Genomic DNA, 56,214 nt, shown 5'->3' with positions numbered 1-56,214 from the left:
CCCTCGTCGCCATGCAACAGATTTTTCAACTGGTTCAAGTCATGTTCATTGGCGGCGGTTGTCACCAGCGTATGAGTGAGGCCACTCTTTGCATCCACGCCAATGTGAGCTTTCATACCGAAGTGCCATTCATTGCCTTTTTTAGTCTGATGCATGTCCGGGTCACGTTCATTCTTTTTATTTTTAGTGGAGCTGGGTGCTTGAATAATCGTTGCATCTACCAATGTTCCTTGCGTCATCATCACACCGCAATCCGACAGCCATTGATTGACCGTTTGGAATAACTTACGAGTGAGTTTGTGTTTTTCCAGCAAGTGCCTGAAATTCATAATGGTAGTGCGGTCAGGAATGGCTTTATCCAGTGACAGTTGTGCAAACTGACGCATCGAAGCAATCTCGTAAAGCGCATCTTCCATCGCCTCATCACTCAGACTGTACCATTGCTGCATACAGTGAATGCGGAACATCGTTTCCAGTGGATACGGACGACGACCATTGCCCGCTTTTGGATAAAAGGGCTCAATCACTTCCAGCAGTTGAGTCCATGGTAACAGGTTGTCCATCCGAGATAAGAAAATCTCTTTACGGGTCTGGCGGCGCTTGCTGGAAAACTCACTATCGGCAAAAGTTAACTGTTGGCTCATGGGAGGTAATGGCTGTGATTTACTATGTAGCTATGATCTCACATCAGGGACTTATTCGCATCTTCCCTAATAATCGGGTCATCGTCACCTCACATCACTATAAAAGCCATGAGTTCATGCGCTACAACAATCCGATAGAATCCCTCGAAGGTACGGATTTAGAACAGTTTGGTGACAGCCTTATTATGCGCAGCCCCATCTATTCCAGTGAGCGAGAGTTAGTGGTAACGCCGCAGAATAATATCGGTACGGCACAAGCAAACGAAGGTAAAAAACTCGGCTATATTGCGGTGCTGATTAACAAAGAAAACGCACTGCTTGAGCAGCACCGAGCTGCCGTTGCGGCTTTTATTATCGTTTTAATCGGTGTGCAGCTAAACCTCTTATTTACCTTTAGGTTGGTGAAAAATGTGACCCATCCAATCACAGAGATGGTGCGGGTGGTGGCAAAAATACGTGAGGGTAAATTGACCACTCGTGTCGATGGTAATTTGATTGGTGAGCTAGATCTACTTAAACGCGGAATCAACGCCATGGCAAGCTCACTGTCGGACTACCATGAAGAGATGCAACAAAATATCGACCAAGCCACTGTCGATCTTCGTGAAACACTGGAGCAGATTGAGATACAAAACGTTGAACTTGATCTGGCCAAAAAACGGGCGTTAGAAGCGAGCCGAATTAAGTCAGAATTCTTAGCTAATATGTCACATGAGTTGCGTACGCCGCTAAATGGTGTGATTGGCTTTGCCAAACAATTACTGAAAACGCCACTGCATACTAGCCAACAAGATTACATTCGTACCATTGAAAAGAGCGCCACTAACTTACTAGGTATCATTAACGATATTCTCGACTTTTCAAAACTCGAAGCCGGTAAAATGGTTTTGGAAAATATGCCATTTGCGCTGCGCGAAGTGATTGACGACACCTTCTCTCTGTTAGCAAATAGCGCCAAAGAAAAAGAACTTGAGTTGGTTGTCGACATCGAACCCGCTATCAACGATAACGTTTCTGGCGATGCGTTACGGGTCAGTCAAGTCGTGACAAACCTAGTAGGTAATGCAATTAAATTTACCGATAGCGGCAGCGTCCACTTAAAAATGCGCCTTATCGACGATGATAACGACACTATCAATATTCGCTGTGAGATAACCGACACAGGTATTGGCATCGACAAGCATCAGCAGAGTCAGCTCTTTCAAGCGTTTGGCCAAGCGGATTCCTCCATCTCACGTCGATTTGGCGGTACAGGACTTGGACTGATTATCACTAAGCGTTTAATCAACCGTATGGGCGGTCAGATTGGCTGCATTTCTGCACCAAACAAAGGGTCGACATTCTGGTTTACCCTACCATTAAAACTCAGCCAGTATCCCATTAGCCAGCCACTAGAAATTGACAAACTCTACCGCAAGTCGATTGTCTTATTTGAGCCAAGACCCCTTTCTAGAAAAGTTTATAAAACTTTACTTGAACATTGGCAGATGCGTGTCGTTACCGTGGCCAGCACACCTGAACTCAATGAGCTTATGCAGCATCGAAATGGCCACTTTGATTACGCTATCGTCAGTTGTCATGAGCTAGATCGGAGTCCAAAATTGCTTGAGACAGTGAACACTATCAAGGAAATGAGTGATTACCTGCTCTATATCTGCAGCAGTAATGATAGCGCGGCAAAGATGAATACCCTGCAATCGGCAGCTGACAAGGTGATGCAAGCACCAGTCGGAGAGAGGGCGCTGGCGGTTACCCTGATTAACCCTCATCGCGCCCAGTTTGAGGCTCTCCCCTTCAGTGACACGACCAAAGAAAATCTCAGTAGAGAGCCGCTTAATGTGCTCGCAGTTGACGACAACCCAGCCAACCTTAAACTGATTGACACGCTGCTTCGTGAGCTTGTCACCCAAGTCACCATTGCAGATAATGGCCAAAGCGCCGTCGATATCGCTAAAGCGAAAAGTTTCGACCTTATCTTTATGGATATTCAGATGCCGGGCACAGATGGATTTAGCGCGACCAAACAGATACGTGAACACTCACTTAACCGTAATACGCCCATTATCGCAGTAACGGCCCATGCCATTGCCGAAGAGCGTGAACGCATCAACCAAAGTGGCATGGATGGGTACCTTCCTAAACCTATCGATGAGGCCGCGTTAAAGAGTGTGATCAGTCGTTGGAAAACTCGTCCCAAGTTTACCCACTTTGACCAACACACCCTCAATTGGGAGCTTTGTCTGACCCAAGCAAATCAGAAGGCCAGCTTGGCATTAGAGATGTTACAGATGTTGGTTAACTCTATGCCTGAAACACGTGACAACATTACGCAAGCGCTCGATGCCCTGGACAGCAGCGCCATGCTGACCCATATACACAAACTGCATGGTGCTAGTTGTTACTGCGGTGTGCCGACCGTCCAACGCTTATGCCGAGAAATTGAGCTATCTCTGAAGAAAAATGACGATGTTGAAGAGGTAGAACCGGAAATACTAGAGTTACTTGATGAACTTTCTAAGGTAGAATCTGCCGCTAACCAAGTAATATCCCAGCTATCTATGGATGTGATCGATGAGCAATAAACCAGGGTTCTTCAAACGACTAAAAGCATTAGAGCTTGAACAGAAGAAATTGTTTGCTATCGCGCTTTGTCAGCGCATGTATCCCAACTACCAACTTTTCAGTGAAGTCTGTGAGTTTGGCGACCCCAAAGTACTCGACACCGCCCTAAATCTGCTTTGGCAATCGATGTATGACAATAAGTTAAAACTTAATATCGATATCTATCTAGAGCGTATAGACGCCGTTACGCCTGAACCTGCTGACTTCGATGTTTACGGTGTCTATCCTGCTATGGACGCGGCCGTCGCATTGATCTCACTGCTCAGTGCAATGCAAAGTAAAGTTGAAGACGACATCACCAATATCAGTAAGCTATCATCGAGCACCGTAGCAAACTATATAGAAGCCACACTGGACGAGGATATTGATGAGGACGCCTTAGACGACTTTGTCTTTAATCATGAAGTGATGCTTGAGGAAAAAGCACTGCAATCTTCTCTGCTGGATATTATTGAAGAAAACCCAAAAATCACCGCAGATTTTGTCAAAACCTTGCGCAAAGAGATTATTGAGTCAGGTATCTCCAACATCGGGATTGCGACCAACTGATCTGCAGATGAAAAAGCTCATTTACCAAGGCTACATATTGACCAACAGTGATGGGTTAACCGATTCTTGGACATTAACCATTGGAGACCAGCGTCGAGTTGGCTCCCTGTTTGAGCTAAGACGACAGATTAACTTTCATCAAGAGTTGGGGGTATTGCCCCCTCCAAAAGCCGCCTATCAGGAAGAGCGTGCGCCTCAAGCAACCCATAGCCGTAATCCTGTCCCAAACAAGCGACGCGAGTAGGCTCCAATAATGAAACGTCACAAATATTGTGGCGTTTTTTTTTGGTTACGCTATTAGACTTTTGCGCTATACGGTTAGGCCATCAAGCTGTGATACCTTAGCAACTCGCTAAACTCACAGGTCAATAGCCCCATGTTGCCAATACTCTCTCCACTCTTGACAGTTTTTGGCATCATGCTCGCTGGCTTTATAGTGCAAAAATGGCGAATTTTACCAGCTGGCAGCGACAATGTGCTTAACCAATATGTCTACTTTATTGCCTTCCCCGCCATCATGCTAATTGTTCTCGCCGAAACCCCTATCGAACAGATCAGGAATTGGGGGTTTATCGCAGGCTATAGCATCGCCATGACGCTAGTGTATCTGTTCACCACTTGGGTATCGCTGTGGCGAGATAAAAAACCAGCATTGGCTGCAATACGTGCACTCAATACCACCTTTGGCAACACCTCATTTATTGGCATCCCATTAATGATGATGCTCTACCCCAATAATCAACTCGCGCTTGCCGCCGCAGCCATTGCCAGCCTGCTCTCTGTCACCGTGTTTGCCATGGTGCTGGCTCAGCTCGCCCTGTATCAGGGGCAAACCGATAACGCCTTTAAAACCGTGACACTGGCATTAATGCAAAACCCAATCATTATTGGCAGTGCAATTGGGGTCGTCATTTCCGCATTACAGATCACCCTTTGGCCGCCCGTTAGCGGTGTCATCCGTCAGTTTGGACTCACCTCCAGCCCCTGTGCACTGTTTGCCATTGGCATGGTGTTATGTCAAGCCAATCAACAGCAAGGGCGTAACGCCCAAAGTAAAATGTCGACTTCAGCAGAACTCGCAACCCTAAACTTACTCAAATTAGTGATACAGCCACTAGTGGCTTACTGGTTGCTAATTCTCTTTGGCATCGACGGTGATCTACTAAAAATAGGAGTGATACTGGCTGCGCTGCCTACGGCTGCAAGCGTCTATCTGTTGGCGCAGCGATTTAACGTTAACGCAATAGTGAGCGCGCAAACCATCAGCCTAGGTATTGTATTAAGTTTCGCAGTCCTGCCGCTACTCGACCATATACTCTAGTCCTTCCACTAGGAAACATCAGCTCAAGAGACCATAAAACTTATGCCCCCTACAGATGCAAACGTTAAAAGGGAACGCCTGCAACCGATAAACTAACTATAATGATTAGTAGTTGAAGATAATTAAGCTATTTATATAATTGAATTTTAATAAAATATTATTAAAATTCAGCCAATAAATTGAATATACAGCAACAGCCGTCAGCCTCTGTAGATTAAAAATAACGCACAAAAAGCAAACAGGTATTTACTGTATAAAAAATCAGTATATACTGTGCATTAATACAGTACTTTGTAAAAGGATGTCATCATGCTTTGTCAGCTCAGCATCAATAACTTTGCCATTGTCCGCTTTCTAGAACTCGATTTTAAAACCGGCATGACCAGTATTACTGGTGAAACAGGCGCTGGTAAGTCCATTGCCATCGATGCATTAGGCCTTTGCCTCGGTAATCGCGCCGATGCTAATACCGTCAGACCTGGGGCAAGTAAAGCTGAGGTTAGTGCACGTTTCGCGTTAACTGATATTCCCTTAGCCAAGCGCTGGTTAGAAGATAATGACCTTGAGCTGGATGACGAGTGTATTTTACGACGCACCATTGGCAGTGACGGTCGCTCACGCGCTTACATAAACGGCAATCCGGTTCCGCTAAATCAGATGCGCACACTAGGCCAATTACTGATAGGCATCCACGGGCAACATGCTCACCACGCTATGTTAAAAAGTGAGCATCAGCTCACTCTGCTCGACAGCTATGCTAACCATAAGATGCTACTTGATAGCGTAAGCGCAAGCTATCAGCGCTATAAGTTGGTTGAGAAAGAACTGCAGCTATTACAACAGTCACAGCACGAGCGCATCGCTCGTAAACAACTGCTGCAATATCAAGTCGAAGAACTTAACGAGTTTGATTTAGGTGAAACCGAATTCGAAGAAATCGAATCCGAACACAAGAAGCTAGCTAATGGTACAGCGTTAGTGCAAGCCTGTCAGCACACGCTCTTTTTGCTGCAAGACAACGAACAAGGTGCGGTTGAATCTGTACTAAATATGGCTATCGACCATGCGCAAGAGCTAGAAGGGTATGATCCCGCGCTGACGACCATAGGTAATATGCTCAACGACGCCTTAATCCAAGTACAAGAAAGCAGCAGTGAGCTGCAGCGTTATCTCGATGGGCTAGAACTAGACCCTGATCATTTTGCTTATTTAGAGCAACGACTCTCTAAAATAATGCAATTGGCCCGCAAGCATCACGTCAATGCCAAACAGCTGTATCAACACCATCAATCTTTAAGGCTTGAGCTAAGCACCTTAGATTCCGATGAAGAGAAACTTGAAGAGATAGCCCAGCAACTTGAAAACTGTAAACAAGGCTTTGTGGCTAACGCCAAGAAGCTAAGCCAAAGCCGCAGTCGTTACGCCAAGGAACTGGACAAACAGGTGACTCAGTCGATTCATGAGCTAAGTATGCCAAAGGGTAAATTTGTCATCGATGTACGCTTTAATGAAACCATTATGTCACCCAACGGCTGTGACACCATTGAGTTTCAGGTGACGACTAACCCAGGCCAACCGCTGCAGGCTATCGCAAAGGTTGCCTCGGGAGGTGAGCTATCCCGTATAGGTTTAGGCATCCAAGTGATCACCGCGAAGAAAGTGGCGACCCCAACACTGATTTTTGATGAAGTGGATGTTGGGATCTCAGGACCCACAGCCGCTGTTGTGGGTAAAATGCTGCGCTCTTTAGGCGAATCAACTCAAGTATTCTGTGTGACCCATCTACCTCAAGTGGCGGGTAACGGACATCAGCACATGTTCGTGAATAAACAGAGTAAGGCAGGTCAAACTGAGACCTCTATGGTGCCACTAGATAAAACACAGCGCATCGAAGAGCTAGCAAGATTACTAGGCGGGGACACCATTACCACCAACACCCTAGCCAATGCCAAAGAGCTACTGCAAGGTTAAAACATTTGATTGTCGCCCCATAAAAAGGCCGCTGCACAATCAACCTAAGGTGATATAAACCTTGCTCAAAGTGCCTATCTATAGATGGGCACTTTGCTCGTATTTCCGCCAAGCATCGCCAATTTCAAGCTCTCAGCTCTAAGCTTTATGCTCTAAGCTATCAAACCTTCTTCTAAAGAGAAAACCTGATAAACTCACTTAGCGAAATAAAAAACTCATATCAATCAGTATCAAGGAATAAATCATGCGTCACTTTTTACGCGCCCTGAAATGGATTTCATTGACTCTAGTCGCTATTCCCCTCACCTTCTACATCATTTTAGTGCTAGTCAACCTGCATGACCAACCGCCGTCAGAACGAGTACAACGCAACCTCGCCCAAATCGCAGAAAGTGAGCGTACCCTAGCCCAGCACCTCAACAACAACGGCTATATTTTCTCACTGGGCTTCAATGTAGTAAAAGATATATCCCCCATGGAGGAAGGGTTGAAGCATCTAGAACAACTGCAAAGCCTGTCTCCCATGGAGAGAGGGAATACGGTCACAGCTGTGGGCGTTGAACTCCTCCAATTCTCCCTGTCAGACTGCCTCAAGCAAGAAGACTTCTTATTAGCCTGTGAAGCTCAACTCGCTCAAAACGATAACCTTGAAACCCTGTTAGCAGACAACTTGTGGCTCATCGAACGCTACCAGCAATTGCTGTCTACGGGCAATTGGCATGATCGCACGCCTTATAATGTCTATGCTTATCACATTCCCTTCCGAAAAATATTGATCGCGCAAAAATTATACCTTCTCAATATCTATCACCAAGGGGACAAGCTGCAAGCCGATCAAATACTGCAATTACTTAACACTGACATGCTGTTCTGGCAAACAGTGTCATCCAACACCTACCAGCTTATCACTAAAATGAGCAGCGCTTATGCCATCGAATCGACGATGCAACTGGGTGAACTTATCGTGTCTAAAGCCGCTATCCGTCTCAATAATCCTATGACTGAATTACCTAAAAGCTGGCAACATCCCCTGCCGGCAGCAGTCACCTCTTTTGATAACGCCAAGCTTGGCGAATGGAATTATGCTAATGGCATCTATGCGACCCTATTCAACGATGAGAGCGGCAAGCCATTATCAGTAACTGAGCAAGTGTTAACTTGGCTGATAAGCCCACTGGTAAAACCTCAGGACATGGCAAACCGTTATGCCCTTATGCTACAAAACCAAGTAAACATGGACCACTGCCAAGCTGGATTATCACTCGACACTGTCGCTTTTTTTGCTTACAACCCGCTAGGAAAAATGATGTTATGCAGCGGCATTCCATCCTTAGCGCCTTATCAGCAACGAATAGAAAAATTGGAAGCATTGAGGCTAAGTTTACTGGGCAGACTCGAGGGCAAGATGGCAGTAACCCCTGAGGTTATTGCCACAAAATAGGATAACAATTGAGGGTACTAGCTCGGTATCCTAAGATAATGTTAACTCAATATAGCAAACATCAACACAACACGCCTGCCTTAGCAGGCGTTAGCTAACCGACCAGATACACAAGTCCATGTAGGCACAAACAAGCAAACACTCCAGCCAGGACATCATCGATCATGATGCCGAAGCCACCATGAACTTTGGCGTCTAGCCATTTGATAGGCCAAGGTTTAAGGATGTCAAAAAAGCGGAATAGCCCAAAGCCCACCGCCAACCATTGCCAACCAGCGGGGGCAGCAATAAGAGTGATAAGTAAGCCCGCAACTTCATCCCAGACGATAGCACCATGATCATGAACGCCCATATCTTTCGACGCTTTATCACAGATATAGAAACCAGCAATAACGCTAAGCAGGGTAAGCCCTAAATACCAAGGTAGTGACAAATTCATCATCAATAGGTACAGAGGGATCGCCGCTATAGTACCAAAGGTCCCTGGCGCCTTAGCGGCTAAACCCGAGCCAAAACCCAAGGCCAAAAAATGAATAGGATGGGTCAGCGAAAGCTTACTTAGAACTGGATCGGTAGATAATAGTTTCATGCTTAGAAATGCTCAAATCCGTAGTTCTGCGGGCTAAAAGGCTCACCATCTTGCAGTAACCGTAACTTGTCACCAGTTGATACCTGGCCTACTTGCTTAAAACTAACACCCGAATGAGCCAGTGCCGTTTCTAGTGCACCGCGCTGCGATTCTGGCACAGTAAATAATAATTCGTAGTCTTCGCCACCCGTCAGGGCATAGCCCAGCGCTTGCTCGCTATCGACAGACGCCTGCATTGCAACGGATAACGGTAATTGAGTGACGTCGACAATAGCACCGACACCAGACTGTTTTAGGATGTGGCCGATATCTGAGACAAAGCCGTCAGAAAGGTCAATGGCACTTGACGCTAACGAACGTAGTGCTTGGCCCGCCAGGACGCGCGGCGTTGGGTAGTAGTGACGCTGAATAAAATACTCACCATGTTCACCTTTAATATTTTGCTTGCCGCGCAGGATATCTAGGCCTAATGCCGAGTCCCCCAAGGTACCCGTTACATAGATCCAGTCGCCATTTTTGGCGCCACCACGGGTAAGTGCTTTGCCCGTAGGAACTTGGCCATTAATGGTAATTGTAATGCTCTTCGGCCCACGAGTAGTATCGCCGCCCACTAAAGCGACACCGTAATATTGCGCCGCTTCACTTAAGCCATCACTAAAGTCGGCTAACCAATCCTCATCGATCTCAGGCAAGGTTATCGCCAACGTCATCCACGCAGGTTCAGCCCCCATCGCAGCTAAATCGGAGAGATTGACCGCTAATGACTTATAGCCTAGCGCTTTGGCTGGTATATCGGCAAAAAAATGCACATTCTCGACTAAAGTGTCACAGGAGATCGCAATGGATTTATTAATCGCAGGATTAACCAAGGCGCAATCATCACCAATGTTCAGTTCAACATCACGACGGGCTTGGCCACGCTGGGTAAAGAAACGCTCTATTACTTTAAACTCTTTCACAGTCTCACAACCATTATAGAAGTTAGTGTCACCACTCATCCATGAGGGCAAACCGCCAAACACTTTACCGTGCTGACATAAAAAACGGCATCCTAGGACGCCGTTTCTGCTATTACTTTTTAGCGACTATCTTATCGAGTATGCCGTTAACAAACTTATGGCCATCCTCAGCACCGAATGCCTTAGCAAGCTCAATGGCTTCGTTAATCGCGACCTTAAATGGCACATCCTTGCGGAAGGTCAGTTCATAGGTCGCCAGACGTAATACGGCTTTTTCGATAGGTGAAACCTCATCGAACGGACGCTCAATATGAGGAATAATTAACTCATCTAACTGAGGACACTTTATGGCTGTACCCGATAGCAATTCACGAAAATAGCTAACATCTACACCATCAATTTTTTGCTCAGTGAGAAATTCATGCTCCACATCGGCAACATTATTTCCGCTTAGCTGCCATGAGTAGATAGCTTGTACTGCTAGACGGCGGGCTTTACGGCGTTCTGAAGGTTTCATTTTTGTTCCTAATCTTACAACTGCTGTTCTAGTTCTTTCAGTACATTAACCATTTCTAGCAGACCCAGAGCAGCTTCACCGCCCTTGTTGCCCGCTTTAGTACCTGAGCGCTCAATTGCTTGCTCAATGGTATCAGTCGTTAACACACCGAATGAAACTGGAAGGTCAAACTCAAGTGCAACTTGAGCCAATCCTTTGTTGCATTCGCCTGCAACAAAATCAAAATGGGGTGTACCGCCACGGATCACAGCACCCAGTGCGATGATACCGTCAAATTTTCCGCTCGCGGCAACGCGACGCGCAGCCAATGGCAACTCTACTGCGCCAGGTACACGGACTACAGTGATATTGTCATCTGCAACCTGACCAAAACGCTTAAGTGTATCAACCGCACCCTCAAGCAGACTCTCAACCACAAAGCTGTTAAAGCGTGAAACAACAATAGCAACCTTGGCGTTTTTCGATTCGATATTACCTTGAACTACGTTCATTTATCTTACCTAAATTAGCTTAAATAAACCCGGCACGGGAAAAAAGAGGCCGTATAATACCACAGCGCTCGGCGTTGATCCCCATGCAATTTATCAGAAATGAGTTAAATTACGCAGATATGTCTTATTCTGCAATATATTCAGTGACTTCCAAACCAAAGCCTGACAGTGAATGGTAACGCTTTGGCGAACTCAATAGACGCATTGTCGTCACACCAACATCGGCCAATATTTGCGAACCAACGCCCACTTGACGCGATGTGCCTTGCCACTGCGCAGCTGCAACCGCTTCACCACGGTCTTCCAGCTCAAATGCTTTAACCTTGGCCAAGATGTCGCTGCTATGTTCTTGATGCCCCAATAGCACTAATACACCACCTTCATCGGCAATGCGCGCCATCGCTTTCTCTAATGGCCAGCTACGCTTTTCATCACGCTCTGAATGCAGCAAGTCATTAAAGGTGTTCTGCAGATGCACACGAACCAAAGTATTGGACGCCACCTCTCCCTTCACCAGCACATAATGCAGTTGATTATCTATGGTGTCGCGGTAAGTCAGCATGTCAAACTCACCGAAGCGAGTCGGCAATTTACACTTAGCTTCACGCACAACGGTCGTTTCTTTGGTGTTGCGGTACTCGATGAGATCCGCAATGGTGCCCATCTTTATGCCATGTTTCTCGGCAAATATTTCCAAATCGGGACGGCGCGCCATGGTGCCATCTTCATTCAAAATTTCAACGATAACGGCTGAGGGTTCACGACCCGCTAAACGGGCTAAGTCACAACCTGCTTCGGTGTGGCCAGCGCGAATAAGTACCCCACCTTCTTGTGCCATCAGTGGGAAAATATGCCCAGGCTGAACAATATCTGAGGCTTTAGCGTTTTTAGCAACAGCAGCTTGTACCGTCACAGCGCGATCTTGAGCCGAGATGCCAGTTGTCACCCCTTCTGCCGCTTCAATGGATACTGTAAAGTTGGTCGAAAACTGGGCATTATTGTTAGTAACCATCAGCGGCAGGTTCAGCTGCTCGCAGCGGGCTTTTGTCATGGTTTGGCAGATCAAGCCACGACCAAACATCGCCATAAAATTGATTGCCTCTGGCGTGACCATGTCGGCCGCCATAATCAGATCACCTTCGTTTTCTCTATCTTCATCATCCATCAAGATAACCATTTTGCCTAAGCGGATATCTTCGATGATTGCTTCTATGCTGTGTAGTGCCATTGTAAGACCTTGAAATATTTTTATAGTGTTAGTTATTTAATCTGTTAGTTGCCAGTTATGCCAGTGTCTATCTTAAAAACCCTGAGCGTGCTAACAGATCCATTGTCACTTCTGAGGTTTGGCTAACAGTTTCTTCTGTCTCCTTACCTGCATAGAACATTAAACGTTCTAGGTGACGAGCGATAAGATCAACCTCAATGTTGACACTATCACCCGCTTTTAAATCAATCAGTGTGGTTTCACCAGCGGTGTGAGGCACTATGGTTAATCGAAAACGATCATCATTGACTTCGTTCACCGTTAAGCTGACACCATCAATCGTAATAGAGCCTTTATGGGCGATATAGCGCGCTAACCCTTTAGGGGCCGTCAGCCAAAACTCTATCGCTTTGCCGCGAAGCTGTCGGTCATCGACGCTTGCCACACCGTCAACATGGCCACTCACCATATGACCACCTAAACGTGTGGTTGGCGTGACTGCTTTTTCAAGGTTAACCGCTCGGCCAACTTGATAATGGGCAAAACCCGTTAATGCAACCGTCTCGGCAGAGATATCGGCAACATAACCATCGGCCAAACGTTCCACAACGGTCAAGCAAACGCCATTAGTTGCGATACTGTCACCCAGTTTGACGTCACTTAAATCTAGCTTACCGCTGGCGACCGTGAGGCGAATGTCATCACCACGACGTTCAATCTTTCTCAGCTTTCCTACGGACTCTATGATCCCAGTAAACATCTCTACCTACTTATTATCAAAAACGTAAATTAAATATAAAACGATTGTCTTGGCCGACTGCTCGCTGCTCTAGCAACTTCATGCTAGGTAGCTGAGACATCTCAGTATAGTCGGGAAGTTTAACCAGGTTGCGACCCTGGCTACCCAGCAACTTTGGTGCCTGATACAAAACTAACTCATCAGCAAGCTGCTCCGCCATAAATGCGCCCGCTAACGTTGCCCCCGCCTCAACCATCACCTCATTGCACTGTTTTCCCAGATGCTGAAGCAAGTCCCTCAGCGGTACGCGTCCATTTTGAGGAGCAAGCAAGAGGTGGCTTACATGGGCAGGCCATAGGGCTTTTTGCGCATCAGTATACTCAAGGCATGAAACTAATAATATTGGCGAAGTCGCATTAAAGAGTGCCGCACTACTGGGCAATCTGGCTTGGCTATCGAGCACCACTCTAAGCGGTTGGCGTACCTGCTCAATGGTGAGTGTCTGCCCTAGCCCCCCTAACTCTGCATGACGCACAGTTAAACTTGGATCGTCGGCCAGCACGGTTTCTATACCTGTGATGACCGCACAATGACGGGCACGCATTCGCTGTACATCACGGCGAGCCTCGGGGCCGGTGATCCATTTAGACACCCCGTTAGAGAGCGCAGTCTTGCCGTCAATACTTGCTGCCAGCTTTATCGTCACCTTAGGCAAACCTGAGCGCATCCGCGTCATAAAGCCAGGGTTAATATTCGCAGCATCAGCTTGCAGTAAATTTATCTCAACTTCGATGCCCGCTTGCTGCAACATCTCAATACCGCGACCCGACACTTGGGGATTTGGATCCGTCACCGCCACCACGACCCGAGCAACCTTAGCGTTAATCAGTGCCTCTGCACACGGTGGGGTACGACCATAATGGCTACAGGGTTCTAAGGTAACATAAGCCGTTGCACCGACAGCGCGCTCCCCCGCCATGGCTAGTGCATGGACTTCAGCGTGAGGTCCACCAGCAGCGATATGAAACCCTTCACCGACCACAGTTTCATTGACAGTAAGCACACACCCCACACTCGGGTTAGGGCGCGTGGTGTATTGACCACGCTTTGCCAGTTTGATGGCGCGCGCCATCATCTCAATATCAAATTTCGACCACGGCATCTCATTATCATCCGTATTCAGCTAGTGTCTTATCAATCCAAATTACTTGGCGGCTTTCTCGCTTTGTAATTTCGCTATCGCCTCACCAAATTCAGAGACATCTTCAAAGGCGCGATAGACAGAGGCAAAACGGATGTAAGCCACCTTATCTAAGTTAACTAAGTGATCCATCATTAAGTTACCAATCATCTCTGAGGTCACTTCACGCTCGCCTGTCGCCCTTAGCGTTGACTTAATTTTTGTGATCGCTTGTTCAATTTGGTCCATCGAAACTGGGCGCTTTTCAACGGCTCTTAACATGCCACCGCGTAATTTCTCTTCATCAAAGGGCTGACGACTCCCATCTTGTTTAACCACCCGAGGCATAACGAGTTCTGCGCCTTCAAAGGTGGTAAATCTCTCGTGGCATTCAACACACTCACGACGACGGCGAACCTGATGGCCATCGGCAACCAAACGTGAATCAATCACCTTAGTATCGGTTGCGCTGCAAAACGGACAATACATTGAGCCTCCAGCAGAAAAGTAGTTATCCCCGCCACATATATTATCGAAACCCGCCTATAGACAAAATGTCAGCTCAGAGGTCTACCATGGCGTACATCCACAATGGTTCTCCCAGCTTTTAATGCTCATTTTATCTTTTTGAGTTCGATAACCTATTTTGTGTGATGAAGTATAATTCGTCATCCAGCCATTAACGGTTGGACAATAGAAACAAAAATGGCCGCTAGAATAGCGGCCATCGAAGTTTACCTGATTTAACCCATAAGGTTAACCGTAAACAGGGAACTTAGCGCACAATTCAAGCACCTGGTGTTTAACACGCTCAATCGTCGCTTCGTTAGTGATGTCATCAAGCACATCACACATCCAGTGCGTTAACTCAACCGCTTGCGCTTCTTTAAAGCCACGACGAGTGATAGCTGGTGACCCAATACGCAGACCTGATGTCACAAACGGTGAACGTGGATCATTGGGTACTGAGTTCTTGTTTACTGTGATATTAGCATGGCCAAGCGCCGCATCTGCGTCTTTACCTGTAATATCCTTAGCAATCAAATCGAGTAGGAACAAATGGTTATCTGTACCACCTGACACAACATCATAGCCACGTTCAATAAAGGTTTGCGCCATCGCCTTAGCGTTAACAACCACTTGCTCTTGATAGGCTGTGAACTCAGGTTCTAATGCTTCTTTAAAGGCTACCGCTTTAGCTGCGATAACATGCATCAACGGGCCACCTTGGCCGCCTGGGAATACCGCAGAATTTAGCTTCTTGTAGATATCTTCATCATCACACGCAGATAAGATTAAACCACCGCGAGGACCAGCAAGGGTCTTATGGGTTGTGGTGGTTACAACGTGCGCATGAGGAAGTGGATTCGGGTAGATACCCGCAGCAACCAAACCGGCAACGTGTGCCATATCGACAAATAAGTAAGCGCCGACTTTATCAGCGATTTCGCGGAATTTACCCCAATCGATGATGCCAGAATAAGCACTGAAACCAGCGATAATCATTTTAGGCTTATGCTCAACAGCAAGACGTTCAACTTCGGCGTAATCAATTTTGCCAGTCGCCTCATCGATACCATACTGAACCGCATTGTAAAGCTTACCAGAGAAGCTAACATGTGAACCGTGAGTCAAGTGACCACCGTGCGCAAGGCTCATACCGAGTACCGTATCGCCGCCTTGAAGCAGTGCCATAAATACCGCTGAGTTAGCTTGTGAGCCTGAGTGAGGCTGAACGTTGGCATAGGTTGCGCCAAACAGTTCTTTAGCGCGTGAAATAGCCAGTTCTTCTGCAATATCAACGTGCTCACAACCACCGTAGTAACGCTTGCCTGGGTAACCTTCAGCATACTTGTTGGTAAGCTGTGAACCTTGGGCTTCTAGAACGCGAGGACTGGTGTAATTTTCTGAAGCGATAAGTTCGATGTGCTCTTCTTGACGACGAGTTTCATCTTGGATCGCTTGAAACAGTTGTGGATCAAAGTCCGCGATATTCATATCTTTTTTCAGCATTGGTCACTCCAGCTGTAAAGTCTTATAGTAGGGTTGCGCGGTATTCTACAGTGCAATCGATCACAATCCCAGCGTTTGCAACATGAAATTACTTGTCATTTAGCAATAGAAATGTTCATCCATTACTCAATATTTACTTTAGAGATTAACTGAGTCGTTGTTTTCGCAGTGCAATTACCAAAGACGCAATAAAAGCACTGCTTTACAGCGTGTTGCACAAAAACACTGTTTTGCTAACCCAGCAAATCCCTGGGTTAGTAGTGGTATTCCAACTGGAGCCAAGTACGCTGCTCAGTATCATCGAGTCGACTATATATGCTCGGATTTTCTATCCCTTGTATCTCACCACTTCGGTCAATTCGCTCATGGTGTAAACTCATGCTTAACCCCTCGTTGATGAAGTAACTCAGGTAGACTTCATATCTATCTCTGGCATCGTTAAAATCAAGGTCGTTCACATTGGGGTTCCAACCAGGCTGGCGCTCATTGTCTTTACCATCAATGGAGTCCCAACGTTGAGATTTGACACTCATGCCCAACAGCAGATCTCGATAGCTGGCCTCAACCGACAGGTTAAAGGTATGTCCCCAAGCGTAGCCATATTCCCCCTCCCAGAGTACCGACTTAGTGCCCCAAAAATAACGGCCTTGAGAGAGGTAATCTTTCGTGGCGAATGGCTTCACCATGGCAAAATCACCAAAGATATCGCTTCTTACTTCGATATTAAAATCTTGGTTGGACCATGTGCTGCCAATCGATAAACCAAGCAGATTAACTAACGCATAAAAGTCCTCATCGGCTTCCAAACCTAAACTGGTGTACTCCATCCCCGTAGAGGGGCCAATATAAAAACGGTGCGACCAGCTATCAGCCAGTTCATTGGCACTCTTTTGATGGCCAACATAGCCACCTAACAACAACTGTGTGGCCATCTGCCACTCTTCAACGCCATCTTGAGAAAGACCCGTCTCCATTGCCATCTCAACCAAGGTCGGTGTGCCGCTGAGGGTGTCATAGTGACCCGCTCGACTATCAACAGTCGCTTTCATCCCTAATGTCAATTGCGTACTGGAGACATCAGCAACTTCTTTGCTGGTATAGAGCGCACCGGTATATAAGGTAAATTCATCTATGGTTTTACTGCGGTTAAATCGTGGTGGGCTGGCATAGTCAAACCAACCTCGAATCGTTTGTGAGGGGTTAAATACCCAACCGACAGTTGCGGGGATCCACCCATCTTTGGACTCAAGCATCTCGGCAAGTTGGTACATACTCTCCCCCAACACCGCACCGCCCCATGTGGTGACTATTTGGTCATTAATACTCACGACCTCTTTGTACTCAGCAAACACTTCCCAAACTGTCGAGGCCACAAAACTGCCTAAGGTGGCTTCATAATAGTTAAAGCCATGATTACGAAACGCTTGCTGATAGAGCGCACCAGCGTATGCATGGCCCCAGTTCATACCAATATCGTTATCATCATATTTCCACGACTCACTGCTGGTCAGCCGGTCATAGAAAAACTGAGCAGCATTACCATCTATCTCATAATCAAAGTCATCTTCCATACTATCAGCACCGACTTTGTAGAGCAGTTCGCCCAGCAACAGCACAGTGGTCAGTTCAATACTTGCTCCCCACCAGCTTTTCTCACTCGTATCACTATCTGTGGCAAGCACAAACCCATCACTGGCGTCATCGCCACTGCTCGAATTAAGACTATCAGCAAACACCAACGGGGTACTGTTATGATGTTGATTAGAGGTTGCCGCAGCGGCGACCCCAGACAAACTCACTCCAGCCAGTGATAATGCCACCATTAGCGCGGAGGTGGTCGGTTTAAATATGTTCAAGATGAATCCTTTATCCCAAATATTTTGTTTAGCGGAGTTTCTGCCCACACCAAAATGTTGGTCGAATGTTAACAATAATTATTGCCGTACGCCAAACTAAACACCGCTTCGTCAGCCAAACAATAAGTTACCCCGCCAAAATCCGATTTAAGTTCAAACTCGATTGCAGTAGAATTGCCCCCATTGTTTCGTCAGTGAGTAAATTTATCATGGCTCAGTTTGTATATAGCATGCTTCGAGTGGGCAAAATCGTCCCACCTAAAAAGCAGATCCTTAAAGATATCTCCTTAAGTTTTTTCCCTGGTGCAAAGATTGGTGTTTTAGGTCTTAACGGCTCTGGTAAATCTACCCTGCTGCGCATCATGGCTGGTATTGATACTGAAATTGAGGGTGAAGCGCGCCCTATGCAAGATCTTAAGATTGGCTACCTACCGCAGGAACCCAAACTTGATGAGCAACAAACCGTGCGCGAAGCCATTGAAGAGGCTGTCTCTGAGGCCAAAAATGCACTGACACGATTAGATGAAGTGTATGCCCTATATGCCGAACCCGACGCCGATTTCGATGCGCTCGCCAAAGAACAAGGTGAGCTTGAAGCTATCATTCAGTCTCAAGATGCCCATAATCTGGACAACATCTTAGAGCGTGCAGCTAACGCACTGCGCCTGCCAGATTGGGATGAGAAAATTGAAGTGTTATCTGGTGGTGAGCGTCGCCGTGTTGCTATCTGTCGTCTATTGCTTGAAAAGCCAGACATGCTGCTACTCGATGAACCGACCAACCACTTGGATGCGGAATCTGTCGCTTGGCTTGAGCGCTTCTTGCAAGATTACACTGGTACCGTGGTAGCCATTACCCACGATAGATACTTCCTCGACAATGCTGCGGGTTGGATCTTAGAACTTGACCGTGGTGAGGGGATCCCGTGGGAAGGTAACTACTCTTCATGGCTTGAACAGAAAGATGCGCGTTTACAACAGGAATCTGCCACTGAAAGCGCTCGCCAAAAAAACCATCGCCAAAGAGCTAGAGTGGGTACGCCAAGGCGCTAAAGGTCGCCAATCAAAAGGCAAGGCACGTATGGCGCGCTTTGAAGAGCTTAATACCAACGACTACCAAAAGCGTAATGAAACCAATGAACTGTTCATTCCACCAGGACCGCGCTTAGGTGACAAGGTTATCGACGTTAACGGTCTAACCAAGTCCTATGGCGATCGTGTACTGATCGACAACTTAAGCTTCTCTGTACCTAAAGGTGCAATTGTCGGCATTATCGGTGCTAACGGCGCGGGTAAATCGACACTGTTTAAGATGATTTCAGGCGCTGAGCAGCCAGATAGCGGCAGCATCGAAGTAGGTGAATCGGTACAAATTGCCTCGGTAGAGCAGTTCCGTGACTCAATGAATGACAAAAACACCGTATGGCAAGAGATCTCCGATGGGCAAGATATTATGCGCATCAACAATACCGAGATCCCAAGCCGGGCATATGTGGGCCGCTTTAACTTCCGCGGCGGAGATCAGCAGAAGATCATCGGCACCCTGTCAGGTGGTGAGCGTAACCGTGTCCACCTTGCCAAGCTGTTGCAAGCGGGCGGTAACGTATTGCTTCTCGATGAACCCACCAACGATCTAGACGTTGAAACCTTGCGAGCACTGGAAGAGGCGCTACTTGAGTTCCCAGGCTGTGCCATGGTTATCTCACATGACCGTTGGTTCCTCGATAGAATCGCGACCCATATTTTGGATTACCGTGATGAAGGTAAGGTTAACTTCTATGAAGGTAACTACACCGAATACGCCACTTGGCTAAAAGAGACACTTGGGGCCGATGCTATTGAACCTCACCGTCTCAAATACAAGCGCATGAATAAGTAACCTTAGGCATTTATTCTCTGCTCTATAAGGCGCTATGCAGATAATGCTAGCGCCTTTTTTATGGCCTGGAGTTTGGCTTTGCTAACCTAACTCAGCAAGATAGACTCGATTAAATGAGCGGCTATCATGCGATGATGCAAGGGAATTACCCAGCGCAGACAAGCGGTACAGACTTTCGCTGACGAAAATCACGCCTTCCCCTGATAAGCTTGAAAAATTTATTTGAAGTATTTTGAAGATTATTTTGAACTATTTGCTCACGCACCACTCTGATTAACTGTAACGAATTATTGAGCTGGGTAGTCTAGCATTACACAACTCTTTCATTGTTCATCATCATCTCCCTTTGGCGACCGATTGGGTCCCAGGACATAAACTATCGCTAGCGCAGTCGGTTTATGCATTAATAATTATTTTATGGCAGCCTTTTGGTTGCCATTTTTTTTGCCTGCAATAGCACAGATAAACAACAAGATAGCCATTCAATTAGTAGCGGTACTCCCCCCTTCTTCAATGGAATAACCAATTTATTTGAATTTATTTGGAACTAATCCCCAAACCGAGACTCATACATTAGGTAACGAATTTTTCATCATTGTTTGTTCATCATCTCCCTTTGGGATCATCTGGATCCCTGGAGCATTAACCCTAAAGCTAGCGCATATGGATTAATGACTCTGTCGCAGTTGGATTGATGGTAACCCTTTGGGTTGCCATTTTTTTGCCTAAAAAAACGCCCACCAGCACATTGAGCTCGGTCAATACCTCAAATATCGGTAATAGGTAAAAAAAATATGACGCGGCAGGAACTAAATGACAATGGCGCACTCATAGATAGGGTAACAACTTTTTCATCATCGTTTGTTCATCATTTATTGGCGACTGTATGAGTCCCACGGTGGTTAATCCCACGCTAGCGCACAAGATTAATCACCAACCTAACAAATTGTTATGGCAACCCTTTTAGGGTTGCCTTTTTTTTACTTAGTTTTTGCTTAGCCAGCGAACTGTTTATCTAATTGCACGGCTAACGAGGGATGATACCCACCACGAGCCTTAGCATAAATAGCGGCTAGCTCAGTGTGATAGCCAGCAAGCTGTAACTCGGTAAATAGTGGGCGCACAAACTTACCACGACCTATTTTAACCAAATATTGCTCAAGCGCCGGCAGTACAGGGTCGTAGTGATTACGGATCGCCACACGATACCAATCACAGGCTATTTCGGCGTTGGTTGAGTGAGTAAAATCAAACACTTCGTCTAACTGCATCAATGTCTGTTGACTGATGCTTTCAGGCAAACACCCTAAAAAATACTGCCAGTGATGCACACGCCAATCTTGGGTGTTTTGTTTATCGATTTTGCCCCCAGCTTGCCAATCAGTAAGCAACGCATCCACTTTATCCAGGCTGTCTGAGCTAGGCGGCGTAAACCAATAAGGCATGCCTCTGCCATATACCCACTCTTGCAACACTTGCTCGGAGATCTTATCGCCATGTTCAACTAACAAAGTCTGCTTGGCATAGTCAACAAAGGTTTCGGTGGTGATCGCTTCAAAGGCAAAGTGGCTGACATATTGATAAAGGAACTTATCAAACGACTTTCGACCCAAACGTTTTTCTAAGTCGTGGACAAACATCGAGGCTTTATCATAGGTAAAGCGGTTAAATGCATCGTTAGGGTCGCCCGCTTGCACATTGGCGGGTAACGTCTGCGCCGCCAATGGCATTGATGCCAACTCCTCTTTTAAGCGCCCATACTCCAACACCACCTCAAGCTGTGCTTGCTCTTTACCAAATACCGCTTCAACAATTCGATTGGTGAAATAGGTGGTAAAGCCTTCATTGAGCCACAAATCACGCCAAGTTGCGTTACTGACTAAATTACCGGTCCAAGAGTGCGCCAGTTCATGGGCAACGGTTGACACTAAGCTTTTATCACCGGCAATCAATGTCGGTGTCATAAAGGCAAGTCTTGGGTTTTCCATGCCGCCAAAAGGAAAGCTAGGTGGCAGCACTATCATGTCATAACGCCCCCATGGATAGGGACCAAGCAGCGACTCTGCAATCTCGACCATCCGCTCAGTATCTTCAAACTCCTTAACCGCAGCACTCAAGACTTCTGGCTCAGCATAAACCCCGGTTCTTGGGCCTATTGCACCAAATTGTAAATCGCCAACTGCGATTGCCAGCAGATGCGTCGGGATCGGCTTCTCCATTTCAAAGATAAATTTACCGTCAAGCGGCGTGCTCGCATCATTCATTGCGCTCATCACTGCGCGCATGCCTTTAGGCACTTCAACGCTGGCGCTAAAGGTTATACGTGCCTTAGGGCTGTCTTGTAGCGGGATCCAACTACGGGCATTGATCGGCTGTGATTGGCTAAAAAGAAAAGGTAACTGCTTACCACTGGTTTGCTGCGGCGTTAACCACTGCAAGCCTTGAGCGTCGGCAGAAGTACGGTAGCTAATGGATACCTGCTTGGTAGCCGACAGCAGGCTGATATTCAGTCGTTCGCCAAGAATCGGGTCCTGCTGGTCGACGCTGAATGCTAACGCCTGCCCGACATCATCAACAATAGACTCAATGGTAAGTGAGCGGCAATCTAAGTACAGCTCACGACACTGGGGGTCGAGATAATTGAGCTGCAAATCCACCTTACCTAACAACTGCTTTTGCTCAAACTGTACCGACAGCGCAAGATCTAAATGAGTAACTCTAACGTTATCGACATTAGCAAACGAATGATGATCTTGATTATTATCCCATTGCTTGGACACTGATGATTCCTTCTTATGGTGGGTAGAGGATTGAGGATATTGTAATCATCTTCCCCAACAATGCCATTGAAATTGACATTATCAGGTGAAGATGAAACACTTCTGCATATTTTATACAAACATAACCAATAGGAAAAGCAACGTGAGCAGATTAAGCCTATTCCCCATCGTTCCTCTGTTTTTATTCCCCAGCCTTTGCAGTGCCAATACCGACGTTGCGCCATTGAACGAAATCTTAAGCCAGCAGCATGATTGCAGTGAAACCATTACCATTCGCTCGCAAGCCTTGACGCAAGAGCAAGTCATCCAAGCCTGTGCTTTACTGCAAAAACAGGAAGCCAAATTTCACCAACTCTTTGGCACTGAAGGTAAACCTGTGGCCAACGACAATAATCACCGTATGCGGGCTAACGTATACCATAGCCGTGAAGATTACACCCGCTACGTGACCGCCCATTTTGATGTCCCTAGCGACAATGGCGGCATGTTCTTAGAGGGACTCCCTCATGTTAAGGGCAATCAAGCAGAGTTTGTCGCCTACGAGAAAAAGGGCCAGATCTGGAATCTCGCCCATGAGTATGTGCACTATTTAGATGGCCACTTTAATCTATATGGCGATTTTTGCGCCTCACTGCATGACTCTCATAGCGCACCCGAGTACTGTCCAAAACCTGCACCGCTACTGCCGCACTTAGTGTGGTGGAGTGAAGGCCTTGGTGAATATATCTCTCAAGGCAATGATAACCCTGCCGCGATTGCGATTATTGCCAAGCAAAACTATCAACTTAGCGATCTGTTTAATACCAGCTATGAGCAAAATGGTGGTACAGACCGCGTCTATCGCTGGGGGTACTTAGCGGTGCGCTTTATGATGGAAAACCATAAAGATAAGCTAGACACTATGCTTGGCTTCACCCGCAAGGGCGACTACCCACGTTATCAAGCACTCATTAAGCAATGGGGCACCAGCATGGATGAAGAGTTTCAAACCTGGCTGCAAGGCCTAACCGCAACATCTTAAGTGCACTTATCGCCATCAATATACGCGTTACTCACTAGTGACTGGTTGCGTGCGGTACAACCAGTAAAGTCCTTGACTTGCAGTAGTGGCAAACGCGGTTTCATGGTAAGCACCGTTTATCTTTACGGTATTGATGGTCAATTTTTTGCCTACTGCAACTTCAAGGTGCCGCGTTAACTTAACGGCACCTGCCACCATATCATGCTGCATCCCCGACTTATCTGGCGTCTCAAATTCCCCCACAGCAATAAACACACGGCGCCGTGCTTGATAATGCTGTGCAGGCATAGAAAGAAGTGCCTCCTTGTGATACCAAACTGATGGACTCCCTAACAGATAGCTATCAAACAGCGCTGGGCGACTTAATAGCAAATAGGCCCCCAGCAGGCCGCCAAGGGAGTTGCCCACAAACGTGCGATTATCTTGCTGAACCCGATAGTGCTTTGCCATAAACGGAAACACCACCTGCTCAATATAATCCGCGTAGGCGTCGGCACCACCCGTTTCTAGCTTCCAGCCATCATCCTTCACAGGGGTGTAGTCCCGTACCCGGCTCTGAGGGCCTTTATCAGCCTTGGCATAAGACAAACCAACAATAATAGCCTCTTGCATCTTATTGTTATTCATCGGGAAACGGGTTACACCTGAGACAATTTGAAAAGCATAAGGAGCGTCAGTAACATAGATAACCGGATACAGCTTACTGGTATTGCGCTGATAAGATCTGGGCAACTTAACCCAAAGCGGATAAACCCGCTGATTTAAGGGATGGCTGAGCTCAAACACCTGTGTACGGGGGATAACTACTGAGGAAGATGTCAAGGCTCTCTCCTCGCCCCAACAGGTAAGACTTGCCATCAGTGTAAGCACGATAAACAACCCGGCTAATACGTTAGCTCGCATGATATATTTCTTCCCTAAAATTTTGCCAATGTTTACCCCAGCAAGCCTACTTTAGATTGTGTTAAAGCCCAAGTTATTAGCCATTTCAGTAAGTCATTTCAGCTAACATCTAAAAAAAATAGAAAAAATTAAAAATTATCTGAACTAATTGGAAAAAGTGCACTCTGACTATATGAACAGAATTTGCAGCAGTTGAATATTCACTCCTTCGGCTGGTTATATTTTTCATCGTTCATCATCATTCCCTTTAGATAGTGTCTAGCGCCACTATCGCCAGATTCCAGATTGGAACTTATAGCGACCTTATTAAGGTCGCTTTTTTTTATCTAAAATTTGGCTGAGACGCTCGATAGTTTGGCCTGTTTGAGATACGTTTATTAACCCGAGTTCAGGTTAATTAGGCCTTCTTTGACGAGTATAAGTCGGAATATCAAGTTCAGTAGAAAACGGCTTATCACGCTTACTGCTGGCCTGTTTTTCCAAAAAATCATGTACATTTATCAGCTCTGCTGAACTAAAACGATCTTTTTTAGACCCTGATATGACAACCTCATCCTGGGTTAATAATCCCTCTGTTGGCGCTTGAATGCCCGTTGCTATCACCATCAACTCAAGTTCACAGTCCAACTGTGGAACAATCGTCAACCCTATGATCACTAATGCACTGGGATCTAGCTGCTGGTGTAAGGTTTCCCCAATTTTATTATATTGACTGAGTTCAATACTCTCTGTAGCAATAACACTAACAATAGCCCCCTTGGCTTGGGTAAGATCAACATCTTCCAATAAAGGATTTTTCAGGGCCTTATTGATTGTGAGCAACAGATCTTCACCGGCCTCTTGCTTAGCAACGCCCATTGCCGCTCGGCCTTGATGACTCACTACGGCAATAAAATCATTTAAATCAATATTAATCAGTCCCGACTGACTGATTGTCGTCGTTAACCCTAGCAACACATCTTGCAAAATGCGGTTACTTTCAAAGAAGGCGTTAACTAGGCTAACTTTTTTATCCAACGCTTTGGATAATTGATCGTTAGGTAGCACAATCACGGCATCGGCATACTGCATTAATTGCTCGATGCCCGTTTTCGCCAATTGGTTTCTTTGACACCCTTCAAAGCTAAAAGGGCTACTGACGACGGCGACTAAAGGCTTATTGAGATCCTTTGCTACAGAAGCCATAAAAGGGATCGCTCCCGTTCCAGTCCCTCCTCCCATCCCGCCAGTAATAAAGATAATATCGGCAAGCTCAATAAGCTCTCTAAGCTCTGCCTCTGATTCCTGTGCTGCATCATGGCCTTGCTGAGGTTTAGCACCAGCACCTAATCCTTTTGTGGTTTCTAAGCCGATTTGTAGGCGAGTACTACATTGAGATGCAGCCAGTGACTGGGCATCGGTATTGACCGCAACAAAGTGCAGGTTATCACCAAAAGAAACCTGACTAAGTTGGTTTATGGTATTACAACCACAGCCTCCCACCCCAAAAACGGCAATACGCGGCACTTGGCTATTTTGCGTTAGTATTTCAAACATTAGCTAACCTCCTTGGATTTGTACCTAGAAGCTTAACTTGTGGCTGCGACAGACTTAGTCGTAACAGTTTGATATTGGCTACTGACTTTACTGATTAATCGCGTGAAATGGGCTCTTAGCTTGAGTGGAGCAACAATCTCAACGTTGTCTGCCAGTTCCCACAGAAACGCCCTAAACCTGGGGGTGTCCTTAACACTCGCTGTGACGCGATAGCGACCATCTTGCAATTGCTCAACATCTTGGTTTTCACTTAACTTGGCATTACTCAAAATAAAGTTTGCCGATGGCGTAAAACGTAACTCGATATCAATTAACTCCGCTGTATTGGCGATTCCACTATGGGCGATATCAAAATCATCTCTGGTAATGGCCGGGGTATCGAGCAGCTGGATATCGCGCAATAAGTCAATCGAGCGTACATAACGCCTTGAATCAAACTCGCCGATAGTAAACGCCAGTAACACCACACCATTGGATATTTTGATCCCCTCAGGATTGAGCGGCATATAGTCAATCCAGTAACTTTTACCTTTGATAACCCGCTTGATTTGACAGGCTATTTGGCGCTTATGTAATAAGGCCTCTTGAATGGTTTCAAACGATTTTGGATCTGGCTCGGCGCAGATATAGGGAAAAGGTTCAGGTAATTGCGCAACCCGACATGCCCAGTACAACCAAGGATTTTCTGGATCACTGGCAAGCACTTGATCTGCGCGTTCAAAATAGGGCGTAAGTTGTTTAAGACTTTGCGGTGGTAGCAACTGGCTGGCACTGTGTTTTAGGGTATGAAACGCCAGTGCCATATGGTGATCCATCAAGGTCAAATTGAGGCCACGCCAACACGCTGCAATCGACCAGCCAAACGGTTTACATCTGTCATCGAGCACAAGGCCAAAAAGCCCCATATCGTACATGGATTTCAATTCCCTTTGCACGGTTCTTAAGCCCACATCGAAGTCGCGACTATGTAACCGGTCGGCAATAGCATTTGCGGTAATTCGACGAGGGTGGCGAGGGATTTGCTCTAGCATAGCAAGCTGGCGCTGGATATTCGTTTGCATCAAAGCTTCTCATAATTCTTTGTGCCACCAGCATAACCGCTACCTACGACAAAATCTGACGCAGCAATAACTATTTTAATGAAAACCTTTAATTTAGCTTCATTTTGTATTCAATTGGCTGATGCTAGCGTTAACCTTCATTGTGACTAATGGCTTGCAGAAGCTGAAGCACATAGATGCCAAATGTCGTGATCATATGGTCACAGCCGTACCTACACCGAGTTATCTGACCCTATGGAAAGGTTTTGGACAAAATAAGTGTTGTTACTCATTACTCGTATCAAGTGAAGCTAAATCGAAGAAATTGAATACCCCAGTATAGATGCAGCTGAGGGTATCGAAAACAGCATCTTTTTTGTTAAGCGGCCATCGCCAAATACGATGCAGCCAAACGCTACTCAAACAAAAATGTCGTCTTCATTTGAAGACAAAAAAGGCCTCCGAGGAGGCCTTTTTTACTTAGAATAAAGCTTACAGGCGAATGCCAGCTTTCTCTAAATCTTTTGCAGTGACGCTGCGAGGTAGCGGCACATAACCATCTTTTTCAACAATTTGCTGCCCCTGCTTTGATAGCACAAAGCGAAGGAACTCACGCTCTAGCGGTGCTAGGTCTTTGTTAGGGTGCTTGTTCACATAAACGTATAGGTAACGTGATAGTGGGTAGCTACCGTCTGCAGCGTTAGCCGCTGTTGCGTCGATGAACTTATCACCTTTCTTAGAGATAGCAACGGCTTTTACGCCAGCAGTCTTATAACCGATACCCGAATAACCAATAGCGTTAAGTGACTGCGATACAGACTGCACCACTGATGCAGAACCTGGTTGCTCGTTTACGTTGGCTTTGAAGTCGCCTTTACATAGGGCTTTCTTCTTGAAGTAGCCATAAGTACCCGATACTGAGTTACGACCGTATAGCTGCACATCTTTAGCAGACCAGCCGCCTTCTAGACCAACATCACCCCAACGTTGTACATCGCTACCGCCACACTTATGTGTTGCAGAGAAGATGCCATCGATCTGCTCGATGCTTAGGCCTTGGATTGGGTTGTCTTTGTGTACAAATACCGCTAGTGCATCAATCGCAACACGGATCGCAGTAGGCTGATAACCGTAATGTTTTTCAAAGGCTTCAACTTCGTTTGGCTTCATCTTGCGGCTCATTGGTCCAAACTGAGATGTCCCTTCAGTCAATGATGGTGGCGCTGTAGAAGAACCCGCTGCTTGAATTTGGATGTTCACGTTTGGATACATCTCTTTATATTCTTCAGCCCAAAGTGTCATCATGTTGGCTAAGGTATCTGAACCTACAGAAGAAAGGTTACCCGATACGCCACTGCTTTTTTCATAAGTTGGCAGTGATGGATCAAGTGCTGCCATCGCGGCTGCAGAAAATACACTAGCGGCTGTTAAACTCACCGCACCGACAAGCTGTTTAAGTTTCATTCTTTGCTCCAGTGTTAAGCTGATTTGCTTACTTGCTTCATTTAAGTTGCAGCCAGTATCAATCGCTACAGTGACAAGTCTATGACTGTGATGTGACACTTAGATGACAAAGGCCACGAAAACCGCTTTTTCGGCTAATTTTATTCGCTTATCACCGCAAACTGTCGTGTTTTTGCAATAAAAAAGCCGTCTACAATAGACGGCTCATAAAATTGAAGCCTTGCTTAAGCCGCTTTATGACTCATCAATTAAGTGCGGTGGGATGGTAAAGCTAAAACAACTGCCTTTGCCAAGCTGGCTAGTAATATTAAGCTCGCTTTGGTGATGACTTAAGGCATGTTTAGTAATTGCCAAGCCTAACCCTGTGCCGCCACTTTGGCGAGAGCGTGCACTGTCAACACGATAGAAACGCTCTGTCAGTCGACTTAAATGTTGCGGAGCAATCCCCTCACCCGTATCCGTCACACTAAACTGCGCTCCAAGGGGAACACGCTGCCAGCTAATGCTAATGGTGCCACCGGGCTCCGTATAACGAATTGCGTTTGACACCAAATTAGAACAGGCACTGCGCAGTTGCACCTCATTGCCATAGATATTTAAACCCGGCTCACAACTCACCTTAAGGATATATTGACCTAAGGCTAGCGCATTGGCCTCCTCTTTAATGGTATCCATGATCAGGGTCATATTGACCTTTGCTTCAAGGTTGACCCCTGTGCCATCTTCAATACGCGATAGCACCAATAGCTGCTCAACCATGGAGCGCATCCGGTTGGTTTGTTGCTGCATCTGTTCCATGGCTTTAACGTTTGCAGACCCAGGCTCAGCCATTCCCTGCATCATCTCAAGGTAGCCTTGTAATACCGTTAGCGGCGTTTTGAGCTCATGAGAGACATTCGCGACAAACTCTTTACGCATCCCTTCGAGCTGGCGCACTCGGGTGATGTCACGGGCAATTAATAACAGTTGCCCCGATCCATACCCCATGATCCGAATCTCCAACACGCGGCCATCATTTTGCGCATCAGGTAGTTCAAAGGGCTCGTTGAAGTCGGCGTGTTTCAGGTAGCTTGAGAAATCGGGATCGCGAATAAGGTTGTCGATGCGTTGACCATTATCTTGCGGCCAAACCAGCCCCAGTAATAGTTGCGCCAGTTTATTACACCAAACAATATTATTATCGGAATCAAGCACAACGGCAGCATCAGGCAAGGCTTCGGCACCTTGTCTAAAACGCGCTAATAGATTGGCTAACTGAGACACTCGCTTACGATTTTTACCCTGTAGACGATAGATGCCATTGAACACTCCCTCCCAGCTGCCGCTGCCATTTGGCGGTGTCAGACGTTTATCGCGCCATAGCCAAAAGTTAAGTCGGGAGATCTGCTTATAGTGCCAAACCAGTAGGCCAATGCTACCAAGAAGCATCACAAACAGCACATGATTGACGATTAATCCAACAGCAAGACAGAGCAGTAGAAAGATCACCAAGCGTGTCAGTAGCCGGTACCCTGAATATGAATCAAACATAGCTTAACCATAGTGAGCAATTGGGCACAAGATAACGTAAATCGCTATCTGTGCCTACCAATTTGCTAAACCCGAGTTGAGAAGCGGTAACCTGCCCCACGGACAGTTTGAATGAGGCGATCGTGATTGGAAGGTTCAACCGCCTTACGTAAACGGCGAATATGAACATCAACGGTGCGGTCTTCAACGTAGACATTAGTGCCCCAAACGTTATCCAATAACTGTTCTCGGCTATACACCCGCTCTGGATGTGTCATGAAGAAGTGTAATAAGCGAAATTCTGTCGGGCCCATGTCGAGCACTTGCTCACCAACAGTCACTCGGTGACTGACTGGGTCAAGTACAAGTCCTTGCACATCAATAGGCTCCTCTAATGCCGTGGGCGCACTACGACGCATCACAGCTTTGATTCGTGCCACCAGCTCCTTAGGCGAGAATGGCTTAGTGATATAGTCATCGGCGCCAACCTCTAGCCCCTTAACCTTATCTTCCTCTTCGCCTCTGGCTGTCAACATGATGACAGGTATGTGACGGGTATACTCATTTTGGCGAAGCTTCTTCGCCAACTGAATGCCGCTCCCTCCTGGGAACATCCAATCGAGTAATACTAAATCTGGGTAAGGCTCGGACAACATATCCAATGCTGAGTCAAAATCCTCTGCTGTAGTTGTCGTGAATCCATGTTGTTCTAAAACAAAAGCTAACATCTCTCGGATGGCCAGCTCATCTTCAACTATCAATATCCTAGCAGTCATATGCGATCTTCTATCAGTGAATTCCCACGCTTCTATTATTGGACTGTTTTATTACAAAAATATGAAAATACCCGCTCATACTGTCATAAAGTGGCACTTTTTGTCATAAAACTTACAAATAATAAAAAAGGAGGCCTATGGCCTCCTTTTTTAATTCAAATACTTAACTTGTTTAGAACTTGTGTTCTAGACCTAAACCGAAGAATTTGTCATCGCTGTTATCACCTTCCATAGAGCGGTTAGTGTAGAACGCGAATAGCTTAGTTGGCTTACCTAGCTTGTAATCACCGCCCACCGACCATGTATCGCCTTTGTCTTCCATATCTTGGTACTGCGCTTTCAGCACAATTGCATCAATGGTGTAAGCTGCGCTGAACAGGTAACCCGTCTTGCTGTCTGCACCATCAACCACTTCACCAGTCTTTTTGTAGGTTTCTTCTTGCTGCTGATACATAGCGCCTAGCTTTAGTCCAGCCACTTTACCTTGAACCGTAGCACGAACCACTTCGTAACCCTTTACATCTGAATCATAAGCAATAGAGGCGTAGATAGGTGACTTTTTCAATTTTGCATCACCGTACATTGCCGCTAGGCTGAATCCATCTTGCGCATACTGTGAGCTTGCACCTTCAGCGGCATAAGTCACACCCATTTTGAAACCGCTAAAGTTAGGCGTGATATAAGTAGCCGTTTGCTCGATACGGTTTTCGCCTTTAAATAGGTTTTTTAAATCACCTGAAAGGTCATTGAATTGGTCAACTTTGCCTTGTGAGATTTTAAGCATGGTGTCGTTGCGACCAACGGAAAACGCACCAAAGTTACCTTTAAGGCCAACAAATTGGTTACGTGCCTTGAAGTTTTCTTTTACGTCATCACCAGTATCAACTTCATACTCAACAGTATAAAAAGCTTCTAATGCGCTGCTTAGTTCAAAAGCGCCCTTTACACCGAAACGTGAGGCATTACTTTGAATCGTCGTCGTTGCATCACCGTCAACATCGTTAGATTGTGCTGTTACGTTTAATTTTCCGTAAACAGTCAATGGATCTGCAGCCTGTGCAGACGCTAAAGTGGCAGTGGCTAGTGCAGAAGCAAGTAGAGTTTTACAAAAAACGTTCATCATTTAATCCTTTCGACGTTTATTCGTCTTGGTTATTGGTTTGGACGGCCGAAAGTTTGCAACTTTTTTGTTGCAGTTTTATTTCAGCATTTGATGAACCAAGTAAAAAGCACAACCAAAAAGAATCGGAGAAAGACGAAACCCAAGGCTATCAAGGGGTACAGCTGCATGATGAGAAATATTACAGTTTAATGAAATATGACAGTTGGGACTTTTTTGTTACAACACACACCTTAACCGATTGCGGTTTACCCGAGGTCGACAATGGCTTACACTGCGGCTTTATTTACTATTGAGCGCCTATCATGTGGTTTAAAAATCTTACTGTATATCGTTTTAATAAACCTTTCTCTGTCGACACTGAAGCGCTAGAGACGTCATTAGAAGACTTTACTTTTTCTCCCTGTTCTAGCCAAGACGTTAGCAAATTCGGCTTTTCGAAAGCACTTGGAAAACTAGGCCATACACTCGTACACAGTGCTGGTGACAGACACCTAATTTGTGCCACCAAAGAAGAAAAAATCCTACCATCACAGGTTGTTAAAGAAGCTCTTGAAGAGAAAGTCGCTCAAATCGAAGCCGAAGAAGACCGTAAACTGGCTAAAAAAGAGAAAGACGCCTTAAAAGATGAGATAACCACTACGCTACTGCCACGTGCATTTTCTCGTCGCAGTCAGATTAGTGCACTGATCTTGCCTGAAATTGAGATGATTTTAGTCGACAGCTCAAGTGCCGCTAAAGCCGAAGAACTATTGGCCCTTTTACGTAAAGCTCTCGGTTCACTGCCGGTGATCCCAATGAGCTTCAAAACACCAATCGAAACTCAATTGACAGAATGGCTAAAAGACAATAGCACACCTGCTCCCTTCGAAATGCAAGATGAAGCAGAGCTAAAATCAGACTCAGATGAAGGCGGTATCGTTCGTTTTAAGCAGCAAGATCTTACTGAAAACGAAGTATTGGCTCACCTTGAAGTGGGTAAACAGGTGCATAAGCTGGCGCTTCACTTTGGACAGTCTATTGCCTTCTTGCTGCAATCAGATGCCAGCATTAAACGCCTCAAGTTTTCTGAAGAGTTTAGAGCCGGTAACGATGAGGTCGGCACAGAAGACCCACTTGCTAGACTCGATGCTGACTTTGCCTTGATGGGTAGCGAGCTTATCGCATTGATGAACGCTTTGGTTGAAGCCTTAGGTGGCTTGGAAGAAAGTTTATAATAGCCATTATTTGCTAAAAACCACCGCTAAGCGGTGGTTTTTTTTATGACATTTAAATAGCTGTCTCACATCCAGTTCGGTCTCTCACCATGGCTTAACAGGTAAAGCCTAAGTTAAGTTTATCTAACATTTTCAGCCATAATCCGCGTTCGCCATTACGGCTATCAGCTTTAATTAACGCATCTTGTGTATACCTCACGCCAAACCAGCGAAATGGCTCTGGTGCCCACGGCATGGGTTTCTTGGTGACAAAATGCATCTGCAAAATATCACTCGGCTGATAACCCAGTAGCTCAATTCCAATACGCGCGCCAAAACGCGAAGCACCGACACCGAGTCCTGTGTACCCCACCGCCCAGGCCAAACGGCCGTTATAGGTCACGCCTGGCACCATACAAAAACGGGTAGAGGTGGCAATGATACCGCTCCATCTATGGCTAAACTTAACCCCTTTGAGTTGCGGAAAAGTCTCAAAAAACTCTTTCGACAACTGCTCAAACAGCGCAGGCACATCCGCTTGGGTCGCGATATCGGTACCATTATTAAAATAGTAACGCACCGCCCCACCACCGCCCCAGGTAATACGGTTATCTTGGGTCATTCGATAATAGTGAAACATATTGGCATAGTTACTGATGGCGTGACGGCTTTTATGCCAACCAATGGCCTCTAGCTGCGCGTCATTAAGCGGCTCTGTCGCTAGCTGATAATCCCATACTGGGATCACTGAACGTCTGATCGCACCTATCGGGTTGTGAAAAGCATTGGTGGCCATCAGCACTTTGTCGCTGGTGATGTTGCCCCCAAGGCAGTGAGCTTGCATCTTGTCCTGCCCCAGAGGTTTGACCGACTCTAGTGGCGTGTTCTCAAAAATACGAACACCTAACTCAAGCAAGACTCGCTTTAACCCCCAACATAATCTGGCTGGGTCAACAATGCCAGACTGCCCCTCTTTGCACCATAAACCAGCAAGGTAAGTCGGTGAATTTACTTGTGCTTGCATCTGCTGCTGATCGTAAAAAATCACCTCTTTGCCCGCGGCTTTCTCTTCGTCATACTCTTCACGTAAATGCTCAACGGATCCTTGGTTGGTCGCGACACAGGTATCGCCCACAGGCTCATAACGGGCATCGATATTGTAACGCTGCAATGTTTCCAATAGCTCGGCCATATTTTGATGGCCTAGTGCCTCTAGACGCTGCGCCTCACCAGGGAAATGATGTTCTGTATTGTTTTCTCCGTGGGCAAGGCTAGCATTGAGAAAGCCACCGTTTCGCCCTGAAGCGCCATCGGCTACAAAGGTTTTCTCAATTAAAATAATGTCGGCATCGGCTTTACGTTCTTTGGCCTGCAATGCAGCCCAAAGGCCGGTAAACCCGCCGCCAACAATGAGGAGTTCGCAATTAACGTCCTCCTTTAGTGCCGGCACGGTATCTGGACGAATGTCTTGATCATGCCACAATGAGCAATATTTAGAGTCTTTAAGCGCTTCAAGATGTTGCATAGTTTTCTCAATTATTATTTTATTTATGATGAATATAGGGGCCTCAAATTACTCAATGGCTACTCACTATTTGATGTACCACCCCCAAGGTTCGTCACTTTCATAACGAGTTATCTGTTTGGTTTCAAGGTAGTTATTAAGACCCCACTCTCCTAGTTCTCTGCCAATACCTGATTGTTTGTAGCCGCCCCATGGCGCTTCAACAAACGTTGGCTGTGAACAGTTAACCCAGACAATCCCGGCACGAAACGCGCGAGCAACGCGCTCACAGCGATCGAGATCGGCCGACATCACCGCCGCCGCCAAGCCAAAGCGGGAGTCGTTAGCCATACGTATTGCTTCACTTTCGCTGCTAAAAGGTTTTACACATACCACTGGGCCAAAAATCTCTTCAGTCCAGATCGAGCTATCTTCCGCCATCTCGGTAAGGACAGTCGGTTCTAAAAAGTAACCCGCTTCAAGTCCCAACGGCCTATTTCCGCCAGTCGCGATATGAGCACCATCGGCTACACCGCGGGCGATAGCGGCTTTGACTTTTTCATACTGCGCAGCATTGACCAGTGGCCCAAGCAAGACGTCATCTTTGTCGCCCGCACCGATAGCGATCTTCTTCGCTTCAGTAACCAAGCGTGCCAGTAAAGCCGGATAGATAGACTCGGCAACAAGCACCCGTGAAGTGGCCGAACACACCTGACCTTGATTCCAAAAAATACCAAACATGATCCACTCGACCGCTTTTTCAATATCGCAATCTTCAAACACCACCATGGGTGATTTTCCGCCTAATTCCAAACTGACGGTTTTGATATCTTTTGCGGCCATGGCCATAATTCTTGAGCCCGTGGGAACCGAGCCAGTAAATGCCAGCTTATCGATATGGGGATGCTCAACTAACGGTTGTCCCGCATCGGGACCGAGACCTGAAACAATATTAAGTACGCCAGCAGGAAGCTCTGCCTCTTCGGCAATTTCAGCGAGTGCTAACGCTGTTAGTGGTGTCACCTCTGAGGGTTTTAACACCATAGTACAACCCGCAGCTAATGCCGGCGCCACCTTCCAAGCGGCCATCAACATAGGGAAATTCCAGGGAATAATCGCGCCAGCCACACCAACAGGCTCCTTCACTGCTTTGGCGCTAAAGCCGGGTTCAGACAAAGCGATCGGTTTTTCCTGATTACTATCGAGTTGCTCGGCCAGCTCGGCATAGAAGGTAAATGTGCCAGCCGTATCTTCAATATCCCATTTGGCTTCAGGGAACGGCTTACCATTATCGAGCACCTCAAGCTGGGCTAGCTCATCGAGTCGACGGGTAATAATACTGGCTATTTTACGTAGATAGGTACCGCGCTCGGCACCACTCATTCGCGGCCATGGCCCCACATCAAAAGCCTGTCTGGCGGCACTGACCGCAGCATCTATATCAGTTTTGTTGCCAGCAGGAATGGTTGCAATGACCGCTTCAGTGGCCGGATTGATAACATCAAAAGTTTCGCTGCTTGAAGGCTCAAACCACTTTCCGCCAATATAATGTTTGTTATACATTCCCGCTCCTCTCATTATTTTTTAGTTCTTATTTGGGTCGTTATAGATAGCGGCTTAACTCACTACCCCACTCAATAGCTTAATCATTGCAATAACTATTTAGCGCTTGTCCATCTTAATGAATCATCAGCTTCAACCCTTAATCAGGCAATTGATGCAGGGGCGATGATGGTATAAAAAGCGCGAACAGTTTGAGTCACTCGCCACTGGCAGGTGACGCCTTGTGGAATGAAGAGCGCCTCCCCAGCAGTAAACGTATGTTCAACCAGCTCATCATCGACCAATACCAACACACCACTTTGCAGATAGAGAAACTCATTGGCACCAAAGGTTAACGACGCAGACTCACACTGTTCACTCTCCCAAGTTCCCGAAAAGAAACGTGCTTGCGCATCACGGTAGCACTGCGCCACCTTTTGCGGGCCGCCATCAAGGCAAAAGTGCGGCAACAAGGCGGTATCATTGCCAGTATTTTTTTCCGTTACAACTAAAGCGGGTTTGATAATACTTTCAACCACAGCTTGAGCCGGCATAGCCTCGTTGGGATGAGCCGAAATCACGTAAAACTTACGCACATACCCTGGTTGATGCCACTGGCAATCGTAGCCTTTAGGTATAACGAACGCTTCCCCTGCATGGATATGTTCGACCAGACCCGTATGGTTGTTTTTCACCTCAATGTCACCGTCAATGACCCACATAAACTCATCGCAAACGTAAGGGCCGCCCGCTTCTGTCACCGCAGTGCTATCCCATGTACCAATATAGAGGCCAAGTTGATCATTTTCGTAATAGCTATGAGTATGTTGCGTGGGCAAGTCACCGACAAACATCTCAGCAGACACCTCATCGGGAACCTCGCCAAACCCTGCTGGGTTTGGGCTTAATCTTGTTATTTTATTGATAAACATATTACTAAAACCTTGTTACTCAAATCTTAAACGTGTCAAAGTCGCACCTTAACTATTTCGTGGCAGCCATAATGGTTACGTGATAAAAAGTTGATTAACGACCTAAAAAAACCCGGTAAAATTTAACGCTGTAGACAACTTGGTCGTCTAGCCATGGTTTAATCTAACTGATTAGTGGCTGTTGGGGAATGGCTTTTGTAAAATATATTGAGCAAATTGTTGTGAATATAAATCTACAGAGTCATATTAACCTAATCAGGTCAGCTCAGTGCCAGCAAGCTCTTGGTAAGAATGACAGCTCGTTTGCGTACATATCCACCCGTTGAGCAAAGTCGTGCTGCACTAACATAATGAACCACTGATGAGATAGTATCGGGCGACGTTAATCGCTCTAGGTTACGAGCTTGGTGTGAGGCCATCCCTTCACAACAAGCCAAAAGCTAAGAAAAATCAAAATCAAGCCGTCAGCTAGTTTCACTGTCGCTACCTTCTGTTATCATTGCCATAATAAAAGATTAGCTCTTGCACGATAACCCATCATCTCGAGTGGCCTGATCCTATAAACCGATAATAAGCCCCTCAAAAGGGTTGGTGATTAAATGACGATGCGACTTTTACTACTTGGCTATTTAATACTGCCACTTTTGTTTTCCCCCATAGCGTTTAGCGCCCAAAGTCAGTTAGTTGCGCAAGAAATAAAACTTCGAGAATCATCAGCGGAGTTTTATCAGGATCTCATTAACACCATCCCTTTTGAATTGACCTTTAATAATGAGGTTGAATTTTCCCGTCTCGCACAAGAGCAAGGTTTTACTGAAGACGACTTAAAAGAGCGACTCCAATGGCTTGCAAGGGTCTATCTCGAGCCTCGTGTTGGTGTTGACAACGCGATAAGCAAAGCAGCGCAGTTAATCGCGTCTTTGACCAATATTGCCAATACACCTTTCGATAAAAGTTACATATTGATGCTGAAAGCGCGCAAAGTCGGACGAGAGAAGCAGGATTATCAGCAGTCAATTGAACTCTACAATCAATCATTAAAACAGCTCAATGACGCCGAAGACATTGCAACCACGCTATTGCTACATACCATTCATTACCAGCTGGGTGACGTATACCGTATCACTTTGCATAAAAGTCAGGCGTTAGTGCACTTTAATCAATATCGTGAATTAGCGTATCAACTGCGAGAGGGCTACCTTATTGCGCAAGCCGAAGCCACTTTAGGGCTTTTCTTTAATCGCAATGAGCAGTACACCAAAGCACTACAGCATTATATCGAAGCCATACGTGTATCAGAGGGACTAGATAAACCTTTTTTACAATCGGTTTTAACCTTGCGACTTGCTAGGGTTTACCGTGATCTAGAGTCTTGGGATGAGTCACTGGAATATGCCCATAAAGCGGCGGATGGTTTTAAGGCCCTTAATAATGACAACTACTTGTCGAGCTGTATGACCGTCATCGCAATGGTTTATGCCAACCAAGGTAAGTGGAATCAGGCAATCGACTATTACCTCAATGCCCAACAGATAGATGTCAAACGTGGCAATTTGACCGCACAAGCGCTCAATTTTCACAACCTTGGCGAAGCTTATTTCAATAATGCAGAGCCAAAAACAGCACTAGACTTTCTAATCAAAGCCAACAGTCTGTTTTTACAGAAAAAAAGTAAGCATTACCTAGTATACAACGATATTCTTATCGCCCAAGTCGCCACTGAATTGGCCGATTGGTCAATGGTCAATGCCTATGGCGCTAAAGGATTTCTCCTTGCTAAAGAGCAAAACTTACTCAGTGAGATGATCGAAGCACTGCAATACCGTACCTTAGCACTGAGACATCTAGGTGAAATAGAGAAAGCCCTCGCCACACTTGATGAACTACTTATCTATAGTCGGGAATTAGCTGAACAGCCCAAAGATGACCAAGCATACAACCCAAGTTTATTAGCCGAGCAAAAACTCAAGCTGCAGCTTAATCAATTGCAAGGCGCTAAGTCAGATAGTGATGACAGCCTACAACAATTTAGGTTGCTATTTATCATCACCTTATTGTTGGCAACGCTTATCTCTTTGGTCTGTATCAATCAATGGCGGAGCAAGCGTTTCTTAGGCAAAAAATCGCGAGTACTTGTTGCGGAGTCCTTGTTAGACCCAGTAACTAAATTACCCGGATACCGCGGATTTATCGACAATATCGGCGCAGCAACTCAATCCCCCATGATCGCCATGATGTCACTAACGGGCGCACAAAACAGCGATCTGTTACTGGGGCAACAGCAAAACAACCAACAGATGCAACAACTCATCGATGCCTTGACTGACACTCTAGCCCAGAACGCTTATATTATCCGCCCAGGATTAATTGCGATGACCTTTTCTAAGCAACAAGATCACCAGCAAACCCTCGATACTATTCGTGTTATTGTCAACCAACTCGCGCCCCATGCCGATATTTCACTCCACCTTGGAATTATCAATCTACCACTACTGAGTAATCTCGATGTAAAACTCTCATCTGAAGTTCACTTTGGGGTGCTACAAATGATGGTCGCCGGCGCTATCAGTCTGGGTCATAGCAACGATTATTATGTCACCATTACGCCACTTAATTTTGCACCTGCGGCAATTTTTTCAACTCCGCTATACTTACACCTTGAAAAGGCCATTAGCCGCGGATTAGTTAAAGTCGAGTGTAATGATAACAAGGCACTTATTCGTTGGCCGAAATGGCAAGGTGTTGAAGAGAGTTAACACACTATAGAGAAGAATTTACGCCAAGTCACATAGCCGATATTACTCATTTGCATAACACAATGAATGAGATACCATCAGGTTGAAGACGCATGTTTACATAGCGGCATCTTTAAGTCTTAGCTGTTCGCCGCCAATTTTTATTTTATAGGGCTGTATTTTTCGCTCCACTACTTTTACAAGGTCTAGAATGAAGGACTCTATGGCAAGCGTTTCACAAGTTTCACTGCTTAAGCAGAAGCTACACTCAGCCAAAACGGCATTAGCTGAGGTAAGCGAGCAAAAAGAGCAAAATCAAAACTCTTTATTGCAATTCATTGGTCATCTAAGTCTCGCCTGTAAAGGACAGAGTATTGAGCTAGACAACAAACTAGCCAAGCTCAGACATAACCTTATTGGCCAAGATAGCTTTGAGCAATCGCTACCTGAACTAGTTGAAATTGAACACCTTTTAAAAAATCAGTATCACCATGTGATGGGGCAACTTGAAGAGGGTCGCGCCAGCCTATCAAAAGTCATTCGCCAACTGCAGCGCGTCAACTCAGTACCAGATAAAGTCAAAAAAGAGATCGCCTACTTTAAACAAGATCTCGGTAAGCCATTTCACACCTATTGGGATTACTTTCCCAAGGTGGAGCGACTAGTCAGCTTCTACGAAAGTATTTTGCAACAGCAACTTGAACAAGGTGACAAGCTCGAGGTGTTACCTAAACATCGTCAGCTGGCTCATGAACTTGCACAGATGATCTCTGAAATAGAGTTCCGCAAAGATCAACGCGACCAAGTGCTTGTGATCAAAGACTCTTTATCTGACGAGATTGAAGTTGAAACGCTGATCGATGCATATCAAACCATTTTGTCTTTGCTGTTAGAAAATATTGCGCTTGAGAAAAGTGCCTCACAAGAGTTTTTGTTTGCCCTCAACGATGCATTGTCGGCCGTCCGAGAAGTCGTCAGTGACTCCTATAACAGCAATCAACGCAGCTACCAGTTAAAGAAACAACTTAATCGAGAGATTAACTCTCGCGTCGATAACGTCGGCGACGCCATTATTGATATCGATGATATTAACCACTTGAAATCGCAAGTTACTGAACAATTGGCATCGATTCGTACCGCGTTAGGCCGTAAAGAGGCATTGGAGCAACGCGAACAGGCGATGCTGCGCAAGTCAATGGAGACCATGCGTGATGAGCTTAATGAGCTAAGTAAAGAGGCCAACGCCTACAAAGAGCGTTTGTTTGAACAGCAAAAAATCAACCTGCTTGATTCGCTAACTCAGCTGCCTAACCGGGCTGCACTGGAGGAGCGTATGGAGCAGGAATACCGAAATTATCAACGCCATAAACACCCTCTATGGGTTGCAGTGGCCGACATAGATCACTTCAAATCGATCAATGATAATTTCGGTCATAGTACCGGAGATAAAACCCTTCAAGTGATCTCGATGGCACTGAAGAACTCACTGCGTGAATCTGAATTTGTGGCACGATATGGCGGCGAAGAGTTTGTCTTGATTATCCCCGATGTCAATGCGTCAGATATTGAACATATGCTTAATCGCGTGAGAGAAAAAGTAAAAAATATACCATTTAAATTTAAAAATCAGAGAATTACAGTTACAGTATCTATAGGTGCTGCGCAAATTCTCGAAAATGAACAGATAAATGAAACCTTCGAGCGAGCCGATGCGGCACTCTATAAAGCTAAACATGAAAGCAGAGATAGAGTGATAATCGATAATTAAGGCAAGCCAGTCAGGTAGCGATATTAACTGATGGGCTGCCATTCAGATGAATCACTTCTCCTGCTAAGGAGTTGCCATGATCGTGAACATCAGTCCCAGAGGTAGCATGGATCAACTTTCACAATTGGAAGTTGATCGCCTCAAACAAAACGCCAGTAGTGAGCTCTACCAACTTTTCCGCAACTGTTCATTAGCCGTACTAGCCTCAGGCTTACAGAGTGATAATGCCCAAGGCTTATTTGAACAGTATAGTAATTTTAATATCAATGTATTGCGCCGTGAACGCGGCATAAAGATTGAACTGGTTAATCCACCAGAAGCCGCCTTTGTCGATGGACAAATCATTGCAGGGATCCAAGAGCACCTATTTGCAGTGCTCAGAGATATCGTTTACCTCAGTGACCGCTACGATAACCTCAAACATATTAATCTGACCAATTCTAACCATATTACTAATGTGGTATTTGATATTCTGCGCAACGCACAAGTGATCCCCCGTCAAGAGCCCAATGTCGTCGTATGTTGGGGGGGCCACAGCATTAATGAAGTTGAGTATCAATATACACGTGAGGTGGGCTATGAATTGGGATTACGCTCACTCAATATCTGCACCGGTTGTGGGCCTGGCGCAATGGAAGGCCCCATGAAAGGTGCCGCCATTGGCCATGCAAAGCAGCGGGTACGCAATGCTCGATATATAGGTCTAACTGAGCCAAGTATCATCGCCGCCGAGCCACCAAATCAAATAGTCAATGAGCTAGTTATTTTGCCAGATATCGAAAAACGTCTAGAGGCTTTTGTTCGCTTAGGCCACGGTATCATTATCTTTCCGGGCGGTGCGGGCACAGCGGAGGAACTTCTTTACTTGTTAGGCATTCTACTGAATAAAGAAAATGCCTCGACCCCTTTCCCATTGATTTTAACTGGGCCAAAGGAGAGTGCGGACTATTTCACCAAAATCGACCAGTTCATCGGTGCAACCTTAGGTGAAGAGGCGCAACGTAAATACCAAATCATCGTTGATGATCCTGTGCAGGTGGCACGAATAATGAGCCATGGCATGGATGAGATAAAACTGCATCGCAAAGATACCGGCGACTCATACCAATACAACTGGTCGCTTAAAGTCGAGCCTGAGTTTCAGCTTCCCTTTGATCCCAGTCATGAAATGATGACTAACTTAAACCTGTATTTTCAGCCAAATAAAGCGGAGTTAGCGGCCAACCTAAGACGCGCATTTTCTGGTATAGTCGCTGGTAATGTAAAAATGGAAACCATCAAAGAGATCACCCGTTTAGGGCCATTTGAATTAAAAGGTGATGAAACCTTAATGAACATGATGGATGAGCTGTTAGCCGCTTTCGTCTCCCAGCAACGAATGAAATTGCCGGGCAGCGAGTATGTTCCTTGCTACAAAATCGTCAAATAGCAAAAAGTCATCAGGGCCTATTAATCTTTTACGGTTTTTGGGTCCTAGCTTATTGGCACATGTTGTTAAGGAAGGGTATACCCAGCGATGTCGGGAGGCATACAGCCCCCTTTACAAGCAGCGTCAAATTGAAAAACCAAGCAGCGCGGAGTAGCCGCTCGCTAGCCATAACCATAAGAGAACTGATTCGTAGCTATGAACACCTTGTTAATTATCGATGGACTTAATTTAGTTAGGCGTATACATGCCGCTCAGCCCAACGAAAATGATGTAAACGGTTTAGCGGAGCGCGTCGGTTCAGCATGCCGTAAGCTACTTAAACATCATCAACCCTCCCACGTTGCGATTGTGTGGGACGGCGATGCTATCTCTTGGCGAAAACAGCTCTTTGCCGACTATAAAAAAGGCCGTAAACCTATGCCTGATGCATTGGCAAAAGAGCTGCCTAACATCAAAGTCTATTTAGCAAGCCAAGGGGTAAACTCTATCGATGCACAATCTGAAGCGGATGATGTTATTGCAACCTTAGCCACCAAGATAAAGGATGCTCAGGGTAGAGCGATCATCGTTTCAACCGACAAAGGCTTTATCCCACTTTGTGGTCGCTCTATTAGCCAGTGGGATCACTTCAACCAAATAGAACTCAATGTGAAAGACAGAGAGCAAAAACTAGGGGTTGAACAAAGTCAGTTCATTGATTTTATGGCCTTGGCGGGAGATAGCGGTAATAAGATCCCAGGGGTGCCGGGTATTGGCCCCAAATCAGCGGCGGAACTGCTCAAGACCTTTAGAACCTTAGCCAATATCTACTCGTCTTTGGATAAAATAGGTACTAAACAAGCCAAAAAGCTCGAAGAAGGCAAACCCATGGCGCGCCTGAGCTACAAGTTAGTGCAATTGCAAACAGATATGCCACTCAATACTAATCTAGCCCAGTTCAGAACACAGCAATCTCAAGCGACGTAAACATAAAGTTACTTATTCTTTTTTAACTAAAGGGCGCAAAGGGTATCTTCCCATTTTCATCTGTTTTATATTGTGAAGATTATGTTGCCACGTGACTATGTGTCATCAATTGTCAGAAGGACCGCTTAGAACAATGAAATCGAAAGTTCCCGTCATTATCGGCTCAATATTTGCCGCTTACTTAGCTTTTGTTGCAGTAGTGGTATTGGTATACGAACCAACGCCAGATGATATGGATTGGGAAGACAGACAAAGTTATAACAACGCCAAATTGACTGAACTCTCTCTGGGACAGCCTATCGCAGAGGTGGAACTCTTACTGGGGAAAGCAGACTTCTCAGAAGCCAAAACCAGCAGCAATCAAACTCTACAAGTATTGTTTTACCGTACTCACCATAATAAATCTGATGGTGAAACCACACGCGATGAGTGCACCCCTTTGCTCTTTAAAGATGACAAGCTCGTCGCTTGGGGACAAGACACCTATCAGCAGTACCTCTCAGCAAACATAGGTGGTTAGGCCCTTATCATCAATGGCAGACACCACATGTCTGCCATTAAAGCCAACGCCGCACTCGCCTGATATAGTCACCATAGTCATCGGGAAACTTAGCCAATAAATACTCTTCCTCAGCCCTAATCGCAAACCAATACACCCCAAACAATGCAGGCAGAGTGCTTAGCAGTAGCCAAATAGAGCCGATATAAAAACCTAAACCTATAGGAAAACAGCAGAAGGCGAGATAGATAGGGTTACGGGAATAACGATAATAGCCATTGGTGATGATAAAGGTCGTCGGTTTCCAAGGCTCTATTGCCGTTTGCTGGCGTTTAAACAGTACCAACAACTGCAGCAACACCCAAAAGCCCACTAATATCAGAGCTATTGATGCCACCTTGAGCCAAAGTGGCGAGACAAAATGCCATGGAAGATACCGGTCGACTGCCCAAGCTAATGCGATGCACAATATGAATATCAGCGGCGGTGGCACCCTGACCTTAGCCCCTTTGGTATCTTCATTCATCACTCACCTCCTTGATAAACAAAAGCCGAACGTTATCGCTCGGCTTTGAAAGTGTTAGGCAATATTACCGATAGTATTATCAGCAATCGCCTAAGCAAGATATCTCTTCGCTACTAATCTTCTTTCTTGTACTCAGTATAGGCTTCGCCTTGCATTAGCCAACTTGGTGCAGGTTTACCTTTTAAATAGTGTTCAAAGTAGTCCATCATGCGCAAGCTATAATCGACCTTATTAGGGTATTTTTTCAGATGATGTGGTTCATCTTCATATTGTAAAAACACCACATCTTTACCCGCTCTGCGCATCGCTAGATATAGCTCTATCCCCTGCTCCCAAGGCACCGCGTCATCTTTATCACCAAACATAATCATCATTGGTGTCTGAATACGCTCAACATAAAAGATGGGCGAATTTTCAATATATTTTTGTGGCGCGCTAAACAGACTCTCGCCAATGCGACTTTGCCCCGTTTCATATTGAAACTGTCGCGCAAGACCACTGCCATGGCGTATACCGCTGTATGCACTGGTCATGTTAGATACCGGAGCTCCCGTTACCGCAGCCTTAAAGATATGGGTTTGAGTGACCGCAAAAGCAGTTTGATAGCCGCCCCACGAGTGCCCTTGAATACCCACCGCATCGGGATCGGCAATCCCCATATCGATAAGTTTTTGTACGCCAGAGGTTAGCGCTTGCACCGACGTTGCACCAGGGTAACCCACTTCAAAACGAATATCTGGGAGGAAAATGGCATAGCCATTATCCGCATACCAAGCAAAGTTTGGACGATGGTTCAGTTTCATCTGCGGAAATGCATGTAGACGATCGCTCATAAAGCGGTAGAAATAAACCAGCACAGGATAACGTTCACCCGCTTTATAATTGGTTGGTTTAATCAGCACGCCATCGAGTGGTTTGCCATCGCCGTTTGTCCAATGAACCAACTCTGCATCGCCCCAATCTAAGCCACGTTTTTGCGCATCTAAATCTGTTTGGCGCAGGGCTTTTTGTGGTGCATCCAGCTTGGCACTGTAGAGGTCTGGATAAAGGTCATAGCGCTCTTTAGAAAAAAGGAACTTATCGCTCTCTTCTGCTCTAACTAACGACTTAAGCTTATAATCCCCTTCCATCAGCGTCTTAACGCCTGACACTCCGACTTGAGCCTGATAGAAACCATCCCCTTTGCTCTTTTCATTGTAGCCATGCAATAACAGGTTTTGGTCATTGCTCACCCAGGTCGCTTTGTCTTTGTGCTCAGCGAGGCCAGTCACTCGGAATTGGATCTGCTGTTTACGGCCCTGAGATGCGGTAATGCGGAACGCGTTAAATGAGTCGGTATTAAACTGCCAGATATCATATTTGTCATAGGCTAAGATAGCCGAACCATCTTCTAGCCATGGGCCAAACCCGTAACTAGGCGCTGTCGACGGATAATCATGATCTTCATCGGCAAAGGGCGTCTTAAAGTCCTTAGTCAACTTAATACGCGTATCTTGAGCTATCTGGTAAAGATAGATATCTCCTTGCTGGTAGTAGGCGACAAAGCGTTCGTTGGGTGACAGGGTTGGCTTCTCACCACTAGGCTGTTGCACTAAAAATGGAATTTTTCGTCCAGTATTGATATCAATTAGGTAGTAGTCGCGGTAGAACCCCGCCCAAGTGATCATTTTCAAGTAGGGCACATCACTACTGGCTAGGACAAAACGTTGCTGTTGCTGCACCTCTACATCTGGCACTTCAAGGTCGGCCAACTGCACTACTTGGCGGCTGTTTAGGTGTAATACCGCTAAGTAAGTGCGCTTAAGCTCCTTGTTGTACTGTTTAATCTCATTGGGTTTAATCCGTGGATCATCGCCATGCCAGACACGTAACTGCCGCTGTCCAGTGATTACCGTTTCGTCAAACAGATCGGCTTGGCTGCTGACCTTAGGTAATGACAGTTGTTGGCTAACTTGCGGTACACGACCGAAAAATAACCGCTGACTATCATCAGAGAAATTGAGTTCAGTATAGCGATTAAGGGTCCAATCCTTTGACGCCTGTGTTTTATTTAATGTTTGTTTGCCCAAATCATAAAGCGCTAATCGGTACTCTCGGCCGTAAGGGGCATCAGCGACAGCACCATAGGTGTATGCTACATATTGACCATCTTCGCTAACAGATACGGCGCCTATCTGCTGATCGATATAACCTTGAATTACCGACGAGCTATTGTCTGCAAGCTTGTGTAACAGGATCTGGTGCGCCTTGGCACTCACATCATTTTTAGCCACAACGGCATAAGCACCACGCTTATCAAAATGGTAGGCAGTTACCTGTTCGAATGTTTCACTGCTGTTGTTCGCAAGAGAAATAATAACTAAGGTACGTCCCTTGTCATATTTATCGACGTTAGGCTCGTCACTCTCTGTCGCCTTGTCTTTGTCTTTGTCTTTACTTTTAGCCTCATCCGCTTCATACCAAATCGCTAAATGAGTGCCTGCTTGGTTGAATGCAAACGACTCCACCCTTTCATAACGCGTTTCATTGCCCGTTTGGGTATCGAGAAGCACCAAACCTGATTTGAACTTTTTACGCGCCTTGTCACTGGCCTTTTCATATTCAAATAGCGGCGTATCAAGCTTAAACGCGACAAAACGCCCATCGCGACTGATTTGTGGTTTACTCGCACCACTCACGCTAAATGATTTATCTGCATCCAGCTTTTTCACCAAACCATGACTGTCGCCCCTGTCGGGCGCAACTTCAACTGCAAAGGTATTGCCAAGTGCTGAAATCACAGGCTTATCAAGTGATTCAAACTTCATTATTGCGTTAGGGGTAACATCTGCCGCCAACACAGAGGCTGAAAAGAGGCTGGCACAGAGTAATGTAAGGGATGCTGTAGTGGGTAATGACTTCAAGGTCTTCCTCGTTTTAATTATTTTATTAACCGATTCTGCGGGAGTTATTAGACTAAAGTAGACTTTTTTAACGCTTAAGGATCAATCATCGTCATTAGCCTCTATTAATGCAAGTTACCCTACACAAAAAAACGTGAGATTGCTCACTATTTCCTGTGAAATGTGCGTAAAAGAAGTTAAAATGTAGCAGACAACATTCTAAAAAATTCATAGTCATAAAACCGTGTCTTGCGACATGGTCAGACAATAGCAGTAACGACCAACCGTGGAAGGACTCTCCATGTCAAAAAGAACAATTACCGTGATCCCGGGTGATGGGATTGGACCTAGCATTATCGATTCAGCGATAAAAATCCTAGATAAAGCAGGATGCGATTTCGAATACGAGTTTGCCGATGCCGGTTTAACTGCGCTAGAGAAACAAGGTGAACTTCTACCACAGCGCACCTTAGATCTAATTGAAAAAAACAGCATTACCCTAAAAGGTCCATTAACCACACCTGTTGGTGAAGGTTTTACCTCTATCAACGTGACCTTACGTAAGAAGTTCAGCCTGTACGCCAATGTGCGCCCAGTGCTTTCTTTCGCTGGGACTCAAGCACGTTACGACAACATCGACATCATCACTGTACGTGAAAACACTGAAGGGATGTATTCAGGGTTAGGCCAAACTATCTCTGATGATGGCGCGACCGCTGAAGCTACCAGTATCATTACTCGCCAAGGTGCTGAGCAGATCACCACATTTGCCTACGAGCTAGCGCGTAAAGAGGGCCGTAAGAAGGTCACTATCGTACATAAAGCAAACATCATGAAATCGACGTCAGGTCTATTCCTGAAAGTCGCCCGTGAAGTTAGCCTACGTTACCCAGACATCACCACTGAAGAGATGATTGTCGATGCAACGTGCATGAAGTTAGTGATGAACCCAGAAAACTTCGATGTCATCGTGACAACTAACCTATTTGGCGACATTCTGTCAGATCTTTGTGCAGGTCTTGTCGGTGGTTTAGGTATGGCACCGGGTGCTAACATTGGTAAGAATGCCGCAATCTTCGAAGCCGTACATGGCAGCGCCCCTGATATTGCAGGTAAAAACCTTGCGAACCCAACTTCTGTGATTTTGGCATCAATTCAGATGCTGGAATACCTAGGTATGTCAGACAAGGCTGAAGCTATCCGTAGCGCAGTCTCAGCAGTTATTGCTGAAGGCGATCGCACCACTCGTGACCTAGGTGGTACTCATGGCACGACTGATTTCACTCAAGCAGTGATTGAACGTCTGTAATTATTTGCGCTATTTATTATAAGTAGAGCGAGTAACAAAAAAGCCCCGCATAACCTGTTATGCGGGGCTTTTTTAACGTTAAGACAGACTAAAACCCAACACTTGGACGCAACCACAGGTGTACAGTAACTTCGTCGCGATCATGATAAAGATGCTTACAGGAAAGCTGAAACTCCTCGATACCATTCTCTTTCAAAATGGTTCTCATGGTGTCCAAAATAGTCGATACCTCTTTATAGCGACTCTTCATCGGTAGCTTGAGGTTGAATATCGCCTCTTTAAACCAGCCATTGATTGCCCAAGCTTCGACAAGCTCTGCAACCCGTGAAGGCTTTTCAACCATGTCGCACACCAACCAATAAATATTCTTGCGTGGCGGTTCAAATCTAAAACCGTCAGCTTGGTAATGCTTAACTTGTCCCGTATCCATCAAGCCTTGATCCATAGGGCCATTATCAACTGCCGCAACAAACATACCACGACGAACCAATTGATAAGTCCAACCACCAGGACACGCTCCTAAATCCACTGAATTCATACCGCTGCGCAGGCGCTGCTCATGGGATTCTTTGGGAATAAAATGAATAAAGGCTTCATCTAGTTTTAAGGTTGAACGACTGGGTGCATCAGCTGCCATTTTGAGTCGCGGAATGCCCATATAGTAAGGCGAGCTATTATTACTTAGAGAATACCCAACATAAGCGGTACCCGAACCGACAAAACAGACATGGATAATTGGGCGCTTAGGGTTTTCTTTCTCTAATAAGCTACCGCTGCGTTTAAGGGCTTGACGCAGCGGCACTGTAAACTTGCGACAGAAATTAGAAAGCTCCTTGGCTTCATTAGTATCTGGGGTTTCAACCCTTAGCTCACCCGCTTTGCTCACCTTAGCGAGCGCCTCAACTATCGGGCTTACTCGATCGTTTTCAGGTAATGATGTTAACAGCTCATTTGCCGCAAACATCTGACGTGTAAAGATTAGTGAGTCTAGTGCGAGCTTTTGATTTAAGATGTCGGCATCGCCAGCTTGAAAGCACTGAAAGATCACATAGCCATCATTTCGATTGGTCTTTACAAACCCGCCAATATCTAGCTCAGCCGCACGCTGTTGTATCTCAGCGGCGCACTCTTTCTCGTAGCCAGCGCGGCAATATAAAAATAGATTTATCATCAGAAATTCCTGAAAAAAATGGCGACCAATTAATTGGCCGCCATTCTACACTGTCTAACAGACTAATACGATATGGGGCTTAGTCATCAAGCTCGACAACACGATTACGCCACACTGCGACCGCAATAAATAACCACCCAAGCAGAAAACAGACACCACCGAGCGGGGTGATTGGGCCAGTCCACTTGGTCCCTAACAACGCATATAAGTATAAAGACCCTGAAAACAAGATGATGCCGACTATAAATAGATAGCCCGCCCAATCAATCAACCTTGACTGTAGCCAGTGGCCACTGAAGGCAACGGCAATTAGGGCGAAAGTATGATAGAACTGATATTCGACCCCTAAATTAAATATTGCGATCATCTCTGGTGTCGCAATATGCTTTAACCCATGTGAACCAAAGGCCCCCAACGCTACTGCCATAAAACCACTTAACGCAGCCAATAAAAGAAACCCTTTACGCATCTAGCCCCCGAATGAATTTAACACTATATGATATCGCCTGGTTTAGATTAGCCGCTTGTGTTGTGCCTGACGACTTTCTTGGTACAAAACTATGATCGCCATCAGGTAGCCAAGCCAGTTTAACAAGACGTTGGTCTAACCAAGATTCAACCTCCCCTTTACCACCAAACTTATCTCGCTCCCCCTGAATCACCAGCAAGGGGGCTTGGCACGCCTGTATTGGTTCAAGACGTGGCTCTCCACCTTTTGGCGGCACAAAGGGGTAACCTAAACAGATCACTCCATCAACAAGGGAATGATCCGCGACGATAGCAGCCATGCGTCCCCCCATCGACTTACCCATTAACACAAGCCGTTTGGGTTTTAAGCGTTCACGTATTGCTGCAATATGGAGATTGAAATCGGTAACAAGTTTTGGTGCTCCATCTGGAGGACGCCGTTTCCCATCGAACGCATTGGCTCGCATATACGGAAAATTAAAGCGGGCAACCGCCATTCCTTCATGGGCAAGCCCTTGAGCCATATCAGTCATAAAAGGATGAAGCATATTCGCCCCAGCCCCATGAGCGAACACAATCAAGGTCTCACTCCCCAGCGCGCCATCTTGAGTCAGATCGCCCTCAAGCAATATTTCACTGGGCAACAGCTGTTGCGTCTCGAAAGGCTCACGAAATAAAATTTTATCCACAGTCAAATTACCCATTACCCAGGAAGAAGCTCGCTACGCGACTCCTCCTCAAACATATCCAACATCCACTGACGAAACGCGGCAATCTTACCCACATCGGCGTGATTTTGCTGACAAACGAGATAGTAGGCATCCTTACTTACTAACACTTCAGGAAATGGGCACACTAATCGTCCAGCTTTGATATCTGGACGCGCGAGCACGCTGTACCCTAAGGCTACCCCTTGGCCATGCGCTGCTGCCTGTAGCACTAATGATGAATGACTAAAAATCGGTCCTTGGTTCACATTAATATCATTAATCCCACATTGTCTAAACCAAGCCTGCCAATCATGACGACTAGAATCATGTAACAGCGTATGATTTTTCAGATCTGCAGGCTTTTCTAACGGCTTAGGTCCATTAAGTAACATGGGCGAGCAAACGGGAATAAGTACTTCATTACGCAATTTATCTGCGCGCACTCCAGGCCAGTTACCCATGCCATAATAGATAGCGACATCGACATCGTCTGTGAGCGAGCTCACTTCATCATCAACCGCCTTAATTCGCACATCAATATCTGGATTGTTCTCGCTAAAATTTGCAAGGCGTGGAACTAGCCATTGAATCGCAAAACTGGGGGAAGTACAGACGGTAAGCGAACCAATGGCACTTCGGGCAAGTAAACGGTCTGTTGCATCGGCAAGTTGCACAAAAATATCTTTTATATCTAAAAAATACCCCTGGCCCTCTTCCGTTAGGAGTAATGAACGGTTTTTACGTCGAAACAATTTTAGCCCTAAAAACTCTTCTAATGCCTTAATCTGATGACTAACAGCAGCTTGCGTAACAAATAGCTCTTCTGCAGCACGAGTAAAGCTCAAATGCCTAGCGGCAGCCTCAAATGCCTTGACCGCATTAAGAGGAGGTAATCGTCTGGACATAGTGATCCTTATCTCATTTTTCGATTAGTTTTTCTAATCGTCATTGTTACATTTTATCGTTTGTAAAGGAAAGTGTTTTTGGTCAAAATTCGCCGCAACAAAATGATTAAAGTTAGACAGCCTCTACGACGTAATTGGGGAGTGTCTGACCCCCCAATATATGCCGCCCGGAGGCGACCACTATGATTAACTTTAAAACTGTTTTTGCCATCGCACTTCTCTCAGCTTCTACCGCTGCGACTGCCGATGAAATAGTTATCGATACAACTGACTTACATGCATCAATCAGCGCACAACTTGCTGAAGGCCTAGTACAGATGCAACAAGACCTTAATGAAGATCTTAACGCTGTATTAGTTGCTCAAGAAGATGAAGCAACCAAGGTGACGGTTCAACGCGCAGAATAAACTTATCTGCTTGCCCAACGCCTAGTTGTCTATAAGCCGCACTGATTTTGATGCGGCTTTTTTTGTGCCTCATTTTTGTTTCTCGCAGCAACGGTATTGCCCTTTATGCCCAGCAGGGTAAATCCAGTAACATAAACCAAAGCTTCGCAGTGGGGATAAACTTGTCATATCAACAAGTGGCGACCTAGTAGGCTCAAGCCTCTACAGCCTCATGCCTAGACCATGCCTCAACCTTAATTTCCACTAACCCCGATGCATCCCAATAAAGCATCCATATCCTGAAATAGGTGCTTAAGGACTAAAAACAAAAAAGCCGCCCAAAGGCGGCTTAATAAACACAGGTTTTGACTAAGGACGGTAAACTTTCACGTTGTGATAGCCCTGCTCTTGCAGATAAAGGGCCTGTAGCTTACTCATAACGCCTCTGTCACAATACAATAGGTATGTCTTAGCCTTATCGAGATCGGCGAACTGAGTCGCTAACTTAAAGAATGGGATGGTCTTAATCTCTATACCATCAATTGCCAGTGGGCTCTGTTCTTCCTCTTCAGGCGCACGAATATCGACGATAACCTCACCACCACTGACGACATCAACGGTTTCGGTTTCGGTTATTTTAGTATCCATACTGGTAGCTATTTCTCTAATATCAATCACTTCTGCCGCCTCGATAACACGATCGAGTAAGTCTTCTGAAAACTTTGTTTCTTCCGCTTCAATCTTAGACAACACGGCTTTAACCGTTGGTTTTTGTGAAATGACGCCGCAATATTCAGGGATAGATTTTGCAAAATCTTCAGTGCCAATCTTACGACTAATATTAATGATATCTTGCTTATCCATCACGATCAGCGGACGTAAAATCAAGGTGTCTGTACAACGGTCAATCACGTTTAGATTGGTCAACGTTTGGCTCGAAACCTGCCCCATTGCCTCGCCAGTTACCAAGGCTTGTATTCCCATTTTAGCCGCCACGCGAGATGCAGCCCGCATCATCATACGTTTAAGGATGACGCCCATTTGACCATTATCAATCTTCTCTAAGATCTCTGTCACAACGGGATCAAACGGCACTGAGACAAATTTAACCTTGTGAGACTCACCATATTTTTGCCATAGGTGATAAGCCACTTGCTTCACCCCTATCTCATGTTGATCGCCACCAAGATTAAAAAAGCAGTAATGGGTACGTGAGCCACGCTTAATAAACTGATAGCTAGATACACCTGAATCGAAACCACCAGAGATAAGTGATAACACATCCTCTTGGGTCGCCATTGGGAAGCCTCCCAAACCATCGATACGCTTCTCGACCAAATAGAGGTTTTCTCTATCTATCTCTAGGTTAACCGTCATATCAGGATTTTTTAATCGAACACCTGTAGCATCAGTAAACTGGTTTAAACCACCGCCCACATAACGCTCAACTTCAATAGAATTAAAATCGTGTTTACCACTGCGCTTCACCCGCACACAGAAGGTCTTACCCGCCAACTCATCTTTATACAGAGCTAAGGTTTGTTGATAGATATCATCCACAGACTCAAACGTGCTCTCTTTGACCTGCAGCACATGGGCAATACCGGGTATACAGGCTAAGCGTTCAGCATAAACCGCCACCATCTCAGGCTTACCAGCGGGAACCTTAACCATGATTTTATCCCATTGACGCTGTACGGTGGCCTCTTCATCGACCTTGCGCAGCACGTTACGGATATTGGTTTCAAGCATCTTGGTAAAACGCATTCTTACCGGTTTGCTTTTCATCATGATTTCAGGAAACAGTTTTACGATAAATTTCATGGGAGTTCCGAGGAGGTAAAATTTTAAACAGCAATTTAGCCATTATATCAAGTAAGCCGCATTAATGCCTATTAAGGCTGCTGAAAAGATAGATTAAATCGCAGCTAGACAAAAAATAAGCCCTAAAAGGGCTTATTGATTATTGAGATGGGTCACAACAGTGATTATTGCCCGACCAATATCTCATCAGACTCTTTTGCCTTGCCTTGCTCAATGGCGATTTCTACACGGCGATTACGCGCACGGCTGTTGGCAGAATCATTGCCAACTAACGGTGCCGAGTTAGCCATACCCACCACTTTCATTCGTTGCTGATCAAACCCCTTAACACGAATAAGCTCATGGGCGACGGCAACAGCACGCTTGCTAGACAGGTCCCAGTTAGAGCTATAGAGCTCATTGCTAATATTCATATCATCAGTGTGGCCCGATACCGTTACTATACCCGGTACATCTTTAAGCAGTTCGCCGACACGGCGCACAACCGGTTTAAACCTAGGTTGCAAGAAGCCAGACCCCGATGCAAAAGCGCCCTTTTCACGAATGCGGATAATGATTTGCTGACCTAAGGACTCAATCTCAATGGCGCCATCGACGATCTCTTTATTGAGCTCTTGCGCCATTTTCTTCACCTGATCGTTAATCTGATCTTGCGCAGCCGCTTGAGCTTGCTGTGACTGTGATTGCGCTTCAGCCTCTGCTTGTTCTTGAGAAGTTGAGGACGCCTCACCACCACGCTGCTCACCACGTTGTTGCTGAACACCACCAGCACTGTCATCTTCACCGGCTTGCACTTCAATCGTCGGCTCAGTCATCTCATTGGTTTGCTGATTAATGATCTCAATAGGCGTTGGCTCAGGCTTGCCCGGTCTAAATTCAAGCGCAATCACTGAGGTACCTTTGGGAATATCTTTGACTTCAACTTTATTCTGCACACCAAAAGCATACTTCATTGAGCCAGCGATCTGTTTAAACTTCATCACGTCCATTTCAGAGAACGCCAAAAGCAATACGAAGAAACACATCAGCAGCGACATGAGATCGGCAAAGGTCGCCAACCACATTGGCGCTCCCGCAGGTGGACAATCGCACTTCTGCTTTTTAGCCATCTGGCTATTCCCCGTCCGTTGTATCTATTTGACGCTGCTTTTCAGAGAGGTAATTTTTAAGGAACCCTTCAATGACACGTGGGTTTTGACCATCTTGAATTGCCAAAACCGCATCCATAATCAAATTACGATTGAGCATCTCTTCACCCATACGTAATGCCAGCTTATCGGCAATAGGAATAGCGATCATGTTAGCTATAATTGCCCCATACAAGGTGGTTAACAAG

General features: G+C 45.8%; 47 protein-coding genes and 1 pseudogene (1 of these 48 cut by a window edge). 17 read left to right on the top strand and 31 right to left on the bottom strand.

Annotated elements, in window-relative coordinates:
- Positions 1 to 644: IS5 family transposase (locus L876_RS0108110; RefSeq protein WP_028763348.1), on the bottom strand; the 644-nt coding region annotated here is incomplete at its 3' end.
- An 8-nt stretch (positions 645 to 652) separates the two neighbouring features.
- Between L876_RS0108110 and barA the strand changes: the two genes are divergently transcribed.
- The 6 genes from barA (at position 653) to L876_RS21365 (ending at position 8,548) form a co-directional block, all read left to right on the top strand.
- Positions 653 to 3,226, top strand: a complete 2,574-nt coding sequence (gene barA / locus L876_RS21370) for a two-component sensor histidine kinase BarA (protein WP_248674525.1) — start codon at positions 653 to 655, stop codon at positions 3,224 to 3,226.
- On the top strand, positions 3,216 to 3,815 hold the full coding sequence (locus L876_RS0108100; protein ID WP_028763347.1) for a YjaG family protein: 600 nt from the start codon (positions 3,216 to 3,218) through the stop codon (positions 3,813 to 3,815). The genes barA and L876_RS0108100 overlap by 11 nt, the downstream gene beginning before the upstream one ends.
- 7 nt (positions 3,816 to 3,822) lie before the next feature.
- Positions 3,823 to 4,059 carry a DUF3319 domain-containing protein gene (locus L876_RS0108095; protein ID WP_028763346.1) on the top strand — a complete coding sequence of 79 codons (237 nt, stop codon included), beginning with the start codon at positions 3,823 to 3,825 and terminating at the stop codon, positions 4,057 to 4,059.
- A gap of 135 nt (positions 4,060 to 4,194) precedes the next feature.
- Complete coding sequence (locus L876_RS0108090) at positions 4,195 to 5,136, top strand: AEC family transporter (protein WP_028763345.1); 942 nt, start codon at positions 4,195 to 4,197, stop codon at positions 5,134 to 5,136.
- 309 nt (positions 5,137 to 5,445) lie between these two features.
- Complete coding sequence (gene recN, locus L876_RS0108085; RefSeq protein ID WP_028763344.1) at positions 5,446 to 7,107, top strand: DNA repair protein RecN; 1,662 nt, start codon at positions 5,446 to 5,448, stop codon at positions 7,105 to 7,107.
- 244 nt (positions 7,108 to 7,351) lie between these two features.
- Positions 7,352 to 8,548 carry a hypothetical protein gene (locus tag L876_RS21365; protein WP_051413034.1) on the top strand — a complete coding sequence of 399 codons (1,197 nt, stop codon included), beginning with the start codon at positions 7,352 to 7,354 and terminating at the stop codon, positions 8,546 to 8,548.
- Positions 8,549 to 8,642: 94 nt separating this feature from the next.
- Here the strand turns inward: L876_RS21365 and L876_RS0108075 are convergent, their stop codons facing one another.
- The 10 genes from L876_RS0108075 to L876_RS0108030 all read right to left on the bottom strand — a co-directional run bounded on the left by L876_RS0108075 (position 8,643) and on the right by L876_RS0108030 (position 18,099).
- On the bottom strand, positions 8,643 to 9,137 hold the full coding sequence (locus L876_RS0108075) for a phosphatidylglycerophosphatase A family protein (RefSeq protein WP_028763343.1): 495 nt from the start codon (positions 9,135 to 9,137) through the stop codon (positions 8,643 to 8,645).
- A gap of 2 nt (positions 9,138 to 9,139) precedes the next feature.
- The gene (gene thiL / locus L876_RS0108070; RefSeq protein WP_028763342.1) at positions 9,140 to 10,096 is read right to left on the bottom strand and encodes a thiamine-phosphate kinase; all 957 of its coding nucleotides are present in this window, start codon (positions 10,094 to 10,096) and stop codon (positions 9,140 to 9,142) included.
- 112 nt (positions 10,097 to 10,208) lie between these two features.
- Positions 10,209 to 10,613 carry a transcription antitermination factor NusB gene (gene nusB / locus L876_RS0108065; RefSeq protein ID WP_028763341.1) on the bottom strand — a complete coding sequence of 135 codons (405 nt, stop codon included), beginning with the start codon at positions 10,611 to 10,613 and terminating at the stop codon, positions 10,209 to 10,211.
- A 14-nt stretch (positions 10,614 to 10,627) separates the two neighbouring features.
- Positions 10,628 to 11,104, bottom strand: a complete 477-nt coding sequence (gene ribH, locus L876_RS0108060) for a 6,7-dimethyl-8-ribityllumazine synthase (RefSeq protein ID WP_028763340.1) — start codon at positions 11,102 to 11,104, stop codon at positions 10,628 to 10,630.
- Between the two features lie 124 nt (positions 11,105 to 11,228).
- Positions 11,229 to 12,332: a bifunctional 3,4-dihydroxy-2-butanone-4-phosphate synthase/GTP cyclohydrolase II gene (gene ribBA, locus L876_RS0108055; protein WP_028763339.1), complete on the bottom strand. Its 1,104-nt coding sequence runs from the start codon at positions 12,330 to 12,332 to the stop codon at positions 11,229 to 11,231.
- Between the two features lie 67 nt (positions 12,333 to 12,399).
- Positions 12,400 to 13,071, bottom strand: a complete 672-nt coding sequence (locus L876_RS0108050) for a riboflavin synthase (protein ID WP_028763338.1) — start codon at positions 13,069 to 13,071, stop codon at positions 12,400 to 12,402.
- A gap of 16 nt (positions 13,072 to 13,087) precedes the next feature.
- Entirely contained in the window at positions 13,088 to 14,212 is a 1,125-nt protein-coding gene (ribD, locus tag L876_RS0108045) for a bifunctional diaminohydroxyphosphoribosylaminopyrimidine deaminase/5-amino-6-(5-phosphoribosylamino)uracil reductase RibD (RefSeq protein ID WP_028763337.1), read from the bottom strand.
- A gap of 42 nt (positions 14,213 to 14,254) precedes the next feature.
- Positions 14,255 to 14,719 carry a transcriptional regulator NrdR gene (gene nrdR, locus L876_RS0108040; RefSeq protein ID WP_028763336.1) on the bottom strand — a complete coding sequence of 155 codons (465 nt, stop codon included), beginning with the start codon at positions 14,717 to 14,719 and terminating at the stop codon, positions 14,255 to 14,257.
- 267 nt (positions 14,720 to 14,986) lie between these two features.
- Positions 14,987 to 16,243, bottom strand: a complete 1,257-nt coding sequence (gene glyA, locus L876_RS0108035) for a serine hydroxymethyltransferase (protein WP_028763335.1) — start codon at positions 16,241 to 16,243, stop codon at positions 14,987 to 14,989.
- A 254-nt stretch (positions 16,244 to 16,497) separates the two neighbouring features.
- Positions 16,498 to 18,099: a DUF3943 domain-containing protein gene (locus tag L876_RS0108030; RefSeq protein WP_069670421.1), complete on the bottom strand. Its 1,602-nt coding sequence runs from the start codon at positions 18,097 to 18,099 to the stop codon at positions 16,498 to 16,500.
- A 209-nt stretch (positions 18,100 to 18,308) separates the two neighbouring features.
- On the opposite strand from L876_RS0108030, the pseudogene ettA reads away from it, so the two are divergent.
- Positions 18,309 to 19,977 (top strand): annotated as a pseudogene (gene ettA / locus L876_RS21360) (energy-dependent translational throttle protein EttA).
- 995 nt (positions 19,978 to 20,972) lie between these two features.
- Here ettA and L876_RS0108020 read toward each other — a convergent pair.
- Positions 20,973 to 22,757 carry a M1 family metallopeptidase gene (locus L876_RS0108020; RefSeq protein ID WP_028763333.1) on the bottom strand — a complete coding sequence of 595 codons (1,785 nt, stop codon included), beginning with the start codon at positions 22,755 to 22,757 and terminating at the stop codon, positions 20,973 to 20,975.
- Positions 22,758 to 22,899: 142 nt separating this feature from the next.
- Here L876_RS0108020 and L876_RS0108015 point away from each other — a divergent pair, with 142 nt between their 5' ends.
- Positions 22,900 to 23,778 carry a collagenase gene (locus L876_RS0108015; protein WP_028763332.1) on the top strand — a complete coding sequence of 293 codons (879 nt, stop codon included), beginning with the start codon at positions 22,900 to 22,902 and terminating at the stop codon, positions 23,776 to 23,778.
- Positions 23,779 to 23,805: 27 nt separating this feature from the next.
- On the opposite strand, the gene L876_RS0108010 is transcribed toward L876_RS0108015, so the two are convergent.
- The 7 genes from L876_RS0108010 to L876_RS0107980 all read right to left on the bottom strand — a co-directional run bounded on the left by L876_RS0108010 (position 23,806) and on the right by L876_RS0107980 (position 32,129).
- Positions 23,806 to 24,600, bottom strand: a complete 795-nt coding sequence (locus L876_RS0108010; RefSeq protein ID WP_248674523.1) for an alpha/beta hydrolase — start codon at positions 24,598 to 24,600, stop codon at positions 23,806 to 23,808.
- 474 nt (positions 24,601 to 25,074) lie between these two features.
- On the bottom strand, positions 25,075 to 26,217 hold the full coding sequence (ftsZ, locus tag L876_RS0108005) for a cell division protein FtsZ (protein WP_028763330.1): 1,143 nt from the start codon (positions 26,215 to 26,217) through the stop codon (positions 25,075 to 25,077).
- A 32-nt stretch (positions 26,218 to 26,249) separates the two neighbouring features.
- Positions 26,250 to 27,278, bottom strand: coding sequence for a helix-turn-helix transcriptional regulator (locus L876_RS21355; protein ID WP_051413029.1), 1,029 nt, complete (start codon positions 27,276 to 27,278; stop codon positions 26,250 to 26,252).
- Between the two features lie 471 nt (positions 27,279 to 27,749).
- The gene (locus L876_RS0107995; RefSeq protein WP_028763329.1) at positions 27,750 to 28,721 is read right to left on the bottom strand and encodes a PstS family phosphate ABC transporter substrate-binding protein; all 972 of its coding nucleotides are present in this window, start codon (positions 28,719 to 28,721) and stop codon (positions 27,750 to 27,752) included.
- 234 nt (positions 28,722 to 28,955) lie between these two features.
- Positions 28,956 to 30,251, bottom strand: coding sequence for a phosphate regulon sensor histidine kinase PhoR (phoR, locus tag L876_RS0107990; RefSeq protein ID WP_028763328.1), 1,296 nt, complete (start codon positions 30,249 to 30,251; stop codon positions 28,956 to 28,958).
- A gap of 65 nt (positions 30,252 to 30,316) precedes the next feature.
- Positions 30,317 to 31,006: a phosphate regulon transcriptional regulator PhoB gene (phoB, locus tag L876_RS0107985; protein WP_028763327.1), complete on the bottom strand. Its 690-nt coding sequence runs from the start codon at positions 31,004 to 31,006 to the stop codon at positions 30,317 to 30,319.
- Positions 31,007 to 31,178: 172 nt separating this feature from the next.
- Positions 31,179 to 32,129, bottom strand: coding sequence for a porin (locus tag L876_RS0107980; RefSeq protein WP_028763326.1), 951 nt, complete (start codon positions 32,127 to 32,129; stop codon positions 31,179 to 31,181).
- A 53-nt stretch (positions 32,130 to 32,182) separates the two neighbouring features.
- Between L876_RS0107980 and L876_RS0107975 the strand changes: the two genes are divergently transcribed.
- Positions 32,183 to 32,422 (top strand): hypothetical protein, encoded by a 240-nt coding sequence (locus L876_RS0107975; RefSeq protein WP_139151881.1) that lies wholly within the window; start codon positions 32,183 to 32,185, stop codon positions 32,420 to 32,422.
- Positions 32,423 to 32,431: 9 nt separating this feature from the next.
- Positions 32,432 to 33,343 carry a recombination-associated protein RdgC gene (gene rdgC, locus L876_RS0107970; RefSeq protein ID WP_028763324.1) on the top strand — a complete coding sequence of 304 codons (912 nt, stop codon included), beginning with the start codon at positions 32,432 to 32,434 and terminating at the stop codon, positions 33,341 to 33,343.
- Positions 33,344 to 33,437: 94 nt separating this feature from the next.
- Here the strand turns inward: rdgC and L876_RS0107965 are convergent, their stop codons facing one another.
- From L876_RS0107965 to L876_RS0107955, 3 genes are all read right to left on the bottom strand, one after another.
- Positions 33,438 to 34,847 (bottom strand): NAD(P)/FAD-dependent oxidoreductase, encoded by a 1,410-nt coding sequence (locus L876_RS0107965; RefSeq protein ID WP_037428211.1) that lies wholly within the window; start codon positions 34,845 to 34,847, stop codon positions 33,438 to 33,440.
- 66 nt (positions 34,848 to 34,913) lie between these two features.
- Complete coding sequence (locus tag L876_RS0107960; RefSeq protein ID WP_028763322.1) at positions 34,914 to 36,389, bottom strand: aldehyde dehydrogenase family protein; 1,476 nt, start codon at positions 36,387 to 36,389, stop codon at positions 34,914 to 34,916.
- 143 nt (positions 36,390 to 36,532) lie between these two features.
- Positions 36,533 to 37,300, bottom strand: a complete 768-nt coding sequence (locus L876_RS0107955; RefSeq protein ID WP_028763321.1) for a cupin domain-containing protein — start codon at positions 37,298 to 37,300, stop codon at positions 36,533 to 36,535.
- Between the two features lie 599 nt (positions 37,301 to 37,899).
- Here L876_RS0107955 and L876_RS0107950 point away from each other — a divergent pair.
- The 5 genes from L876_RS0107950 (at position 37,900) to L876_RS0107930 (ending at position 44,718) form a co-directional block, all read left to right on the top strand.
- Positions 37,900 to 40,056: a tetratricopeptide repeat protein gene (locus L876_RS0107950; protein ID WP_081730654.1), complete on the top strand. Its 2,157-nt coding sequence runs from the start codon at positions 37,900 to 37,902 to the stop codon at positions 40,054 to 40,056.
- A gap of 190 nt (positions 40,057 to 40,246) precedes the next feature.
- Positions 40,247 to 41,803 carry a sensor domain-containing diguanylate cyclase gene (locus L876_RS0107945; RefSeq protein WP_028763319.1) on the top strand — a complete coding sequence of 519 codons (1,557 nt, stop codon included), beginning with the start codon at positions 40,247 to 40,249 and terminating at the stop codon, positions 41,801 to 41,803.
- Between the two features lie 76 nt (positions 41,804 to 41,879).
- On the top strand, positions 41,880 to 43,232 hold the full coding sequence (gene ppnN, locus L876_RS0107940) for a nucleotide 5'-monophosphate nucleosidase PpnN (protein ID WP_028763318.1): 1,353 nt from the start codon (positions 41,880 to 41,882) through the stop codon (positions 43,230 to 43,232).
- Positions 43,233 to 43,427: 195 nt separating this feature from the next.
- The gene (gene xni / locus L876_RS0107935; protein ID WP_028763317.1) at positions 43,428 to 44,198 is read left to right on the top strand and encodes a flap endonuclease Xni; all 771 of its coding nucleotides are present in this window, start codon (positions 43,428 to 43,430) and stop codon (positions 44,196 to 44,198) included.
- Positions 44,199 to 44,331: 133 nt separating this feature from the next.
- Positions 44,332 to 44,718, top strand: coding sequence for a DUF3192 domain-containing protein (locus L876_RS0107930; protein ID WP_028763316.1), 387 nt, complete (start codon positions 44,332 to 44,334; stop codon positions 44,716 to 44,718).
- Positions 44,719 to 44,755: 37 nt separating this feature from the next.
- On the opposite strand, the gene L876_RS0107925 is transcribed toward L876_RS0107930, so the two are convergent.
- Both L876_RS0107925 and L876_RS0107920 read right to left on the bottom strand, forming a co-directional pair.
- Positions 44,756 to 45,223, bottom strand: coding sequence for a methyltransferase family protein (locus tag L876_RS0107925; RefSeq protein ID WP_028763315.1), 468 nt, complete (start codon positions 45,221 to 45,223; stop codon positions 44,756 to 44,758).
- Between the two features lie 113 nt (positions 45,224 to 45,336).
- On the bottom strand, positions 45,337 to 48,126 hold the full coding sequence (locus L876_RS0107920; RefSeq protein WP_037428209.1) for an alpha/beta hydrolase family protein: 2,790 nt from the start codon (positions 48,124 to 48,126) through the stop codon (positions 45,337 to 45,339).
- 280 nt (positions 48,127 to 48,406) lie between these two features.
- On the opposite strand from L876_RS0107920, the gene L876_RS0107915 reads away from it, so the two are divergent.
- Positions 48,407 to 49,414: an isocitrate dehydrogenase gene (locus L876_RS0107915; RefSeq protein ID WP_028763313.1), complete on the top strand. Its 1,008-nt coding sequence runs from the start codon at positions 48,407 to 48,409 to the stop codon at positions 49,412 to 49,414.
- Between the two features lie 88 nt (positions 49,415 to 49,502).
- Here the strand turns inward: L876_RS0107915 and rlmM are convergent, their stop codons facing one another.
- The 4 genes from rlmM to L876_RS0107895 all read right to left on the bottom strand — a co-directional run bounded on the left by rlmM (position 49,503) and on the right by L876_RS0107895 (position 52,668).
- Positions 49,503 to 50,585 (bottom strand): 23S rRNA (cytidine(2498)-2'-O)-methyltransferase RlmM, encoded by a 1,083-nt coding sequence (rlmM, locus tag L876_RS0107910; RefSeq protein WP_028763312.1) that lies wholly within the window; start codon positions 50,583 to 50,585, stop codon positions 49,503 to 49,505.
- A 79-nt stretch (positions 50,586 to 50,664) separates the two neighbouring features.
- Positions 50,665 to 51,054 carry a DUF423 domain-containing protein gene (locus L876_RS0107905; protein WP_028763311.1) on the bottom strand — a complete coding sequence of 130 codons (390 nt, stop codon included), beginning with the start codon at positions 51,052 to 51,054 and terminating at the stop codon, positions 50,665 to 50,667.
- A complete protein-coding gene (locus L876_RS0107900) occupies positions 51,047 to 51,757 on the bottom strand; it encodes an alpha/beta fold hydrolase (protein ID WP_156029391.1) in 711 nt (236 codons plus the stop codon). Before L876_RS0107900 ends, L876_RS0107905 begins: the two co-directional genes overlap by 8 nt.
- Positions 51,757 to 52,668, bottom strand: a complete 912-nt coding sequence (locus tag L876_RS0107895; protein ID WP_028763309.1) for a transcriptional regulator GcvA — start codon at positions 52,666 to 52,668, stop codon at positions 51,757 to 51,759. The genes L876_RS0107900 and L876_RS0107895 overlap by 1 nt, the downstream gene beginning before the upstream one ends.
- Before the next feature lie 182 nt (positions 52,669 to 52,850).
- On the opposite strand from L876_RS0107895, the gene L876_RS0107890 reads away from it, so the two are divergent.
- Positions 52,851 to 53,075: a hypothetical protein gene (locus tag L876_RS0107890; protein ID WP_028763308.1), complete on the top strand. Its 225-nt coding sequence runs from the start codon at positions 52,851 to 52,853 to the stop codon at positions 53,073 to 53,075.
- A gap of 348 nt (positions 53,076 to 53,423) precedes the next feature.
- Here L876_RS0107890 and thiI read toward each other — a convergent pair whose 3' ends face one another.
- From thiI to pomA, 3 genes are all read right to left on the bottom strand, one after another.
- Positions 53,424 to 54,878, bottom strand: coding sequence for a tRNA uracil 4-sulfurtransferase ThiI (gene thiI, locus L876_RS0107885; protein WP_028763307.1), 1,455 nt, complete (start codon positions 54,876 to 54,878; stop codon positions 53,424 to 53,426).
- A gap of 164 nt (positions 54,879 to 55,042) precedes the next feature.
- Positions 55,043 to 55,987, bottom strand: coding sequence for a flagellar motor protein MotB (locus L876_RS0107880; RefSeq protein ID WP_028763306.1), 945 nt, complete (start codon positions 55,985 to 55,987; stop codon positions 55,043 to 55,045).
- A 4-nt stretch (positions 55,988 to 55,991) separates the two neighbouring features.
- Positions 55,992 to 56,214 carry the 3' end of a flagellar motor protein PomA gene (gene pomA, locus L876_RS0107875; protein ID WP_028763305.1) on the bottom strand. 545 nt of this gene lie beyond the right edge of the window, so only the last 223 of its 768 coding nucleotides appear in the window; the start codon falls outside the window, past its right edge; the stop codon is at positions 55,992 to 55,994.

The organism is Shewanella colwelliana ATCC 39565, from assembly GCF_000518705.1.
GTDB lineage: Bacteria > Pseudomonadota > Gammaproteobacteria > Enterobacterales > Shewanellaceae > Shewanella > Shewanella colwelliana.
Note: the sequence above shows the minus strand (reverse complement) of the source record. Positions and strands in the feature narration are given on the sequence as shown.

What these genes read in the sequence shown, in the direction of transcription:
- barA (WP_248674525.1), top strand. Translation starts at nt 653, where the DNA reads ATGGCTGTGATTTACTATGTAGCTATGATCTCACATCAGGGACTTATT.
- L876_RS0108100 (WP_028763347.1), top strand. Translation starts at nt 3,216, where the DNA reads ATGAGCAATAAACCAGGGTTCTTCAAACGACTAAAAGCATTAGAGCTT.
- L876_RS0108095 (WP_028763346.1), top strand. Translation starts at nt 3,823, where the DNA reads ATGAAAAAGCTCATTTACCAAGGCTACATATTGACCAACAGTGATGGG.
- recN (WP_028763344.1), top strand. Translation starts at nt 5,446, where the DNA reads ATGCTTTGTCAGCTCAGCATCAATAACTTTGCCATTGTCCGCTTTCTA.
- L876_RS21365 (WP_051413034.1), top strand. Translation starts at nt 7,352, where the DNA reads ATGCGTCACTTTTTACGCGCCCTGAAATGGATTTCATTGACTCTAGTC.
- L876_RS0108075 (WP_028763343.1), bottom strand. Translation starts at nt 9,137, where the DNA reads ATGAAACTATTATCTACCGATCCAGTTCTAAGTAAGCTTTCGCTGACC.
- nusB (WP_028763341.1), bottom strand. Translation starts at nt 10,613, where the DNA reads ATGAAACCTTCAGAACGCCGTAAAGCCCGCCGTCTAGCAGTACAAGCT.
- ribH (WP_028763340.1), bottom strand. Translation starts at nt 11,104, where the DNA reads ATGAACGTAGTTCAAGGTAATATCGAATCGAAAAACGCCAAGGTTGCT.
- ribBA (WP_028763339.1), bottom strand. Translation starts at nt 12,332, where the DNA reads ATGGCACTACACAGCATAGAAGCAATCATCGAAGATATCCGCTTAGGC.
- L876_RS0108050 (WP_028763338.1), bottom strand. Translation starts at nt 13,071, where the DNA reads ATGTTTACTGGGATCATAGAGTCCGTAGGAAAGCTGAGAAAGATTGAA.
- ribD (WP_028763337.1), bottom strand. Translation starts at nt 14,212, where the DNA reads ATGCCGTGGTCGAAATTTGATATTGAGATGATGGCGCGCGCCATCAAA.
- nrdR (WP_028763336.1), bottom strand. Translation starts at nt 14,719, where the DNA reads ATGTATTGTCCGTTTTGCAGCGCAACCGATACTAAGGTGATTGATTCA.
- glyA (WP_028763335.1), bottom strand. Translation starts at nt 16,243, where the DNA reads ATGCTGAAAAAAGATATGAATATCGCGGACTTTGATCCACAACTGTTT.
- ftsZ (WP_028763330.1), bottom strand. Translation starts at nt 26,217, where the DNA reads ATGTTTGAAATACTAACGCAAAATAGCCAAGTGCCGCGTATTGCCGTT.
- L876_RS21355 (WP_051413029.1), bottom strand. Translation starts at nt 27,278, where the DNA reads ATGCAAACGAATATCCAGCGCCAGCTTGCTATGCTAGAGCAAATCCCT.
- L876_RS0107995 (WP_028763329.1), bottom strand. Translation starts at nt 28,721, where the DNA reads ATGAAACTTAAACAGCTTGTCGGTGCGGTGAGTTTAACAGCCGCTAGT.
- phoR (WP_028763328.1), bottom strand. Translation starts at nt 30,251, where the DNA reads ATGTTTGATTCATATTCAGGGTACCGGCTACTGACACGCTTGGTGATC.
- phoB (WP_028763327.1), bottom strand. Translation starts at nt 31,006, where the DNA reads ATGACTGCTAGGATATTGATAGTTGAAGATGAGCTGGCCATCCGAGAG.
- L876_RS0107980 (WP_028763326.1), bottom strand. Translation starts at nt 32,129, where the DNA reads ATGATGAACGTTTTTTGTAAAACTCTACTTGCTTCTGCACTAGCCACT.
- rdgC (WP_028763324.1), top strand. Translation starts at nt 32,432, where the DNA reads ATGTGGTTTAAAAATCTTACTGTATATCGTTTTAATAAACCTTTCTCT.
- L876_RS0107965 (WP_037428211.1), bottom strand. Translation starts at nt 34,847, where the DNA reads ATGCAACATCTTGAAGCGCTTAAAGACTCTAAATATTGCTCATTGTGG.
- L876_RS0107960 (WP_028763322.1), bottom strand. Translation starts at nt 36,389, where the DNA reads ATGTATAACAAACATTATATTGGCGGAAAGTGGTTTGAGCCTTCAAGC.
- L876_RS0107955 (WP_028763321.1), bottom strand. Translation starts at nt 37,300, where the DNA reads ATGTTTATCAATAAAATAACAAGATTAAGCCCAAACCCAGCAGGGTTT.
- L876_RS0107950 (WP_081730654.1), top strand. Translation starts at nt 37,900, where the DNA reads ATGACGATGCGACTTTTACTACTTGGCTATTTAATACTGCCACTTTTG.
- L876_RS0107945 (WP_028763319.1), top strand. Translation starts at nt 40,247, where the DNA reads ATGAAGGACTCTATGGCAAGCGTTTCACAAGTTTCACTGCTTAAGCAG.
- ppnN (WP_028763318.1), top strand. Translation starts at nt 41,880, where the DNA reads ATGATCGTGAACATCAGTCCCAGAGGTAGCATGGATCAACTTTCACAA.
- xni (WP_028763317.1), top strand. Translation starts at nt 43,428, where the DNA reads ATGAACACCTTGTTAATTATCGATGGACTTAATTTAGTTAGGCGTATA.
- L876_RS0107930 (WP_028763316.1), top strand. Translation starts at nt 44,332, where the DNA reads ATGAAATCGAAAGTTCCCGTCATTATCGGCTCAATATTTGCCGCTTAC.
- L876_RS0107925 (WP_028763315.1), bottom strand. Translation starts at nt 45,223, where the DNA reads ATGAATGAAGATACCAAAGGGGCTAAGGTCAGGGTGCCACCGCCGCTG.
- L876_RS0107915 (WP_028763313.1), top strand. Translation starts at nt 48,407, where the DNA reads ATGTCAAAAAGAACAATTACCGTGATCCCGGGTGATGGGATTGGACCT.
- rlmM (WP_028763312.1), bottom strand. Translation starts at nt 50,585, where the DNA reads ATGATAAATCTATTTTTATATTGCCGCGCTGGCTACGAGAAAGAGTGC.
- L876_RS0107905 (WP_028763311.1), bottom strand. Translation starts at nt 51,054, where the DNA reads ATGCGTAAAGGGTTTCTTTTATTGGCTGCGTTAAGTGGTTTTATGGCA.
- L876_RS0107900 (WP_156029391.1), bottom strand. Translation starts at nt 51,757, where the DNA reads ATGGGTAATTTGACTGTGGATAAAATTTTATTTCGTGAGCCTTTCGAG.
- L876_RS0107895 (WP_028763309.1), bottom strand. Translation starts at nt 52,668, where the DNA reads ATGTCCAGACGATTACCTCCTCTTAATGCGGTCAAGGCATTTGAGGCT.
- L876_RS0107890 (WP_028763308.1), top strand. Translation starts at nt 52,851, where the DNA reads ATGATTAACTTTAAAACTGTTTTTGCCATCGCACTTCTCTCAGCTTCT.
- thiI (WP_028763307.1), bottom strand. Translation starts at nt 54,878, where the DNA reads ATGAAATTTATCGTAAAACTGTTTCCTGAAATCATGATGAAAAGCAAA.
- L876_RS0107880 (WP_028763306.1), bottom strand. Translation starts at nt 55,987, where the DNA reads ATGGCTAAAAAGCAGAAGTGCGATTGTCCACCTGCGGGAGCGCCAATG.